Genomic DNA, 57671 nt, shown 5'->3' with positions numbered 1-57671 from the left:
ATTGACGCTACCTGCAACTATTCCGTTATGGATGGTGGCTCTAGGTATCACCTTTGGTGTGGTAGTTGCGAAAGAAATCTTTGGTGGTACAGGTCGTAACTTCCTTAACCCTGCATTAGCGGGGCGTGCTTTCTTATTCTTTGCTTATCCGCTAAACATGTCAGGCGACACCACTTGGGTTGTAGCTGACGGTTTCTCTGGTGCAACAGCACTGAGCCAAGCAGCAGCGGGTCACTTAAGCTATGCGTTTGATCAAAGCTGGTGGGATGCGTTCCTAGGTTTCATTCCTGGTTCTATGGGTGAAGTTTCTACGATTGCTATCTTGCTTGGTGGTTTAGTGATCATCTACGCACGTATCGCATCTTGGAGAATCGTATCAGGTGTGATGCTAGGTATGATTGCGGTATCTACACTATTGAATGTCATCGGTAGTGACACTAACCCAATGTTTGCGATGCCTTGGTACTGGCACCTTGTATTAGGTGGTTTTGCCTTTGGTATGATGTTTATGGCAACTGACCCTGTATCTGCTTCATTTACTAACAAAGGTAAGTGGGCATACGGTATGTTGATCGGTGCAATGGTGGTGTTTGTTCGTGTGATCAACCCAGCATTCCCAGAAGGTATGATGTTGGCGATTCTGTTTGCTAATTTGTTTGCACCTTTATTCGATCACTTCGTCGTACAAGGTAACATTAAGCGGAGGATCGCTCGTGGCTAACGCAAATAAAGATTCATTCAGCAGAACCCTACTCGTTGTAGTTGGTCTATGTTTGGTTTGTTCTATTTTGGTATCAGCTGCAGCGGTAATGCTTAAGCCTATCCAAGATGACAACAAAAGCTTTGACCAGCAAAAATACATTTTAGAAGCGGCAAACCTACTTGATACTCGTAATCTGACCATGACTAAAGCTGAAGTTAAAAAGCTTTACGATGCGCGTATTACAGCAAAAGTAGTAAACCTAAAAACAGGTGACTTTGTTAACGGTATCGACGGTAATACCTTCGATATGGACAAAGCAGCTCGTGACCCTAAAAACTCTTTTGTTCCTAAGAACGACATTGCATCAGTTAAGCGTGTAGCGAATGATGCGGTTGTTTACTTGGTTCGTAACGAACAAGGCAAACTAGAGACCATCATTTTACCTGTTAAAGGTTACGGTCTTTGGTCAACAATGTACGCATTCCTTGCGGTTAAGCCTGACATGAACACAATTGAGAACTTGGTTTACTATAAGTTTTCAGGCAGTGGTGAAACTCCAGGTCTTGGTGGTGAAGTACAAAATCCTAAGTGGATTGCTAAGTGGAATGGCAAGAAGTTATACGATGATAAAGGCAACTTAGCGATTAAAGTCACTAAGAACCCTGCAGAAGCGATGACGGTACATGGTGTTGATGCACTTTCTGGTGCAACGCTAACCAGTAATGGTGTACAGCACTCACTAACGTTCTGGTTAGGTAACGAAGGCTTTGCTCGTTTCATCGAGAAAGTTCGTAAAGGAGGGCTAAGCTAATGGCTAACGCTAAAGAGCTAAAATCAGTTTTAACTGGTCCTATTATCAGCAACAACCCGATTGCTCTGCAAATCTTGGGTGTATGTAGTGCGCTTGCGGTAACCAGTAAAATGGAAACCGCCTTGGTAATGACCTTGGCATTGACCGCAGTGACGGCGTTCTCGAACCTGTTTATCTCAATGATCCGTGAACAGATCCCAAGCAGCGTTCGTATCATCGTGCAAATGACCATTATTGCGTCATTGGTAATCGTGGTAGACCAAGTACTACAAGCGTTCGCTTATGATGTAGCGAAGCAGCTTTCGGTATTCGTTGGTTTGATCATTACTAACTGTATCGTAATGGGTCGTGCTGAAGCCTACGCAATGAAGACTCCACCAATGATGAGTTTCATGGATGGTATCGGTAACGGTTTAGGTTACGGTGCAATCCTTCTTGCAGTTGGTTTTGTTCGTGAATTGTTCGGTAACGGTAGCTTATTCGGTATCGAAATCATGAAAAAGATTTCGGAAGGCGGCTGGTATCAACCAAACGGTCTGTTACTGCTTCCACCAAGTGCGTTCTTCTTGATTGGTATTCTGATCTGGATCATCCGTACTTACAAGCCTGATCAAGTTGAAGCGAAAGGGTAAGAACGATGGAACATTATATTAGTTTATTCATTCGCTCTGTTTTCATTGAAAACATGGCACTGTCATTCTTCCTAGGTATGTGTACTTTCTTGGCCGTATCTAAGAAAGTAACGACTTCTATGGGCTTGGGTGTTGCGGTAATCGTAGTATTGGCGATTTCTGTACCAGTAAACCAAATCATCTACCAAGCATTGTTGGCTCCAGGCGCACTTAAGTGGGCAGGTTTCCCAGATGCTGATTTGAGCTTCCTTAAGTTCATCACCTTTATCGGTGTAATTGCGGCTCTAGTACAAATTTTGGAAATGACTTTAGATAAGTACTTCCCACCTTTGTACAACGCACTAGGTATTTTCCTACCGCTAATCACCGTAAACTGTGCAATCTTCGGTGCAGTTTCATTCATGGTTGAGCGTGATTACAACCTAACTGAAAGCGTAGTGTTCGGTATTGGTTCTGGTGTAGGTTGGGCTCTGGCTATCGTTTTACTTGCGGGTATCCGTGAGAAAATGAAGTACGCAGACGTACCTGATGGTCTTCGTGGTCTAGGTATTACCTTTATCACAGCGGGTCTAATGGCCTTAGGTTTCATGTCTTTCTCTGGCGTCTCTTTATAAGACGCCTTAGGCCAGACCTTTAAAGGATAAGTTAATGGATATTGTAATTTTAGGTGTAGGTATGTTCACCTTGATCGTCCTAGCTTTGGTATTAGTGATTCTATTCGCTAAGTCAAAACTGGTTGCATCAGGCGATATTACCATTGGCATCAACGGCGATGCTGACAAAGCCATTAAAACCGCAGCGGGCGGTAAGTTATTAGGCGCATTAGCTGAAAGCGGTATTTTCGTTTCTAGTGCTTGTGGTGGCGGTGGCTCATGTGGTCAGTGTCGTGTAAATGTTAAGTCTGGTGGTGGTGATATTCTTCCAACCGAACTTGACCACATCACTAAAGGTGAAGCGCGTAACGGTTGTCGTCTATCATGTCAGGTTAACGTGAAAACCGACATGGAAATCGAATTAGACGAAGAAATCTTCGGTATCAAGAAGTGGGAATGTGAAGTTATCTCTAACGATAACAAAGCGACCTTCATTAAAGAACTTAAGCTTGGTATCCCTGATGGTGAATCTGTACCTTTCCGTGCAGGTGGTTACATTCAGATTGAAGCACCAGCTCACCATGTTAAATATGCAGACTTCGATGTTCCTGAAGAGTATCGTGGTGACTGGGAGCACTTTGGCTTCTTCAAGCTAGAGTCTAAAGTTGACGAAGAAACCATTCGTGCTTACTCAATGGCGAACTACCCAGAAGAAGAAGGCATCATCATGTTGAACGTGCGTATTGCTACGCCACCGCCACGTGATTTAAGCCTACCTTGCGGTAAGATGTCATCGTACATCTGGAGCCTAAAAGCGGGTGACAAGGTAACCATCTCTGGTCCATTCGGTGAGTTCTTCGCGAAAGAAACTGACGCTGAAATGGTATTCGTTGGTGGTGGTGCTGGTATGGCGCCAATGCGTTCTCACATCTTCGATCAGCTTAAACGTCTTCAGTCTAAGCGTAAGATGAGCTTCTGGTATGGTGCTCGTTCTAAGCGTGAGATGTTCTATGTTGAAGACTTCGATGGTCTAGCGGCAGAGAACGATAACTTCGACTGGCACGTAGCCCTTTCTGATCCACAACCAGAAGATAACTGGGACGGATACACTGGCTTCATCCACAACGTATTGTATGAAAACTACCTGCGTGACCATGAAGCACCAGAAGATTGTGAGTTCTACATGTGTGGTCCTCCAATGATGAACGCTGCTGTTATTGGCATGCTAAAAGATCTTGGTGTAGAAGACGAAAACATCCTACTTGATGATTTCGGTGGCTAATTAGCCTGAATTTCTACCTAAAAGCCGTAAGATATAAAGTCTTACGGCTTTTTTATTGGTATTATTGCATGGTATTTATTGGTCTTAATTGGCCTTAAAAAGTTAACTCTGCTTCTAATTTTTCAGTTCTAAGGACTTTAGTAATGAATTGGCTGGTAAAACAAAAATATTGGTTATTATTAGTATCGTTATTTACTTTAAGTGTAGTAACAGGATGTAGCAAGCCTGCGAATGATGTTGCATTGGCGGGTAATACCATGGGGACGACTTACCACATTAAATTTGTCCCTAATGACAACGTACCAGATCCCAAAGCATTACAAGCGGAAATTGATACTGCGTTAGAGCTGGTCAATGACCAGATGTCTACTTACCGCCCAAATTCAGAGTTATCTCGTTTTAACAAGTTAAAACAAGGTCAGAGTATTACTGTCTCTGCTGATTTAGTTAAGGTACTGAAAGCATCAAAGCTGTTACAAAAACAGTCTCATGGGACTTTAGATATTACTGTTGGTCCATTAGTTAACCTTTGGGGTTTTGGTCCAGATAAACCGAAAGTAGAGCCACCACCACAAGCTCAAATCGATGCCGCTAAAGCCAAAATTAACATTCATGCGATCGAGATTAATGGTTTAACTTTGACTAAAGGCAGTAAAGATTTATACGTTGACTTATCAACCATTGCCAAAGGCTTCGGCGTAGATAAAGTATCGAGCATAATGGACAAATACCACATCAGTGGTTATTTGGTTGAAATTGGTGGAGAGTTAAAAGTAAAAGGCACGAAAACGGACGGTAGTGCTTGGCGTATTGCGGTAGAAAAACCAGTGTCGAATGAACGTGCCGTTCAAGAGGTTATTCAGCCGGGTAACATGGCAATGGCGACATCTGGAGATTACAGAAACTACTTTGAAGAGAACGGAAAACGCTATACTCACATTATTGATCCTAATACTGGCTACCCAGTTCAGCATAAGCTGGTATCTGCGACCGTATTACATCCATCGTGTATGATGGCAGATGGTTACTCTACATCCATGATGGTATTGGGGACAAAGCGTGCATTAGAGCTTGCTAAAAAAGAGAACTTAGCGATAATGCTCATCGAAAAACATAAAGATGGTTTCAAGGTTATCTATAGTGATGCTTTTAAACCGTATGTACCAAGTTCGAAATAGTTAGAATTATTCGGAGCAAGTATGAGCACCTTTATCGCCGCCTTTGTAGTATTGCTAGTATTTTTTTTATTGATGTCTATTGGCTACCTTGTAAAGCGTAAAGCCGTTGAAGGTAGTTGCGGTGGTTTAGGCGCTATTGGTATTGAGAAAGCATGCGATTGTGATGATCCCTGCGACCGTCGTAAGCGTCGTATGGAAAAAGAGCAAGCTCGGAAAGAAATGCTCGAGAAAAACCGAATTATCTAGTTATTAGAAAGGCTCCATTCGGAGCCTTTTTGCTATCCATAACCTCAGCTCTGTATAACGAAATCAGTAACATTATGATTTACGATACAAACCTTAGGTTATCCATATACTTTGAGCCACGACTTTCTGATTTCAACGGCAGCTTTCTAAGCTTGTGCCATACTCAATTTATTTGGGTTTGTGGGAGCATAAATGAAAGCTTGGGAAATAAATGAGCCCTTTTTAGTTTCAGTGTTGATCCCCGCGAAAGATGAAGCGGAAAATATTCCCAATTTGATCAAAGAAGTTCATGTGGCTCTTTCTGAAATATGTCCATTTGAAGTCGTGCTGGTCAGTGATGGCTGCATAGATGCCACTGGTGACTTGTTTATTACCCACTGTGAGCTGTTACAAATTGAAGCTCAGCTTGTCGAAAATCAAGCGAGTGTTGGACAGTCTACCGCGCTTTATCAAGCCGCCCAAAAAGCTCGTGGAAAATGGTTAGTCACCATAGATGGTGACGGTCAAAACAATCCAGCTGACATTCCATTACTTATGGAACAAGCCCAAAAACTACCAGAAGATAAAGACTATTGCATTACTGGTTTTCGACACCAACGCAAGGACACCTCATGGAAACGACTTCAATCTAAGATTGCTAATTTTATTCGTAATGCCATCTTACATGACGATGTCCCAGACACTGGTTGTGGCTTAAAGCTAATTCCCAAGATGACTTGGCAAAAACTGCCTTACTTTGATCATATGCATCGTTATTTACCTGCCCTTATAAAGCGAATGGGAGGACAGATAAAAGTTGTGCCTGTTTCTCATCGGGATCGGGCTTTCGGAGTTTCAAAATATACAGCGTGGAATCGAGTTTGGGTTGGTATTGTTGATTTGTTTGGGGTTCGCTGGTTAGTGAAGCGTAGTCGTTGCCCCGTAGTGCAATCACACACCATTTTAAGTAAAACGGAATACAGATGAGCCGCAGCGTGTTACTTCTCAGTGCATTGATGTTGGTTTTGATTGCTGCCCTTCAATTTGGCGTGTTTGGTAATACGGATGTTCATTTAAAGTTGGTATCAATATTTTCTCATGCTGGATGGTCGGGGTGGGGACTCTTTATTGTCGTGAGTATTTTGTTTACTGCCATTGGTGGCGCAAGGCAAATGATTGCATTGGCTTGTGGTGCGGTACTAGGTGGTGTTTGGGGGAGCTTACTTTCTACACTTCTGACATTACTGGGGTCATTACTAACCATCTTTTACATTAGGCAATTCGGTGGTCGGTGGTTTAAAAAGCGATATCAATCTAAGCTGGAGTTAGTGACATCACTCATGCAAAAACGCACTTGGTTATGGATATGCGCAATTCGTTTAATGCCCATTGGCAGTAACTTGCTTACCAATATTGCTGCGGCTTTAAGTCAATTACCTCTTGGTGGCATTCTCTTCGGTAGCTTTATTGGTTATCTCCCACAAATGATGTTGTTTAGTTTTGTGGGGGCGGGCATTGCACAAACGGATAGCATTCAATTATGGCTAAGTCTTGCTTTGTTGGTAATTTCTACTTTAATTGGTAGTTACCTATATAAAACTGTGGTTATGCCTCAGTTGAAAATAAACCAAGATCTTCAGTCGAATCAAACCCATCAGCAGTCAGATGATGTTAATCACAGCAAGGATATTGATACCTACTCTTGAGTTTTATCATAGGCACTTTCTAGCTCTGAGTAGAAAAGGGATTAACCATGCAAATCAAAGCAGAGCAAAAATGGCTGTTTATCGTATTTGTCGCTTTAGCTGTTGTACTCGTGGCTGGGTTAGGGCTGCGCTTTCCTTGGCCTGCTGATGAACCAAGATTTGCTCAAGTCGCAAGAGAAATGTTGCAATCTGGTCAGTGGCTATTTCCGAGCCGAGCAGGGGAGTATTACCCTGACAAGCCGCCTGTTTTTATGTGGTTGATTGCTGTTTTTTATCAACTAACGGGCAATTTAAAAGTCGCTTTTTTATTGCCAAGTGCTTTTGCTGGGTTCTTAACAGCTTATATGGTCTACGATCTTAGTAAGCGACTCTATGACCACAAAGTTGCTTTCACAGCTTTATTAATTCTTATCGCAACTCCCCAATTTCTTATTCAAGCGAAGACGGCACAAATCGATATGACCCTGTGTTTTTTTACCACTGTAGGTTGTTATGGGATGGTACGTTATTTTATTTTAGGTAATGGGCTACGCTGGCTCTATCTTGGCGCCAGCGCGATGGGGTTAGGGATAATCACTAAAGGTGTTGGTTTTTTACCTCTGCTAATGTTTATTCCCTTACTGGTATGGTTTCGAAATTATCAAACCCCACACAGGCCTTGGAATGCGTTAGTCTGGTTGACACCGGTGATTATGCTAGCTGTAGTCGCTTTATGGCTGCTTCCAATGCTTCATATTGTTGATAACAGTGGCTCTGCTGATTTAGTGTCATACAAAAACAATATTCTCTTCAAACAAACGGCAGAGCGCTACGCTAACGCTTGGCATCACATTAAGCCGTGGTATTACTATATCTCACAGGTCATGCCATTTTTATGGCTGCCATTATTTATCATGCTACTGGCTGGTGGACGCACTACACTGGACGTTATAAAACAAGATAAGGTCGTTAAAACACTATTTGTATGGGCGATATTAGTCGTCGTGTTCTTCTCTATTTCGGCGGGTAAACGTGCCGTCTATATTCTGCCAGCGCTTCCCATGCTATCAATTGTTGGGGCGGTATGTTGGCTGCGTTTAACGAAAATGGAATTGGGACGGTGGATAAGCCAAGCGTTATGGACGATATATGTATTGCTTATGGTTATTGCAATCATATTACTGTCAGCATTTTATTTTGGCTTGCTGGATATTCCACAGAAAAATCTCGTGTATAAGCCTTTATTTGAACAAGCGTATTGGCCTGTGGTGATTGCATCAATCGTAGGTGTTGGCTTTTGTATTTGGCAGCGTAAAAAAGATATTTTTATACAACTTTCAACGTTAACTATTGGGGCTTGGTTAGTCACGGCATTATTGATTTGGCCTGCGATAGATCCTTATCGAACGCCTGAAAAAATAATGAAAAAAGTCGCTCAAACCTTACCTCAAGATTCTGAGCTGGGGTTAGTGAAGTTCAAAGAGCAGCTACTCATGTTTGTCGACAGACCTGTCACTCAGTTTAGCTACCTTGCTCCTGATAAAGTGCAGTTTGAGCGAGCGTGGCAATGGCAAGCTCAGCAGGAAAACCGCTATATTTTGACCTCATCTGAAGCTAGCTTAAGTTGTTATACCCTGAAAGGAGCGATTCATTTAGGTGAAGCCCATCGACGTCAATGGTATTTACTTTCTGATAAGCAAAGGCTCTCAACTTGTCCTAAGCCAAGTGTGATGAAAACATATCATTACACACCCAGTAGCCAGATTGGCTTTCAATAGTTTATTTTAACCATAATTACCCATATACTGTTGTTATATACAGTGTATGGGGGTGGCGATGACTAAGTGCAGAAAAATCATTCATGTTGATATGGATTGCTTTTATGCCGCTGTGGAGATGAGGGACTTTCCTGAATATCGCGGCAAGCCTTTAGCTGTAGGCGGAAGCCGTCAAACTCGTGGTGTGATCAGTACCAGTAATTATGAAGCCAGAAAATACGGTGTACGATCAGCAATGCCCACCCAGCAAGCTCTTAAACTATGTCCTCATTTGATTTTAGTTGCGGGACGGATGCAGGTTTACAAAGACATATCCAAGCAAATTCGAGCTATTTTCCAAAAGTATACTGACATTATTGAGCCACTTTCTTTGGATGAAGCCTATCTAGATGTCACCGATTGTAAACAACATCAAGGCTCTGCGACCTTGATTTCCGAAGCGATCCGAGAAGAAATATTTAGAGTGACTCAACTGACAGCGTCTGCGGGCGTTGCTCCGATTAAGTTTTTAGCCAAAGTCGCTTCAGATATCAATAAGCCCAATGGTCAATGTGTGATTTCTCCTGATCAAGTCGATGATTTTTTAAAAACATTACCACTGAGAAAAATCCCTGGTGTCGGCAAAGTCACAGAAGAAAAGTTATTAGGGATGGGGCTTAAAACCTGTGCAGATGTTCAAGCATACGATCGTCAATCATTGTTAAAACGATTTGGAAAGTTTGGAGAAGTGATCATAAACCGCAGCTTTGGACGCGACGACAGGGCTATCGTTTCTCACCGTGAACGAAAATCAGTAGGCGTGGAAACCACTTTGTTGCAAGACATATACACATTAGAGCAATGCCAATCTGTATTAGTTAAGCTCATTGATGAGTTAAGACGTCGAGTTGAACGGAATGCTGCCGAGCGTGAAATCAATAAACAAGTGGTAAAACTAAAATTTTCAGACTTTGTACAAACAACGGTTGAGCACCAAACTGAATCAATTCAAGAACAAGGCCTGTTTCAATTATTAGAGCAAGCCTATGAAAGAGGCGAAGGTAAAGGTATTCGCTTAATTGGAGTTTCTGTTGGTTTGCGCTCGAAACAAATAATAGAAAGTGGTAATGAACAATTGCAATTACCTTTTGAGCTATAAAGGAAATTGGTTGATTTTTGTGTATTTAACATTCGTAGTAATGTTGATGATGTTTAATGATTTAGTTAAATGAATTGTGTTTTTAGTTCTTTGTAGTGAATACTGTTGTTTTCTTTGGTGATGGTTGATTTCTAAATCGGTTTTTTTAAGAATTGATTTTTACAAAAAAATAACAAAGTCTCCGATGGAATCAATTAAGCGCTCTCTCAGTTTACAACTGGTCGTCATGATCGTTAGCCCTTTGGCTCTTCTTCTCACCCTTGTTGCGGGCTATCTTGTTCATAATGAAAGCGAACGCACTCGAACTAACATCGATAATGATATTGAAGCGTTAGTTACTCTAAAATCGACAGAGATCAGTAACTACTTTGTGGCCAAAGGCCAAATAATTCATACGCTTTTCTCTCAGCCTGAGCTGGTGGAATGGATAGATAATTACCGAGATCGTGGTAGTGATATTAGTCAAGACGCTAAATATCAAAAAACAGTGCAATATTTTTCTTATCTGACTGATCATGATGTCGATATTAAAGCGGTATTTTTTGGCTCAGCTCATACCTTCGAATACTTTGACACTTCCGGTCGTTACGATGGCGACCCTAATTATTACACCAACAAACGACCTTGGTGGCAGCAAGCTATAGACAAAGGTGGACTGTTTGTTGGCGAGCCTGCTGTAGACGCGAATGACGGTTCAATTTCTTCTACGGTAAAAACCTTAATTAAAAACAAACAAGGTGATCTGATTGGTATTGGAGGAATGGATATTCTGGTGGATACCATAGGAAAAAACCTATTAGCGTCGATTAAATATCAAAATCAAGGTCAGGCGTTTTTAGTTACTGATCAAGGAAAACTGGTATTTTTTAAAGACTTTAATGCATCACTTCCTCCAAGTTCAATGCTGGCGAAAGTAGACAACTCATTTTCGCAAACTCAAGGTTTCTCAAAACTACAATCGCAAATATTATCGAACACACAGGGTGTTGCTGAAGTCACTTATAAAGGCGTGCCACAAAGAGTCACCTTTATGAGCGTTAAAGGTGATTATCCCAAACAGCATTGGCATCTTGCTTTTATGTTACCGACAGCCGTGATTGAGGCTCCGGTGAGTCAAGCGGTGTGGAATGCCACCTTAATCTCACTCGCCATCATCGCTTTAGTGGGGTTTATGGTATGGGGAATGTTGCAGCCGTTTCGTCAACAATTGAATAAGTTAGTGCAATCTATGGAAGACATTGCTCAAGGCGATGGTGATTTATCCAGACGAATAGAACTAGACCGTCAAGATCAGCTTGGGCGATTAAGTCGTGCCTTCAACCTCTTTGCTGAAAAAGTGCAAAACATGCTTAAGGGCACATTAGAACAAACCCAAAAAGTGAATCAAGGTGTTGAAGAGATCCGAGCCGAATATGAGCAAGCGTTAGACAATGTGACAGAGCAGAAACGTCAAATTGATTCTGTGGCAACGGCAGCCAGTGAGATGGCACACACCAGCCAAGATATGGCGAACAGTGCCAAGCGCAGCAGTGAATTTGCTGATAACGCCCATCATCAAGCCGAAGAAGGTGGTGAAATTGTAAGCTTAGCGGCGAAAGGCTTGTATGATATGTCGCAACAAGTCATTGAAGCATCGGATGTGGTACGAGAGTTAAGGGATAGTTCTGAACAAATTGGTGAAGTACTTAGCGTTATTCGTGGTATTGCTGAGCAAACGAATTTACTGGCTCTAAATGCTGCCATTGAGGCGGCTCGTGCTGGTGAGCAAGGTCGAGGTTTTGCAGTTGTTGCAGATGAAGTGCGAACATTGGCATCCCGAACTCAAGACTCAACCGCGAATATTCAAACCATTATTGCCACACTTCAACAGAGTGCCCATAAAGCTGAGAGCGTGATGCAAGAATGCGTTGATCAAGCTAAGACGGGGGAAAATCTTACTTCCCAAGTAGAGAAAACGTTAACGGGAATAACCGAAGCCGTCAGTGCCATTAAAGCGCAAACCACAGACATTACTGTTGCTGTTAGTCAGCAGGCGGTCACAGCAGAAGATGTTGCTGTTAATGCTGAGCAAGTAAGAGAATTATCGGAAGAATCACTAAAGTCTAATCAGCAACTAAACCAAACGATTCAACTATTTGAAGAAGCGACTCAAGATCTGAATCAAAATATCGGTCAGTTTAAAATTTAACGCTTAATTGAAAAATCAGTGCCAAAGGAAGGCTACGATGAACGTTATTCAGAAAAACTATTACCAAAGCCTAATGCTGGGCATAAAAGTGTTGATGAACATTTTGCCTATACCGAAACCATTATTGCTTTCAGGTGCAGGCTCTACATCAACGCTACTTGAGTTAGTGGCAAACTCTCAAGGGCGAAGAGTCTTTTTGGTATCTGACAAAACCTTATCAAAGCTTGGCATTGTCAAATCTGTTGAAGAGCAATTATTAAATCAAGGGTGTGATGTCATTGTTTATGATGAGGTAGAGCCTGATCCGTCTGAGCGTTTAATCGATCAAATGGTCATTTTGGCGAGCCAATCCAAAGCCGAAGTGGTTCTTGCATTAGGTGGTGGCTCTGTGATTGATGCCGCAAAGATTGTCGCTATTTTATCTGGAACAATCAAGCGAGTGAGCCAAATTACAGGTGTATTAAAGGTTTGGCGGCGAAACCTTCCTTTATTTGTCGTGCCAACAACCGCAGGTACAGGCTCTGAAGTCACCATGACTTCAGTGGTCACCATGAGTAACGGTTTAAAAAAGCCTGCGGTTTCACCAGCGCTTGTTCCTATGGCGGCGGCATTAGATGCAGATCTTATGTTGGGTCTCCCTTCGCCAATCACTGCGGCTACAGGAATGGACGCGTTAACTCATGCCATTGAAGCTTATTTGTCGACTCATGCCGACAAGGAAACCGATGATTACGCAATCACTGCCATTAAGTTGATTTTCAAAAATTTACCCATCGCATATCAAAACGGAAGTGAAATTCAAGCACGGCAAGCCATGGCTAACGCGAGTTCTTACGCTGGGTTAGCTTTTAATAAAGCCATAGTTGGATATGTACATGCCATCGCACATCAGTTGGGGGCTCTCTACCATGTGCCTCATGGCTTAGCCAATGCTATAGTTTTGCCTTATATTTTGGAATTTTATGCTGATACGTGTGAAGAGCGGTTATCAAAGCTAGCGATTGCAATAGGTATTGATGGAGATAACCAGCAAGAGCTAGCTCAGGCTTTCATTCACGCTGTGAAAGATCTAAGTAGCACATTGAACATCCCAACTGTCGTAAAGGAACTAAAACAATCTGATCTACAAAGAATATGCGAGCTTGCCCTTAAAGAGGCCCATAATTTATATCCCGTCCCCAAATATATGTCGGAGCAGGATTGTTTGAAGCTATTGTCTTGTTTAATTGATAAAAGGTAAAACTCTCAAGTCTGAAAATAGTGCTTGCTTTTAACTTTACAGTGGCTTAAATACCGTTTACTTCTCTGATTAATCTTGATTCATCCTTGTTTATTTCGACATAACATCATCTAAAGTGAAGCTACTTTATCAATATCAAGCTTTATTTATGAGTGCAGACGGTTACAGTTATGCAGCTAAGGCCGCATATCAAAGAGTTTACCCTGAACAGTGGTACGATACTGCCAGTGCGACGCAAAAGACTTCTCCACCCCATATTTGGAAGGGTTTGACCGGTCAATTTGCTGTGCGTCGAATCAACGGAGATGAAAAAAAGCTTACTGGATTTTTAAAAACTAACCCAAATATTTGTAATGAAAAAGGGCAAAACTTTTTTCATCTATGTGTCCTTGAAGGGGAGAGTAATAATTTACATTTATTGAAAGAAAACCATGTGGACATTAATGCACGAGATAATGATGGAAAAACGCCTTTAGACTATGCGTATGAAATGCGCAGGGGCACAATGATTGCCACACTGCACTCTCTTGGGGCTGAAAAAAGGTTGAGACACAACCCTTTTCAAGTTCAAACGAAAACTCACTCTCGATTACCTCCAAAAGCCTCCAGTCATGGCTATCGCTATAAAGCCGATGAAAGTAAGGTTGCTATCGTCTCTCAATTTACGATTCTAGATAAAGAAAGATTGATTGAACTTGTACAATGTCATGGTGGAGATATACCGTACTTTCAAGGGAAAACGATAGTTCAACTATTAGCTGAATATGGACGTTTCGATGTATTAGGGAGCATTGAACAAGATTGTCCCAGACTTGTGAATGTCTCATCACTCAAGCTTCCATTTAAGCAAGCTCTAGCATGTGGCTGTATGACGTTAGCTACGCAAGAAGGCGTTCAGCTATGTTTTCGCTATTTTGAAGTTATGGTTAAAGAAGAGCAATCATCACTGACTTACCAGCTCATTGTATTAATTAGTCAGTGCAATCTTCTTAGAGACCTTTGTTATTTATGTCTACAAATAAAAGCCAAAGATGAGTTGTTATTTGCTATCGAGTTATTGCAAAAAAAGAAAGTGTTTTAGTAAAAGAGTCGGACATACCTTTTTTCATTTCTTTACTTAAATTGAAATGGGAGAATCACGTCATTTCCCTTATTAATGCACTTAAAACTGTCGAAGAGTGTAGAGGTTTTAATCAAAGGGTATTGAATGAAGCCATTGCTAGTGGATATTTATCCCTTGATAACTTGAAGTTACTTCTAGATAAATCAGATATTAATGGTATCGATTCAGAGGGGCATACTGCCTTATATTTTGCCTGCAAGCATCGACAACAAGCGATTATCTCGTATTTACTTAGACACCATGCAGATCCAACTCATTGCGCGGCTGATCGTCGTTCAGCAATGATGCTGGTTGCTCAGCATGGTGCTCATGATATTTTACTTGAATTTGCCAGTTATGGCTTTGTTTGGCACAAAGATAAAAGCATTAGAAGTGCAGTATGGAAAAATATTGTTAAGCAAAAGGTTGCAAAAGCTGAGAACGATGTGTTTTTCGAGTTTATGCAAGACGCCGATGAAGAACAGTTGATACAGATGTTTGAGGCTGGCTGTTCAATAGAGTTTATCGAGCAAAACGGTGCCCCTGAGCTATACCATTCAGTATCTTTGGAGCAATTTACCACAATAAAGGAGAGGTTTAGAACATTAAAACAGGAGCTTACGCTTAATGGAAGTCAGCAGGCTGAAGCAGATCTAATAACCTGTAGGCAGTTATTCGCTAGAAACCGACAACAAGCCAACTTGTTATTAAAAAAGGTTTTTAGTTCTAATGAAAAAGAACTTATTCGATTTTTTATTTCAGAAGTTGGAATTTTAACACTGCTATCTCCACCTACTCTATCTGCAAATGTTACTGTTGTTACTTTGAAAGATGACCCTTGTTATTTACAAAAATGTCGTGAATCACTGAGGTGTATACCAAGTGCAAATTTTATAACGCTTGAAATGAATAGGAGAAGCCATTTATTAGAGTTTGATTTTATAAAGTTGACCCCCATGACTGATGAAAAAGAATGTATTATTCATGTAATTGGACATGGTCCTACGCCTTTGGGTAGCTCTGGCCAAAGTTTTTCGGCAAACTTCTTACATCTTTTTGAGCAACTTCGTCTACCTGAAAATACGCCTATAACATTGTATTTCCACTGCTGCCAGCAAGCCGTGGATATGATGAAAGGTAACAACCCTTTCTTATCTGAAATGTTACTTGAATTGGCAAAAAATCAAAGATACCCGAAGGTGGTATCGTCAACCGTAAATATTTATCTGAGTATTGATGGTATAAATTCGCTGGCGGCAAAATGTGAAAAAAATATAGATGGCTCTAGAGAAGTTAAGTTATGGCAAGGCAGTAAAGTTTGGTTAGAGCCAAGCTTTCAAAAAAAGCAGGGGTTTAAAGGCATATCAACGAAAAACTATCGCAGTGATTTTATTAAAGTATTGCAATACGATAAGGACCAGAAAATCATTCGTGAACGTGATAAATCCACTCAATCTGATGATCCACAGGGGCTAGTTTCTCTTATTTAGCGGTGTTGTTATCGGTTGATGAAGACCAAAAAGAATGCTGCAACGGCTAATACGACTAAACAACTAAAAGTCAAAATCATTCCCCAAAATCGAGCTTGAAGCGTATGATTTGAAATCGCAAATGCATGCATACATCGACCAATGATGAATATGCTACCAATTAAATGCGTAAACAGAGGAGACTGAGAAAGATATTCAAAGCTGAATAACAGAATTAAAAAAATAGGAATGTATTCGCTAGCGTTGCTCATTGCTGCACGGGCTGCAGCAAGATCTTGATTCCCTCCATTACCAATGCTAATTCGGTGCTTTCTTCTAAGTGAAATTACCTTGAATGCCAATGTGATCAGCAGCAAAGTAAGAAGTGCGGCATATATTGGAGAAACCATTATCAACATCCTTATTCTGTTTTTGACCAATAATTCACCAGAGGTCAAGTCGCCATTAAGTGTTCTTATACTATGATGCGGTTAAATTAACTTCAACCACTGTTACGAGGGGGAGTTATGTCTGCATCACCGGAAGCCGTTTCAAGTTCTGATTTACTACCGCAGTTTCCTTCAAATGAGGAAGGGAAAGCCTGTGATAGTCAGCAGTACAATGAATTTGAATTACAGAAAAAAGAGAGTGATGAACAAGAGGAACTGTTTCACAATCATCAACCCAGCCCTCCAACTCATGTAAATGTTCCCCCTGAGTTTAAAGCTAGAAAAAGGCTTTTAGGGGCGGAGATAACTCGTACTGTCACGGCACCTTTAATTGATAAAAAAGAGCAACTGTTGAAGTTATTGGATTCAGAGCCAAGTCTACAAGCGGCATTCTTAACTTGTGCTAGACATTCAAAAGAAATGGCACTGGTAATTTCAGTCGCTGACGTTCGAAAAATACATGAACACCAAATGAAACGCTGGGGATATTTATCAATAGGCGTCATAGTGGGGTTATTGTTTTTAAGCACTAAACAGCCTCAAGCCAATCAACCACCAAATGCAATTGAAAACAATGAGAAAGCGAAAGAACTGTGGACTGAACTGACCCTATATGGCTGTGACAGCTTTACTCAAGCATTGAATGACACCTTATATGATATTGATCCATTAATTAAGGCACTAAAAAGTGCTGAAGCAAAAGCCCGTTTTATTAGTGAGTTATCGGAAAAATACACAGAAATTGTTCCTGAGGCGGAGCCGTTACAATTACTTAGCGAGGAGACAAATAGTGCAGAACCATCAGAAATTGAGGTTAATGGCGTTAGATGTGAACTCCATAAACAGATCGATTTGCATTCGTTAACGTCGGATGAAGCGCGTTTCGATCTTGTAAAGGCATTGGTTACACACTGGAAACAAGATCATCCCCTTAGTCAGCTGGTGATTTCTGGTTCTAAAGCTTATTTATGCTATACCTCAGAATTAATACCTTATCGACAACCTTATGAGCTGGTGGAGTGGTTATGTTCTTTTCAAGATGATGGTGATTTTATTTCTGTCTGTAAGGCATTGGAGTTAGGGGAGTTTGTCGATTTTAGTGTTTCTCCTCAACATTATAAGGCGCTATTTAGCAAGCATCAGCAGACAAGAGACCAGTGGAAACCCGAAATGACCGCTGCTGAAATATTTAAAAAGCATAGAAATGGTGGAGCATTATCGACAATTGTATTTATGGCAGGGGTAGAGGCTTATCGATACAAGCCCGATACAGGATTAAGTCGTACACTTCGCGTTCAAGTTGTACCGGTTTCAACACTTGAAGCAGCCACAGATACGTTTGAGCTATCGAGAAATTTACTTAACTCTCTTGTCGCTGTGGTAGAGCTTCACGCTCAAAGCAGAACAAATTGGTACATGCCATTAACTGCAGATCAAGCTTTAAGTTATCAGGCTCAACCCCATTCGGATGGAGCAAAAATATGGGCGAGGACTTCTTATCAAAAAGCCGTAGCGGTTTTAAACCTAGTCCCAAAAGATAGGCCTATGACTGAAATAGCAACACGACCTTGGCTACAATTTTTATCTGAAAAATTAGGTGGAAACTGGCAACAAATTGGATTAAGTCGTTATCAAGTGTTTGACGTGATTCCTGAGTTAGAAAGTATGCTGGATTACTGGGATAACAAGCTTGAAGCACAAGAGTCCATTATGAATTTGCCTGATGGATTGTTAGACATTGCGAAAGCGGATTTAGAGCTATTCACTGAACCGTTAACTGTACTCGATACCAAATTAGTGGTTCAAGCTTGTAATCGTAAAATAAAGCTCTCCGAAGCAATGATGGCTTTTAATGGGCACACAGATATATGGGTGTTTTTTAAGCTCTACCCAGAAAATACGATTTCCTTAGATGCCTTGTTTCTTTTAATTCAACTTTTTGAGTTAAAGCCCGATTTACTATTAGAGCTTTGTAACAATAGGCCACTAGTATATAGAGGATTCTACAATGCTTTTAACTGTTGGTTTAAAGAAATATTGGACGATGAAAATGTCAGTTCTAGTGAAATGCGTTGGATAGCGACTCAGAGTAATGTTATCCAAGCCTTAACTGAAGCGAAAGTGACGCAAGATAGCTTACACAAATATGTTTTGGTGCTTAACCCTGAACTGGCAGAAAAATTATCGGATATGAATGGACTTCGTCTCGCTTGGTTTTGTTTTGCATATTATTTCAAAGGAAAGAAAACGGGGCGAGCAACTGCTGCTCTTTTTGATCTAACTAAATCTGGATCGCTTCACAATGCGTTTAGTGGAAAACCAGTGCTTACTTTGGGTAATGAAAAATATTATCTAGTACCAATGCATTACATTGCACCTATATATTTTTATAGAAGTGATGTAGGTCATTGGACAAGCGGGGCAGTATGTGATTTTTGTCAAAATCCACAACAACCAAATTGTGGAAAAACCATTTTCCATATCGATTATCAAACAGAGACAATGTTGCAAGATACTGAACAAACGAGTGTTGCTCATTTCTATAACCCCAAGGGGACAGATAAAGATATCTGCTCAGCGTGTCTTGAAGTTAAATTAACTGAGCAAAAAGCTGAAAAAGGTGAAGCCTTAGAGAAAGAGACAACTTAACATTATTAACGTAAAGCTGTCTCAATCAGTCCGATAACAAATTAAGCTTTAGTAGGAATTCGCTCAAGAACCGCTAATAATAGCTCCCAATATTGACCTACTGTTTCAATCAGTACTTTTTCATCAGGGCCATGTGGATAACGAATCGTTGGGCCAATCGAAACCATATCCATATCTGGGTATGGCTTTTTAAATAGACCACATTCAAGACCAGCGTGGATCACCATGATATCAGGCTCTTTTTTGTAAATGTCATGGTAAGTTTCATTCACCAACGCCATAACTTCTGAGCTGTTATCAGGCTTCCAACCTGGATAAGCCCCGCTAAACTCAACTTCTGCACCAGCCAGCTGAGCTAAAGAGGTTAAGTTACCTTCAACTTGGCTGCGTCCTGAGTCAATGAGAGAGCGGATTAAACATAGGATGCTTACATGTTCGGTTTCAGTTGAAATCACACCTACGTTAAGTGAAGTTTCAACCACGCCTGCAACGTCATCACTCATTCTTTCTACACCGTTAGGGCAGGTGTTAAGTAGAGCGATGAAGTCATCTTGACTTTCTTCTGCCATCACTTGCTTTGGCGTTTCGGTTTCAGAAAGCGTGAAGGTAAAGTCTGGATCGGCAATGGCCAGTTCCGCTCTGACTAACTCTTGGAAGAAAGCGGTGAGCTCTTGTAAACGTGCTACTTTTTCTTCTGGAATTGTAAAGGTGATTTCTGCTTCACGCGGAATGGCGTTACGCAGTGAGCCGCCGGTGAAGTTAGCAAGCTCCAGTGCAAGTTCTTCTGCATGACCAGCTAAAAAGCGTGCTAACAGCTTATTCGCGTTGCCACGTCCCATGTGAATATTCACACCAGAGTGGCCGCCTTTTAAACCTGAAATGGCTAGTTTATAGGGTTTTTGACTTGGCTCAGCCGCTTCCCATGCCATTGGAACCGTGATTTCGGCATCAACGCCGCCAGCACAGCCCATGTAAATTTCGCCTTCTTGCTCTGAGTCGGTATTGATCAGAATATCAGCTTCAAGAACACCAGCTTCTAAACCAAATGCACCTGTCATTCCGGCTTCTTCATCAATCGTCAGTAAGACTTCTAAAGGACCGTGTTTAATATCCGTCGAACCTAGAATAGCCAATGCTGAAGACATACCAATGCCATTATCAGCACCTAGCGTTGTGCCATTAGCCGTAACCCAATCGCCATCAACATAGGCTTCGATTGGATCTGTTTCAAAATCGTGGACTTTGTCGTTGTTTTTTTGTGGCACCATATCAAGGTGGGCTTGAATACAAACAACTTTACGACCTTCCATTCCAGCAGTGGCTGGTTTTTTAATAATTAAGTTACCAACTTTATCTTCAATAAAGTCTAACCCTTTCTCTTTTGCCCAAGCTTGAATATGAGCACTGAGTGCTTGTTCATGTTTGGATGGGTGTGGAATTGAACAAATGGTTTCAAACCATTGCCAGAGAGGTTGAGGGTAGAGTTGATTTAATGCAGTCACAAGAAATCCTATTATAGAAAACGATGCCTCAATAGTACGCCAAATGTTGGATATTCCCAATAGTCACAATTTTACTACGTCAAACTGAAGCGATATAGGCTAAGTAAATTTGCATGTGGCTGTATCGATATTTAGACACTTATACATGTATTTGTAATTTTATTACTTATTGCGCGGTGTTTATATGAAAAATCATATTTATTGTTGTAATAAAATTACCTGTATGTATAATTGAGCCATTAATGAGGTGGGAGTCTTATTGATAGTTTTTATTACCTAATTGTCTAGGTAACATTTTTTAGGAAAGCTTATGGTGTGGTTCATTCTCTGCATTTGAGTTGCACAAATTATAAGCCTTCCTTATCCCGTTTGCATGATGTCTTCGCCTGCTCTATTGAGTGGGCTTTTTTTTTGCCATAAAGAAAATGTTGATTATGTAATTTTGCAACGCTTTAATTGTCTTTTTTTAGGATCTTAGTGTGATTGATGCGGTGTTTATTCATTTTTTGAGGCTGAAACCGATTGGTGGAAGAAAAAAACAAGAAATAGTTGTAATTAAATTACAGGTGTGTATAATTCAAATCATCGGTTAGGCAAGAGAATTCATTCCTACCGAATGTTTTATCCAGGATGGATACCTGACTCCAAGGATCTGAGTAACAAGTTGTTTGTCTCCACGGATTGAGAATTGATGTAGTTCCACGGAATCGAGCCAAGCTTTTATTGAGCATCGAAATTTAACAACTTTGTTAGGAGTACAATTATGTATCAAGGTAACGAAACCCTATATTGGCAAAACACTTGGTTTAATGCTGAAGCCCTGCGCGGCGGGTTATTTACTTTAAAGTTTTAAGGGCTAACTGACCCTAGATTCTATATCGAATCAGTTACCATCAACCCTTGTAGTCCATTTGGACTTTTAACAGATTCAAGTAGCGGTGTCGGAACAAAGTCTTTTTTCTGATGTCGCCAAGTTTAACTCTATCCTTTGTAGAGTTACTTCCTCAAAGAGGCCGCTTGCAAGATGTCTTTGCCTGCTCAATATGAGCAGGTTTTTTTTTGCCCGCCTATCTCTGTGCTACTGTGTCAACAAGTGCCTTAAGTTCTACAAAGTACATGTGTAGTTCTTGTTTGTCAGGTCTGCTCTGAAAATCTAGGACAGTAGGCAGCTTTTGGACAGATGTGCAAACAATCTTTTGCAAAATGGCAAAATCTGGATCTGTTGAGCTCATTTGATTGAGTCTAGAGACTAGGGCAAGAAAGTTTGCTTTATCTTGATATTCAGGCGGAGCAATAGGTTGTTTCTCCACTGCCTTATCGTCATCATTTTCTCGATACCTGAACAGCTCTAAGTATGTTCCAATGTAATTATTTGCGCCTTCAGATAATTTGGGGATGACTAACTTAATATTTTGTTTCGCTGTGAGGTTGAGACTACTAAATGTGTCTGAAACCTCATCAGTTCCATTTGCACTACTGACTGGGAGGGAGTGTAATTCACTGGCTTGGTGAGTTTGAGGCAAAGATTTTGCAATTTCGCCAATCTGGTTTATCTGAACTTGTAATTCTGGCGCATTGATAAGTGATTTCTGCTGATCATTAAATAAGGCGACCATTGATGACACTGCTTTAGCATCAATATGTGAATACCAAAGTAATGCATCTTGTTGTTGCTCAGGAAGAAGCGTTGGCTTGTTACATCTTGGATATTGAACGCAGTCGCACCCTATCACTTGTTCTAGAGCCAACTTAAAAGTTGGAAAATCGCTATGAAGTTGCATTTGGTGATCTGCAGGGAAGTTTTTAAATGTGTCATAACTGAAAGGAAAGTTTCCTTCTTTATGGGCTTGCTCTAATAGGCGCACAAACTCAGCTTCATCTAACCAATTTTCCTTGAGAGTTTCATAAGTTTCTTTCGCTTTAGGGTTAAAGTTAGCTTCAATAGCTTTGGGGGATTCGTTCGATGGAGCCAAGCGTGGCGTTTCTGTGACAGCAGATAGTGATGCCATTTGAACCTCTGTACCTTATCTGGATTTTTTTGGGGAGCTTTATTTTTATATCCAATAAGTTATTGAAGTCTAATTAATTTGCATTCATTTGCTGTTAATGCAGGTGGTTTTTATATCCGAGAACTTGTTAATGGTAGGGCTGTTTATTCTAAATACAAAACTGTTAAATCGCTCACATAAAGCTGTTTGTGTGTGATCAATGTCGGTATAATTCGTGGGGTTATTTTTTCAATCCCTAGGTTTTATCATCATGTTTGAGAAGCTGTTCAAACTCAAAGAACATCATACCAATGTAAAAAGGGAAGTTATTGCAGGTGTAACGACTTTCTTAACCATGGCTTATATCATTTTTCTTAACCCCAGTATTTTAGCTGATGCGGGTATGGATCATGGCGCTGTTTTTGTAGCGACATGTATTGCCGCTGCGATTGGCTGTTTGATCATGGGGCTTTATGCGAATTATCCAATTGCACTAGCACCAGGCATGGGCTTGAATGCTTTTTTCACATATACCGTAGTCGGAGAAATGGGGCACTCTTGGCAAACGGCTCTAGCCGCAGTGTTTTTATCTGGTATATGTTTTCTACTCTTGTCACTGTTCAAAGTACGAGAAATGATCATTAACTCTATTCCAATGGGACTGAGATTGGGGATTACAGCTGGTATCGGTATTTTTCTTGCGTTAATCGGTTTAAAAAGCGCGGGGATCGTTGTTGCTAGCCCTCAAACGTTAGTGACTTTAGGTGACATTACGGCATTTCCAGCTGTTATGGCTGCACTTGGTTTTTTCCTTATTGTTGCCTTAGTACAACGTGGTCTTAATTCAGCTGTATTTTTAAGTATTCTCACTATTACTTTGATTGGATTGATGGCGGGTGAAGTCAAATATCAGGGAATTGTTTCAATGCCGCCAAGTCTGTTGCCTACTTTTATGCAAATGGATCTCGCTGGTGTATTCGAAGTGGGCATGATTTCGGTGGTGTTTGCTTTCTTATTTGTCGACCTATTTGATACTTCTGGTACTTTGGTTGCAGTATCACAACGTGGTGGCTTATTGGATGATCAAGGTAAATTGCCCCGTTTAAGCCGTGCACTGATGGCGGATAGTGTTGCTACTATTGCAGGTTCTGCTTTGGGGACATCCACAACAACGAGCTACATAGAAAGTACAGCAGGTGTGAGCGCTGGTGGGCGTACTGGTTTAACGGCAGTTGTTGTTGGGGTTCTTTTTTTACTGGCGATGTTCTTTGCACCACTTGCGGGAATGGTTCCTGCCTTTGCAACAGCTGGTGCATTATTTTATGTGGCAATGCTAATGATGGCGGGCTTGACGCATGTTGAGTGGGAAGATTTAACTGAAGCTGCTCCCGTTGTCGTTGTTTGTATTTTGATGCCATTAAGTTTTTCAATCGCAACAGGTATTGCATTGGGCTTTATTTCTTACGTTTTGATTAAAATCTTATGTGGTCGAGCGAAAGAGTTGAATCTTGGAATCGCAATTATTGCAGCACTATTTTTAGCTAAATACGCGTTCTTTTAAATAGAATACTGTTAGACCTTAGGTGAGCATGCCTGAGGTCTATTTTCTTCAAGACTTTCAACAGTCATTTGCTCTCATCTTTTAAAGTAACTCCAGATTTCCTACTGAATTTATGATTGGTGTCACCTTGTGATTTCTATTTTTTTGTGCCTATTATTGCTTAATTAAAACATTGGTTTACCGTTTTTATCTTACTTTATTTTATGCTGGTATAGTGTTTTTTTAGAGTTTTTTATCTAATAAAGTTGTAGTAAAAACTCTATGCAAAGTGGTACGTTTCGTTCCGTTAAGTGAAATTTAAGTTTTGTTTAACAGGGTCGATTTAGTCGTGATCACCCTAAGGAGTATTGGGAAGCACTTCTAAATCCAATTAGATTTCAAACTATAAAGGAACATAGTTAATGAAACCGGTTTTTAGTATCAATACAAAAAAAGCGCTACTTTGTGCGGCGTTACTTTCTGCCAGTACTGCCATGCCAATCATGGCGAAACAAGCCCCATCCGTATTTGCTCAAACATACCTTCAATTGCCTCAAGAGCACTTGGCTGGGGTGTATTATGTAAATATTGACAATGCAGACTTAGTTTCTGAAAGAGAGAAAATTTTTTCCGAGGTTAAGCTGGGAAATTTAGTATTACTAGATGCAACAGAAGTTGATGATAAAAATAATGCCAGTCAGAAGTTGTCAACATTATTAGGCATCGGCGTTGTAGCGCCTATCACACTTGTTTATGAGCAAGATGGTGAGCTCTATACCCATGCGATTAATAATCAGGTGGATTATGATGAAAGTAACTACCACTCAGTAGATTTTGATCTTTTGAATCAAAATATTATGGAGGCTATTGGACAGGCTTCATCAGGAGTTCAAACTGAGTTAAGCGCTAGCTCAGACGCTCTAATCGCTCAAAAAGCTGTCGCATCATCTGCAGGGAGACAACCATATCGTTTTGGTGTTTCTAGAAAGCTACGAATTTCAGAGAATTTATCTTGTGCTGGTCCTCAGTATCTTAATCACGACTCGTGGGATAGGTTTCATGGTCGTGTCGATGAGTGCAGCAGTAATCGCTCAAAGATTGATGTGACAATGACACTTAGAATGTTACGTTCTACGGGGAGTCAAGATACTGATAACGCCAAGTTTTTTAGAGTAACCGTTAATAAACAAGATGGTACTGGCGCAGGTATTCATCTCAGTAACGCAGTATCAATCAATAGCCATTGGCCTAATAATATGGATAGAAAGCATCGCTTATCTCCCATTATTGGATCATTTGAGCAATCTGTACACCCATTGACCAACACCTCGAATATGTCACTCCATAATACCTATCCTGATAATACTGCACTTACCACAGAATATAGTGAAACAAGTGGCTTCACGATCGGTGGTGGAGTGAGTGCTAGCGCAGAAGTGAGCGACGGAGGCCCTAAAGTTGGTGCAGGTGCTAATGTTGGTTTTTCAATTAATGCCAGCCGTACGATTAAGTACCTGCAGAGTGAATATCGCGTTAAGCAAGCTTCAAATGGATTAACCGGTAGATTCGTCTATGAGCGCAATGAACACGAATGTGCTCTTTTGAAAGGAAGTCACGGGGGAGGTTGTACTACGACCTCTGGATGGGGCGATGCAGATCATATTATTGATGCAAGCAGAAATCGGATTTCACCAGTAGCATACGCAAACTTTAAACCTAATTTTGATTATATTTATCGAGCGGAACCTCATAAAAGAGGCACGAGTAACTTTGAGTTAAATACGACCCTTAAGATTGCTCGAAAATATGCGACTCGAAGCATCACTGGCTGTGTTTTTTTCTGCTCAAGAAATATCATGGCAACGCAACATACAACATTTAATAGAAGAAATGTTGTGACGGTAAACTGGGATCACCCTGCTTTTGAACCTGAGCCTAATGTTTATTTAAAAGCAGAAGGGCATAATAATCAGTGCTTAGCCGTTCCTGGAAACAATCCAGCAGTAGGTACCTCAGTGATTACATACAGTTGTAATAATGATTGGATAGATCAAACTTGGGGGTTGGATGATAAAATGCGCTATCGTTCACGAGTAGCACCTGATCGTTGTTTAACTGTGATGCCAAACAACCAAGTCAAAACTCAAGCCTGTACAACAAATAATGACCAAAGATGGGAATGGGTTGGCAAGAAGTTGAAAACACTGGCTAATGGTAAGGAAGGTTTTGTTTTGCAATTTAATGCACATGGACAGTCAGTTACCGTTGCTCCTGAGTTACCAGCATCGGCTTCAGCTCAAGACAAACGTAAGCAAGAGTGGGGGCCATTTCTTACTAACCTTAGTTGGTAATCCACTTTAGGTTGATTAATCGATAGCTCTGATTTTTTAATCAGAGCTATTTTTTATGAACTTCATTTTGAGCAATATTGATATGCCTCGATCGTTTTGTACTCAACCATAAAAAAATTCTTCAATTATTTTCATTTTTACCCTTGTAATCCATAAGGGCATCCCAATATAGGGTACTAAGAAGATATGGAAGGCTAATTCGTTAAGTCTAAAAAATTATCAACTAGGCTTGAAAAGCGAGATTAAGACCCCATATCAAGGAATAGAAACAGAATTACTTCGTAAAGATTTTTTGGAGGACCCCATGGGTAAGATTATTGGTATCGATTTGGGCACAACCAACTCTTGTGTTGCTGTACTAGATGGTGACAAGACACGTGTTATTGAGAATGCCGAGGGCGATCGTACCACCCCATCGATTATCGCTTATACAGATGACGAAACGTTAGTAGGTCAACCTGCAAAGCGTCAGGCGGTAACTAACCCTAAAAACACTTTCTTTGCGATCAAGCGTTTGATCGGTCGTCGTTTTAAAGATGATGAAGTTCAACGTGACGTAGACATTATGCCATTCAGCATCATCGAAGCTGACAATGGTGACGCATGGGTTGAAGCCAAAGGCAACAAAATGGCGCCACCACAAGTTTCTGCTGAAATCTTGAAAAAGATGAAGAAGACTGCAGAAGACTTCCTAGGTGAAGAAGTAACAGAAGCGGTTATTACCGTTCCTGCCTACTTCAACGATTCACAGCGTCAAGCAACTAAAGACGCGGGTCGTATTGCGGGTCTAGAAGTTAAGCGTATCATCAACGAGCCAACAGCAGCTGCACTTGCTTACGGTATCGACAAGAAAGAAGGCGACAACATCGTTGCCGTATACGACTTAGGTGGTGGTACCTTCGATATCTCTATCATTGAAATCGACAACCACGATGGCGACCAAACGTTTGAAGTATTAGCAACTAACGGTGACACTCACTTAGGTGGTGAAGACTTTGATAACCGTTTGATCAACTACTTAGCAGACGAGTTCAAGAAAGAGCAAGGTCTTGACCTACGTAACGATCCGCTAGCAATGCAGCGTCTAAAAGAAGCGGCAGAAAAAGCGAAGATCGAACTTTCTAGCACGACTCAAACTGAAGTGAACCTACCTTACATCACAGCTGATGCGACTGGTCCTAAGCACTTAGTAGTTAAAGTAACGCGTGCGAAACTAGAATCTCTAGTTGAAGACTTAATTCAACGTTCACTTGAGCCTCTAAAAGTAGCGCTTTCTGATGCTGACTTATCAGTATCTGACATCAACGAAGTAATCTTAGTTGGTGGTCAAACTCGTATGCCGAAAGTACAAGAAGCCGTAACTGACTTCTTCGGTAAAGAGCCACGTAAAGACGTGAACCCAGATGAAGCTGTTGCTTCTGGTGCAGCAATTCAAGGTGGTGTACTAGGCGGTGACGTTAAAGACGTACTACTACTAGACGTGACTCCATTGTCTCTAGGTATCGAGACTATGGGTAGCGTGATGACTAAGCTGATTGAGAAAAACACTACGATCCCAACTAAGGCTCAACAAGTGTTCTCAACTGCAGACGATAACCAAGCGGCAGTGACCATTCACGTTCTTCAGGGGGAGCGTAAGCAAGCAAGTGCCAACAAATCTCTAGGTCAATTTAACCTAGAAGGTATCGAGCCAGCACCACGTGGTATGCCACAAATTGAAGTTGCATTCGACATTGATGCTGACGGTATCTTGCACGTATCTGCTACTGATAAAAAGACAGGTAAAGCACAGAACATCACCATTAAAGCTTCTTCTGGTCTAAGCGACGATGAAGTAGAGCAAATGGTACGTGACGCTGAAGCACACGCAGACGAAGATAAGAAATTCGAAGAGCTAGTAACGGCTCGTAACCAAGCTGATGGCATGGTTCACGCAACTAAGAAACAAATCGAAGAAGCGGGCGAGCAACTTCCAGCAGACGAGAAAGAGAAAATCGAAGCTGCAATGAAAGAAGTTGAAGAAGCAACTAAAGGCAACGATAAAGAAGCCATTGATGCATCAACTCAAAAGCTAATGGAAGCTTCTGCTAAGCTTATGGAAATCGCTCAAGCTAAAGCTCAAGCAGAGCAAGGTGCACAGCAACAAGCTGGCGGTGCTGAGCAAGCTAAAGATGCAGCGGCAGATGACGTTGTTGACGCTGAATTCGAAGAAGTGAAAGACGACAAGAAGTAATTTGTTGAACGCTTCGAATAACTAGAAAATTTCAACGGGCGTTCTGGGAAACCAGTACGCCCGTTTTATCGTTAAACCTAAAAAAAGCAGTTAAGCGCATTAATGTGACATAACTGCATAAATTTGAAATAGAAAAGCAGAGGGCTAACTCACTAATACGGTGAATGCTAAACGCCCATAAGCTGGCTAAAATTCCCACTGGCTGCGTTATGGATTTTACAAGTAGAAACCACTACTTGTTGCAATCCAAGCCTTGCCATTAGCAATTTTTTCTACGCTTATGAACGTTTCTAACTGCTTTTTCTAGGTTATAAAGAGTAATTATGTCTAAAAGAGATTATTACGAAGTACTGGGTGTTGGCCGTGATGCCAGCGAGCGGGAAATTAAAAAGGCGTATAAGCGCCTAGCGATGAAGTATCACCCTGACCGTAATCCGGGTGATGAAGTTGCTGAAAAGAACTTTAAAGAAGCGAAAGAAGCTTACGAGATCTTAACCGACAGCAATAAAAAAGCCGCTTATGATCAATTTGGTCACGCAGGTGTAGACCCGAACCAAGGCGGTGGCTTTGGTGGCGGTGGTGGTGCCGATTTCGGTGACATCTTTGGCGATATGTTTGGTGATATCTTTGGTGGTCGTGGTGGCGGTGGTCAGCGTCGTGCTGCTCGTGGTGCTGACTTACGCTATAACCTTGAGTTATCGCTTGAAGAAGCCGTTAAAGGTCTAACCAAAGAGATCCGTGTGCCAACCTTAGTCGGTTGTGACACTTGTGACGGTAGCGGTGCGAAAAAAGGTTCGTCGTCTTCAACTTGTGGTACTTGTAATGGTGCTGGTCAAGTTCAGATGCGTCAGGGGTTCTTTGCCGTTAATCAAGAGTGTCCAACCTGTCATGGTCGTGGCAAGGTGATTAAAGATCCTTGTAACAAGTGTCGTGGCGAAGGTCGAATTGAGAAAACTAAGACGCTATCCGTTAAAATCCCAGCAGGCGTTGATAACGGTGACCGTATTCGCTTAAGCGGTGAAGGTGAAGCTGGAGAATTTGGTGCACCTGCAGGTGATTTGTACGTTCAAGTGAGTGTTCGTGAACATAACATATTTGTGCGTGATGGCAACAATTTGTACTGTGAAGTACCAATTTCATTCAGCAAAGCGGCATTAGGTGGCGAGATTGAAGTGCCTACGCTTGACGGCAAAGTGAACCTAAAAATTCCTGCTGAAACGCAAACAGGCCGTATGTTCCGTATGCGTGGCAAAGGTGTTAAGTCGGTTCGTAGCCACGCGGTAGGTGATTTACTGTGTAAAGTCGTCATGGAAACGCCTGTGAACTTGAATGAACGTCAAAAAGAATTACTGCGTGAATTTGAAGAGTCACTTTGCGGTGATACTAAAGCAAAGAAAAAACACAGCCCGAAAGCCGAAGGCTTTTTTGATGGGGTGAAAAAGTTTTTTCAAGATTTAAATAGTTAGCCCTATATACTATTTGCTTATGTTAAAGCCCTCAGTTGAGGGCTTTATTGTTTTTAAACAACATACTTAGGCTCTCTAACAATATCACCTTCTTTAAATACGCCCTTCGCATGTTTTTCAAGTACAGTCCAACAATACTCATCTAACATGGTTTTATGCTTGGGATGGGCTTTATAAAAACTTGCTAAATCTCTGTACCCGCGTTCATGGGCAAATTTGAGCATTTGCTTTGTATAACTGCCTAGCATGTGTACGGTAATACATGGAATGCGAAGCTCTTGGCAGGCTTTAGCTATTTCGATTAAATTACCCACTAGATCATCAACAGCAACGACATAAGTTGCTTTCCCTTGCTTGCCTTGCCATTCTTTAATCACTTTTTTGAATCGTTCACCTTTAGTTAGCGTTTCATTGTGTTTGGTTCGGCATAAAAATTCTTGAAAAAGTTTAGGGTTGATTCCTGCTTGCCTCATTCGTGTATAAATATTGCGATCACCAACCCCATCTCCGTAGCCATTCGTTAGTCCCCAAATACTGATCCCAGGATATTGTTCTTTTAATTTTGTAAATATACGAGTAACGGTTTTGACGGATTGGCCTTCGAGTGGAATAAATTTAAAATTTGCTTGGTCAAAAGGTAAGCTGCTTTGATTATGGCTAAAAAGAGTATCATCTTGATCCATTAAAACGACGGGCCATCGACCAAGATTAGTGGGTAAAGTTAATAGCTCTTTGATGTGCAGCACACGAGGAATGTGTGTACAACCGTACTTTTCTCTCATTTCTTCAGGAGGAACTTCTAATCGATGATGCAAATGGTGGTCAGTTATTTGTCCATCACTGTTGCGTTCGATAGAGGCTGACTCTTGTGTATGTCTCTCTGTTGGTTGAGAGTGAAATTGATGAGTAGAGGCTGATAAAGGAGTAGTAACAGTTTCCGCTTCATCTGACTCTACCTTAACAGCGAAGTCATGTAGTATTTGTGGATTATCAGGTATCGGCGTCGTTGGAGGCTTTTCCCCTATGACTTCGGGTGAGAATGGCAACGTAGACGGTAAAAATTCTAACGACATTAATTATCACAGGTTTTGACTATAAGACTCAGAAACCTAACGCTGAACATAAAAAAATAAAAATGAATTATTGTTTAAAAAAGGATGTTACTTAAGTGGAGGTACGAACCATAATCTGATTTTCACTAGCATTCGGTAAAACCAGTATTGATTCATTTTAAGGTAAATAAACTCGAATACCCGAACAGCTAATCCTTTATGACGTGACAACTTTAGTAGCAACATCAGAGCGTCATGTCCGTAGTACTGCTTATTTTGATATTTGACTAACATGCCATCATTAAGATCATACCCAGCATTTTGATAATCGGTCAGTTGCTGGTTGGATAAGTCTCTGGCATTGACCATTGTTACTTGAAATCCATTAGATTCTAAATCTCGTTTAAGCACGATATTTCGGCAAAACGGGCAGTCACCATCGTATATTATTTCCAATTGATCACTTGTAGCCATGGAGCAACTCTATGTAATTCAGTAATAGCAATAATAAGAATAGGGTAGCAGGCAGTAAAGCTATATAAAAAGGTATTTAAGCCCATAGCAATCGCAATACTTAAATGAAAACAAAACCCAATAACAAGATAAAGAACGAGCACCTTGGTTGAGGAAAAAATCACAATCGGAAAACTGGCTTGCCATATCATTACAGCTAATGACGACAATCGAGCAAACGTGGGATGTCGATAAAAGAACTGAGCAACCCAAGGTTTGCCAAAACTTTTGGTGTTAGAAATGCTGGCGAGAACATTTTCATTTCTCCAAATTGGAGAAACCCACTTAGCCCAACCAGAAGCGGTATACGCTAGGGTAATTTGGGTGGCGATAAAAAGTAACCCAAGATGATTCAAATACGAATTATGAGGCCAAGTTATTAGTATCAAGCCAAACAGTACGATAGAAGTCATCTGTATCGCACCATCACGACCGATAGGCATACGACTATTGGTGAATTGATGTAATGAAAACAACAAACCCAAGGTCCACACAGAGACTTGAGAGCAGCAGGCTTGATAAATTAGCAGCAAAGACACGATAGCTTTCAGCTCTGTAACTAAATTATTGCTCCAAGAGTATTCAAACAAAAGATCAAAAATGGGTAACGCCCAATTTGGAGCAGAAAGCCGAGTTGTTCGCCAATCCAGTATATTCCCACTTTCAAACAACTTTCGATTCACCAAGGTTTCTATCGATATCACTAAGGACGCTAATCCAGCTAAAAAGCTGGAACTTGTTATAACATTGAGGTGAGTCAGAATCAGCATTTAACGCAAGTGATGCCACTGAGATAAAGCGAGTAAATGGACATCGTGTTTTTTAAAAAATCCATTCGTCGCGATAACAGCAAATTGGATTTTATCGTCAGATTGCTGAACCTTAGCTTTGGTTGTCGTTACGTTCAATAAAGTTAAATAAGGGTACGACCCTAATAGAGAATCACTAGTGGCTTCTTGGTCATTAGAATGTTCAATGAAGAGTTGCGACAGATCTTGTAAGGCTTTTGTTTCTAATTTATTGGGATTGTCTCGTCCTAAAATACGTTGACGGTTTTAATGTAAATCCAAGAGCATTTGCTCTTGGATTTTTTTATGCACTTGGTTCGGTGTTTTCATCTCTAAACTTAAATGCGGTCTCATATCGTTGTATATCGCTATTGATTCATCGATGAGCAACTTTAATTCATCAATATTTTTACATTGATATACAAGGAACTCCTGCTTCAGTATACCATTCACCCTCTCTGCGAGTGCATTTTGATAGCAGTCATAACCATCAGTCATTGAGGGTACTATATTATTTTGCTTAAGTTTATTCTGATAAATAGCAGAGCAATATTGTAACCCTCTGTCTGAGTGATGAATTGCGTTACGTCTATAACACCTATGGCTAACAGCCATATCTAGCGCTTTAACCACGTCTGTCGCTTTCATTCCATCACTTAATTCATAGCCCATTATTTTTCGACTATAAGCGTCAGTGACAAGCGAGAGATAATGCACACCATCATCACTTTCCACATAAGTGATATCACTTACCAAGACTTCTTCAGCTCTTTGTGGCGTGTAATCCTTTAACAAATTCGGATGCTTTTTCATCCAATGCTTACTGTTAGTCGTTTTCCTATAACTACGCTTGGGTTGAATTAGCAGGTGTTCTTCCCTCAGATAGTCGAATAGGCCATCTCGCCCGAGCTTTATGCCTTCCTCCATAAGTTGAGGCTTCAGAAGATAGTACAGTTTCCTACCGCCTAATCGTGGCATAAATCGCCGTAACGCTAGCACCATATTTTTTACTGGAGCTAACATGATAGCCCGTTTTTTATCTCTATATTCCCTTTGATAAATTGATTGCCTCGTCATGCCAAGAAGCTTACAAGCCTTGCTTAAACTTACTTGCTTTTGTACCTGAAGGTTTCTTGCTCCTTGGCTATAAGCTTTTTTCGCAACCCTATACCATGTTCAGCATCAATAATATCGACGACTTCATTAAGTAATAGGTTACGTAACTTTTCATCCTTCAACTCTCGCTCTAAGCGCTTAATCTTTTGAGCTGGTGTTTCTTTGGCTTTAGGTGATTTAGACATGGTTATTTTCGGTGGTTGACACCAATCTAGCTTACCGTGTTTTCTCAACCATGTAAGTACTGTTGAGCGACCTTGGATACCATAGATTTTTTGAGCTTGCTTATAGGTCATATCACCTTTTTCAACAGCTGCAACAACCTGCAATTTAAAGCCTAATGAATAATCACGTTGTGTACGTTTTATATAGGTAGGATCTGGGTTTGTCATAATAAGTCCTAAATGTGTAAACACATTTCAGGACGGGACAGATTAAATAAAAAAGTCCACCAAGGGTTATTGGGTGTTTGAATGACAGTGTGCCAAGTGTCTTGACTATCTTGTTGATGGTATACCAAACTCTGATCTTTGGTTCCTGGATTTGGACTAAAAAAAGTCCATGTAGGTATCAAGAAAAAGATATCCCATGAAAAAAGCTTGGACTTTGGATGTGGCACAAACTGCCTGTGAATGGTGGCTACCAACCAAACTGCAATGAAAAAAGTGAAAAAAATATTTAGCAAATAACCAACCTAAACTAGCTCTGCATAATATCAAGCAGTTCGTCTACCGTCGCTTCTGCTGTATTCTTTAAAGAATGTAGTTGATGTTCATTTACCTTATTACGCGCAGTCGAACCAGCACCATGTGCATAAACAGTTGGCCAAGATTTGTTGGAGTTTTTAGACGTGGGTTGACTTACAAGTTTATTCAACTGTTCAGAGGTTGATACGTCTAGCATATAATCGGTTCCCATAGATTAGTCGGAACTTAAACTTATCAAATACACTCTATAGAGCACAGGGTATGTGAATGAAGTTTAATCTCAAAATTCAAACTGAAAAAATACAAAATCTATCAAAACGACAATTTCAGCTTGAATTACGCCCTTAGCCATAAAATATGCTACTATTCATCGCAATTTTTTATCGATTAACAATGAGTGAAACATTATGTCTGATACATACAGCACTATTGAACAGCGTGTAAGCTACGGCATTGGCTTACAAATGGGTCAACAACTTGCTTCTAACCCATTTGAAGGTCTAGATATTTCAGCGGTTCAAGCTGGTTTAGCGACTTCTTTCAAGGGCGAGCCAAGTGCAGTATCTCAAGAAGATCTAGAAGCCGCATTCAACGAAATCAACAAGCGCATGCAAGCCGCTCAAGAAAAAGCGTCTGAAGCAGCAATGGCTGAAGGTAAAGCGTTCCTAGATGACAACGCTAAGCGTGAAGAAGTTACTGTTACTGATTCTGGTCTTCAGTACGAAGTACTAAAGCAAGGTGAAGGTGAAAAGCCAACTCTTGATTCCACTGTTCGTACTCACTACCACGGTACTTTCATTAACGGTGAAGTATTCGATAGCTCTGTACTACGTGATCAACCAGCTGAATTTCCAGTTTCAGGCGTTATCGCAGGTTGGACTGAAGCACTACAACTAATGCCTGTTGGTACAAAGCTGAAACTATTCGTACCTTCACACCTAGCATACGGTGAGCAAGGCGCGGGTGGTTCAATTCCTCCTCACAGCACTTTGATCTTTGAAGTTGAGCTATTAGACATTATTTAATGCAAGTTTGACGCTGATCAGTTAATGTAAACGCCATCTATATAGAATAGCTGGCGTTTTTTTTGCCCCAAAATTGAGAAAAAATACATGAGTGAACAAGTCAGAATTGCGATTGTTGGCACCACAGGGAGAATGGGAAGAACTTTAGTTGAAGCAGCCAAGCATCATCCGAACATTTATCTTGGAGCGGCGATTGAACGCCAAAGCTCAACCCTAATGGGCGCGGACGTAGGCGAAATCGCGGGTGTTGGTACCATGAATGTGGCTATCTGTGGTTCACTTGATGACGTTAAAGATGATTTTGACGTATTGGTAGACTTTACCTCTCCACAATCGAGCTTAATTCACTCAGCTTGGTGCGCAAAAAACAATAAATCCCTAGTGATTGGAACGACTGGGTTTACTGACGAAGAAAAAGCGCAAATTGCTCAAGATGCCCAAGAAGCGCCGATTGTACTAGCGCCTAACATGTCTGTGGGCGTAAATCTTATGTGCAAATTATTAGAAATGACATCAAAAGTGATGGGGGATTACGCTGACATTGAAATCATCGAAGCTCATCACAGACATAAAAAAGATGCACCGTCTGGTACCGCATTGCAGTTAGGTGAAGTGATTGCTGATACGTTAGGGCGAGATTTAAATGAATGCGCCGTTTATGGTCGAGAAGGCATCACAGGTGAGCGTGATCAAAAGACGATTGGTTTTGCCACCGTTCGTGCAGGTGACATTGTGGGTGAGCACACCGCACTGTTTGCTGATATTGGCGAGCGAATTGAAATTACCCATAAAGCTTCAAGTCGTATGACTTTCGCAAATGGTGCGATGAGAGCTTCATCATGGTTAGCTGGACAACCTGCAGGGCTATATGACATGCAAGATGTATTGGGGCTAAATATTTAACATCGATGCAGTTAAATCCAATTGAGTTTGCTGGTGATGATCACACCAGCAAAGTACAATTCAAACAGCATATAAAACACAAATAACCAAGAGCCTCGTTTAAAAGACCGAAAACTCAGAATTAAAATCATTAGAAATGCAACAGTTGGGATCAACATCTCAAATCCATAAACTTGCCAATCTCATTAACTAATTGTCAAACCTGCCTTTTTAGATATAGCACATCATTACTCCCTATCAAAGTTAACTCATCGGGTGAGTTAAAACTCAAAAATAGTATAAACTGATCGCTTATTTTGAATAAAAATGCATGCCTTTAGGAGTGAGTGTCCAGTCTTATGTATTTAGAGCCATACTTTTCTAAAAAACAAAATATTATTACTGTATCAGCAGAGCAAGCTAGCGTATTCGCTAAAAAAGTCGCAGGGGATGTCAACCCTATCCATGATGTCGATGCCAAGCGTTTTTGTGTACCCGGTGATCTATTATTTGCTTTGGTGTTGGAAGAGTACGGTTTAAGCAGCTCAATGGAATTTAAGTTCCAAGGTATGGTTGGCGATGGTGTTGATTTAATCTTTCCATCAGCTCAAGCAGACGTTCTAGAAATTAAAGACACTAAAGATAAAACCTATTTATCAGCTCAAAGCGCAGGTGTTATCTGTCAAGATAAAGCCAAAATCGAAGCTTTTGTTCGCACTTATGTATCTTTCTCGGGACTGAACTTTACTCACGCATTGTTGCCGTTGATGGAAAAGCATCAAGTGATGGTGAACCCTGCTAGACCCCTAGTAATGTATGAAAGCATGTCATTTGAACTGCACAGTTTTGATTTTGATAGTGTTGAGTTGGAGTTAAGTGAGCATGAGCTGCTTATTGACGGTAAGCGCGGCAATGTGACTCTTCATTTTGAGTTTTACAGTCACGGAAAAAAAATTGGTACAGGCAAGAAAACACTCGTGATGAGTGGTCTCCGAGAGTATCAAGAAGAAGCGATTGCTGGTATGCGTGAGTTGTACGAATCCCGTAAACTCAAATTTGCATAATTGAACCTTAGCTCTAATAAGCTGAGTTTAATGAGAGGCGTTTAGCGCCTCTCTTCTTTTATTTTTTCTGTATCTTTTTCGATACCTCCTGCCAAACTTCTTCTACTAATGATTTTACTTCAGCATGTGAATAATGACTTTGAGCAACCATAGCAATGGGAGCTTGTTTTGTAGCATCTGGGCTTGAAAGCAGTTGTTGTTGTACTGCTGGAGACTGTTCTTTAAGACTTTTCAATAATGAATTTACCGCCCAACCACTGCCTGCACTAATTGCTAATACGATTGGGCTGTGGGTTTCTGGATTATGGGCAATACAGGCACCATGTTGTAACAATAAATCCATGACATATGGCCCACGACTAGGGACTAAGCCTACTGAGTAGCACAATGCGCTTTTTCTATGCGTTGTTAGCTTATTAATATCAAGGATATTGGCTTGTAAAGCTGGTTTTTTTGAAGCTTCGGCAGTTTCCAATGCTTTTTTGGCGGTAATATGCTTTTGGAATAATTTAATAATCACCCCTTGTAAATGAAATTTTGTTGCCATAATTAAGGGGGTTCTTTGATAATTATCCGCAGCATTTATATCGGCACCACTTTCAATTAAGTGACTGGCACAATCAGTATTACCATGTTCAATCGCCAATAAAAGTGGAGTTAAACCACTGTTTGTTCTGGAATTTATTTGGGTTGGATATTTTCGGGCTAAAGCCTGTAATAGTATATAGCTACCATTAGCGGCAGCAAGATGAAGAGCGTTTTCTCCCGTTTGAGGGTGATGTCCAATATCGGCATCTCTTTTTAGTAATTGGATCGCCGAGTTGACAAAACCGCGCTGCGAAGCAATATATAGTAACGATTCACCTTGTTCATTTGTTGCATTGGGGTCGCCGCCTTGCTTTAGTAACTCTTCTACGCACTGGCCATAATCACCAAGAGTTACAAGCTTTTGAAGTAACCTTGTAGCTACCTCTGGCGACACTCCCACTTTAATTAGCCTAGATGCAGTTGCTATAAAACCGTTTTCTAGCGCTACTTCAACAGCTGATAAATTATTCGATAAGTAACCCGTATCGGCTCCTTCACTGAGCATTTTATTTACTGTAGCCAAGTCTCCTTGTTGGGCGGCATGGAAAAGTTTTTTCCCAGAGTTCACTCGAAAAGTAAATTGCTCAAGAATGCTTGGGACATACTGTTGAGGAACTGGTTTAGGGTTTGTCTCATTGGTACTGTGAAATGATGATAATGGTGTGAGTAACCATTGCGAATTCTTATCCGGCAAAGTACAGGTAAAACTCGTTTTAATCGATCCTTCTCTTGAGTTTGGAAAAGAAACAGTAAGTACCACTGTTTTTTTACAAACCCTTTGGTCAGCAAGTTGAGTAACATTATTACTTTCCATTGTGAGTTGTTGAGTTCTTACATTGAACTGACCAAAAGCGGGCAAAAGGGCTGTGGCGGCACTTGGAAAAGACATGAACAAACGACTCTTGCTGAAAATTTACAATATTTTATAAAACAGCTTACAAATCCAACAGTTAATTCTTGTTCATCCGTTTTCTACAGTGAAACAAAGGTTGTATCTTAAAAAATAATTCAGTTATGCTCTATCATTCTTTGTAAAACCAAACTCCTGCCGTAAATCGCAAAAGGAACAGCATGTCTAGCTTGATTCGTATCGTGTTGATCAACACTCACTTACCCGGAATTGTAGAATTAGAACTGGATGGTCACACCAATATTTGTGGCACCAATGCCTCGGGTAAAACCACGTTGCAACGATTGGTTCCGGTATTTTATGGGGAATACCCGAGTCGAGTCGTACCTTCAACCCGTGATAGCTTTGAACGCTGGTACTTACCCCATGATCAAAGCTTTATCATTTACGAATATCGCAAAAGTGATGAACGCTTATATCAAGCCGTATTGTCATCGGCAGGTGATGGTAAAGGTGTTAATTACCGTTTTGTAGGTAAAGGCTTTGAACTGGATGACTACATCAAGCAGCGCAATGGCGATACGGTGATTTTCCATACCACGGCGGAGCTTGGTAGACAGTTTAAAAAAGAAGGCGTAAGTACCACCAAACATCTTAATACTCGTGAATTTAGAGCTGTGATCCAGCACGATCGCAGCTTGCTCAATATTGGTAGCAATCGTAGTGAGCTACGTAGCTATGCCAATCAATTTTCTCTGTGTGAACCTGAACACAGTATTCGTCATATCGAGAAACTTGCAAAAGCGGTGCATTCCAAAGAAGGCAAGATGGAAACCATTAAATCCATGATTGCCGCGATTTTAGAAGAAGATGGCGTTAATCCGCCAAGTTCTCGTATTAATCCACAACATGTTGAAGCATGGATCAACGAAAGCCAGTTGATTAAAGGCTTTGAGCAACTTCGCCCTGAATACCAAAAACTCGAACAAGAATTTAATAAGCTGCAAAGTGTCGAGCTGCGTTTAGGGAGTCTTTCTCGTGGTTACAAAAACGATGAAGAGTTAGAAATACAGCGTAAAGAAACCGCTGAAAACGATGCCAAAGAAACGGGCTTGAAGCTTAAAATGCTAGAAGAGCAGTGGCGACTGCAGCGTGACGAGCTCAACCAAGAATTGTCTGCGGCCAAAGGTGATCTCAACAAATGTGAGCAGGACTTAACCGAAATCGAGCAACAATACGATGTGTATATGGATGCCGATATCGAGCAAGCAAAACTCGATTTAGCACAAATGCCAAGCTGGAAGTCTGATCTTGAAAACCTTAAAGAACGACATAAACTGCAAACCGAAAAGCATCAAGATATTGAGTCGGCATACAATGAGCGTCGCAGTAAGATCAGTGAGCAGCTACAAAGAGATTTAGACAAACTGCATCAACAACTTGAGCAGCGCAGAGAAGAAAAAGACAGTCAGCGCGATGCGGCAAGGCAAGATATTGAAGCCTTAAAAGAGAAGGCGCGAGAGCAGCTCAGTAAGCTTAAAGACGAATTTAGTCAGCAGCAAAACCAATATCAAGTGAAGCAAGCTGAATTAAAGATTCAATTATCCAACGTTACTTATACCGAAGATGAAAAGCGCGCTTTAGCCATTTTCGATGAGCGTATTCAAACGGCTCGCGAACATGAGCACAATTGCAATCAACAGCTTGAAAGACTGACAACAGAAGAGCGTAAGTTAAGAGCGCAGCGTGAACAAGCTAATGAAGGATTGCGCAGTGCAGTAAAGCGTGTGGGTGATCGCCAAGCTGAGCTGGATGAAATTGAACAAATTTTGTATCCGCAGTCTCACACGCTATTGGAGTTCCTGCGAAAAGAAGCGGAAGGTTGGGAGCAACACTTAGGTAAAGTCATCGCACCTGAATTGCTTCACCGTACCGACTTGCATCCAAGTGTCGTGAAACAAGATGACACGAGTTTGTTTGGCGTGCAGTTGGATTTAGCGTCAGTAGATGTGCCTGAATATGCGTCTTCAGAGCAAGCGTTACGTCAACGATTAGCCAAAGCCGAAGAAGCATTAGAGCTAGCGCAATCACACCAACAGGAAGCCGAAGCTCAGCTGGTGGTGATGAATGAAAAACTGGATAAGCTTAACCGAGAACTGACTATCGCTCGTACGGCTTACAGTAATAGTCGTGATGATCTACGGCGTTTATTTGAAGACAAAGCCACTGAGCAGCAACACATCAACCAAGCCTTGACGGAACGTAAATTAGAGTCTCAAAAACAGCTGACTCAGTTGGATGGTGAGCTGAAACGATTGCAACAGCAACATCAAGCGCTAATCGAAGAACATCAAGAGCAAACTCGTGAAGCCGAAATGGAGCAAAAAGCCCACTGGCAAGAAGTGATTGGTGGCATTGATGCTCAATTGTCTCAAGTCAGAGTCGGTATTGATGAGCGTAAAGCCAATGCCAAAGCGGAACAAAAAGCTTGTCAGCAATGGTACAAAAATGAGCTGCAATCACGGGGCATTGATGAGTCTGCCATTATTAAACTCAAGCAAGAAATTACTTCGCTTGAAGATAAGCTGGCTATGACTGAACAGCGTCGAGGTGAAGTACTCAAATTTGATGACTGGTACCAGCGTGATTGGATGCTCAGAAAGCCGAGCTTGCAAACTCAGCTCTCAGAGTTAAAACAAGCCACCACGGATTTAACCAAGCAATTGGCGCAAGAAAGTAATCGAGTTAAAGCGGAGCGTGAAGCCTTAGACAAAATCAAAAAAGCCGCTGAAGCCTTGCAGGTGGAAACGTCAGAAAACCTGACCAGACTACGTGAACTTATTCGTAAACTGGCTGAGCTTAAACTAGCGAATAATGATGAAGAAGTGCCGGGCAGTCTAGCTGAACGTTTGCGCTTAGGTAGTGAAGGCTTATTGCAACGTGAGCAGTTGCTTAGCTCTGTGAAACAATACGTTGAACACTTCGATTCTGTGATTGCCAATAAGTCCGGTTCTCGCTTTGCTGAGATTTGGGAAAAATCTCGTGAAGAGTCCAGCCAGCTTAATGATAAAGGCATTCGAGTGCTGGACTATCGTAAGCTCGTCCCTAAACTTGATAACCTACTTAACGTAATTGTGTCGCAGCAATTTAGAGCGATCCAAGAGCAAGGGCGAATTTTTGGTATTGATCTAACCGCTTATTATGATGTGCTTGCCGATATTGACCGCCGCATTGCTTCTCAAAGTGCCCGCATTACTCGTGAAGTAGGCGAAGAGCTATTCCTTGATGGTGTATCAGAATCAGCCGTGAGAATTCGTTCACGAATTGCGGAACTTGAGTTTTGGCCTGAACTGCAACGCTTTGTAAAAGCGTTTGATGGTTGGAAGTCGTCAGGATTTGATGGTTTACCCGATGAAGACTATATCCTCAGTATGCGCCGTGCCTTGGATATCATTGGGCGAGCGGCATTAGCGGGGGGCATTTCTAAATTACTTGAAATTGAACTGCGTTTGAAAGAAGGCAATTCTGATCTGGTCATTCGTACCGACAGGCAGCTAAATGAATCATCCAGTCACGGTATGGCGTATTTGATCTTATGTAAGTTCTTATTAGCCTTTACTCGTTTGTTACGTGGTCGAGCGCAAGTAACCATTCACTGGCCGATTGATGAGTTAGGTACATTGCACCATAACAACGTTAAGAAGATCTTTGATGCTTGTGAAAACAACCAGATTTCAGTTCTTGGTGCCTTCCCGAACCCTGAGTCGGAAGTACTCAACCTGTTTAAAAATCGCTATATCATCAATAAGCAAACCAAAAAACTACAAGTGGTGAAACCAAAAGTGAATGCCATCACTGAGAAACTTAAAGCTCGTATGACTCAGGAGATTGCATAATGTCTGACGCTAACATGACAACAGAATCGGTAATGGTCGGCACAGGTGCACTGATCGAATCTTTGCTTAAAGGCGACTTCATTTGTAAAACCACCAATGAAGATGCGTGGCGAGCTTTGCAAAGTAATGCCACTAAAGATCACATTGAACAGTACCTTAATCAAATTAATCGTACCTTAGCCACAGCAGCAGAAGGTGAGGTATATTTTTGTGGTTATCAAGAATTAGGTGATGCTGAGCGTAAAGTGGTTTCCGCCCAATTTCGTGATGTTTGTCAGTCACTAACACCGTTGGTGGAATGGTTGGTACTCGTGCAAGAAGCCAATGGTGCCGATGCTCCCTTGTCTCAAGGTGTGCCAATTCGTTTAACCGAGTTACAAACTCGAATTGAAGATACGCCAGCTTTTCGTGAGCAGCTTGCCAAGTTGAGCCAATATCGTTTATTTGGCTCAACCAGTACTCAGGTCGATAATCAGATCAAACTGGTATTTAAGCGTTTACTAGAGCTTGGCTATTTAATCAAACCTAATCAAGATAAACAGATTTATATCGCTACAGGTAAGTTGGATTATTTGTATGAGGTGATCCGCTTTATTGATGAAACCGAAGCCTTAAATCTTGAAGCTCAGGCTGAAAGTTCAGTGCAGCAAGATTTAATTTAATGCCAAAGAGGTGAGTTATGTCTGTAATTACCAATGCTGAAATTGCTAGCGCAGTATTGAAAAGCGTCGAGACACATAAGTTTACTTTTGGGAGTAATTTAAAAGACTTTGTTATTGGTGGTAAAAGTTTCGAGCTTAAATTTAATGCTACAACAGCTAAATATTCTGTCGAGAGAGAGGACCTGCCAAGAACAACCGGATGGAAGCATTGGACTAAGCAAGACTCTGCAAGCAGAGTTGCACGATATTTGAACACTCACCAACAAGAAATAGAATATGAAGAGCTTCGCTTAGGGACTTCATACAGGTAAGGCTGTTAAACAGGAATAATAATGAGTAATCACTTACATCAAGCTGGAAGCAAGTTCCTTAAATTGCTCGGACGGCATTCAGATTTGATCATGGATGCTTACTTGTCGGGTTCGGTGAATGAATCTGAAACCGATGCAAAAGTGATTGAGAAACTGAGCAAAGCCAATGTGTTATGGCGACCTGATGTTGAGCAAGAATTAAGACTTACGGGTACAGTACGCGCCATGCTTGAAAATGCGCTCAGTGATGAGCGTAATCGCCAGATTGATGCCAATTCAGGTTCAGCATTAGCGACCATTAAAACCTTAGCGAATCATTATAAAGAAGCGCGTCACAATGTTGATCATGCGGCTGCTGAAGCGTATTTGGCTGATTTAAATGAGCATGTTTATGCCTTTACTGAATCATTGGCGTATTCGACTCGTGTTCTGTGGAGTCGTATCAATAATGAATTCGGTTACGTGGGTACCATTAACGCCAAAATTCGTGAGAACGAACTAGCGCAATCGCAAGTGACAGAGTTACTCAATGGCTTGGAAATGTTCCAGTTCGATGAGTTGACCGAAATTGCAGGTGACATTCGAGAGTTGCGTAAGTTAATGGTCACTACGCTTCAAGAAGCTTTGAGTCAAAGTATTGAAGAGTTAAGCCTTGTTCAAAGTAGATTATTAGAGTTACTTGGGCGTTTTCGTCATATTCAAGGTCGTACTCGTTTGCTTAAAGGCTGGCTGTTGCATCAAGACATGCATCCTGAGTACATGCCAGAAGCACATGCTTCACACAAATCGGTACCGAGCTTATTTAATCATGCCGAAGCCATATTAAAGCCTGCAGCAGCCGATGTGCGTAATTCACTACACGAAACAGAATTGATGCAACTCGTTTCTAAAGTGAAAAGCTTTAGTGAGCGACCTCAGGCGCGGTCAACCCATGAAGATGTCAGTGTTACTTTAGAAGATAATGCAGCTTTTGATGTCGCTGAAAGCCAGCTGAAACTGGATGTGGATCAATACTTCTGTGATGTCATCGACTCTGGTTTACGTCAGTCAGCATTAGAGTATTTGCAGGCTAAACAACTGGAGTGGGAAGAGGAAAGCTGGATTTATCAGGTGATAGGTGGTTATGAAGGGTTACCAGAAGAGCAAAAGCATTTCTTTGAGCTTGAGCCTTTAGGTGAACCACACCCTATTTATAACGGTAACTTCATCATTAAAGACGTTGAGTTGTGGCTGGCATAGAGTCAGCCTTTTTAGCTCTTTATCTCGAAAAAGTCATTTACTCCTCACACTTCAACGACTATATAAGCAGCTATATCGCTTTCTTAAACCAGTAAAAGATCCTTGGTTATTATTTTGTGGTGAATATTAAAGACTGGGTTTAAGGGTTTTACTGGAGGGATGTTGTGAGTTTTTCTGTTTGAATGGTTTTATTATCTAGCTTTCTGTGTGTTACATGAAGTTCTGAACACTTGCCCTACTATTGAATTTATCCTGCTATTCCCTCACTATGTTGGCGATTTGACTACATTCTTCAAGAAAGAAGATACAAAATAATAAAATATTAGGTTTACGATATGATGAAATCACTCTCGACCAAAATTTTTATTGGTCTGTTTATGGGCTTTATTTTGGGAAGTGCGGTGCAATACTTACTTGCCGATATCGCTTTCTTTTCCGATAACTTAGTCAGCTTTTTCTCTGGCATTGGCACCATGTTCGTTAACATGATCATGATGTTGGTTGTGCCTTTGGTGTTCGTCAGTATCGTGTGTGGTGTTTGTGAACTGCCCGATCTTAAAAGTTTTGGGCGTTTAGGCGGTAAAACCTTCGGTTTTTATATTGTTAATACCATCATTGCCATCAGTGCTGCATTAACCGTCGCTTTGATTTTACAGCCGGGTAAAGGCGTTGATATGAGCAGCAGCACAGACGTTGCCATTACCGCGACTGAATTACCTAACCTGATGACCTTGCTGATCAATATTGTTCCTCGTAACCCTGTACAAGCCTTCTATGATGGCAATATGCTACAAATCATCTTTATGGCTCTACTGTTTGGTGGTGTGATGAAGTCGATGGGCTCTCACGTTCAGGGCGTGGTTCATGGCTTCCAATCTGTAAACAAGATCATGATGAAGCTGATCACTGTAGTTATGACGTTAGCGCCATACGGTGTATTTGCATTGATGTTTAAGCTAGGTGCAACGTTAGATTCAGAAGCTTTTGGTAGTGTATTAAGCTACATTGCGATTATTTTGGTGATGCTTAACCTTTGGTTATTTGTGGTTTATCCATTTGCGGTTAAGTTGTTTACTGGTCTTCCTGCATCAGTATTTCGTGAAAAGACGCGTGAGCAAGTATTGTTCTCGCTTTCAACGGCAAGCTCAAATGCAACTATCCCTGTGACCATGCGTACACTGACTGAAAAGTTAGGCGTGAATAAAGCGGTTGCTGGTTTTGGTGTTCCGCTTGGTGCAACCATGAACATGGGCGGTGTATCCATCTATATCACTATCGCTATTTTCTTCGTAGCAAATGCGTTTGGTATGCCATTTACCGCTGAGCAAATTCCTGCGTTGATCTTCAGTATCTTCTTATTGTCAGTTGGTGCTGGCGGTGTGCCTGGTGGTGGTATGGTAATGATTGGTGTACTTATTCACCAAACAGGTCTACCAATTGAAGCCTTCGCTATCGTAGCGGCAATCGACCGTATCATTGATATGTTTGTGACCTCGAGTAACGTTGTGGGGGATACCGCGGTTGTGACTATTGTTGATAAGACAGAAGAGAAACATCAAGTAGAAGGTTAGGGCTCGTCTTTGTACCTAACAAGATTACCTAAAAGGGAAGTATTGTGTTGCTTCCCTTTTTTTAAAGCAATGCTCTTTGTTCTTTTCTAAGTGACACTTGATATATTCGATTTCTTTGAGAATGACTTCTCAATTTAGCTTCTAGCCAAGCAATTGGTTTTACGATATTTCCTCCCCTCCATGGGCAGTGCAATATTACGTGATTTTCACTTAACCCAACAATTAACATCTCGTGATAAAGTACTGGTCTACCAAATACCGTTTTAGAAATTTCCAGTATCATTGGCGCTGACGATAACCCTTTTATTAATGATTCTTTGAGTGAAAGCTTTTCATCTTGAGGAAAACGATAGACACAATTATTAAGGGGGTGAAATTTAAATTTAGGATGAAAATATAAGTCTAAATCTAAACTCGTTAGTCCATAGAATCCAAATCTCGGATTTGAGACAAGCTTTGATGTTGACTGGGATATGGGCTTAGTTTCCAATCTATGTGGTAAATCAAAAAACACTTTGTACATCTCAATACATGCATCGAGACATAAATTGACATGTCCTTGGTGAATATATTCAACATTATGAAATATGGCCACGGTGTCTGATATTTTTGGGGGCGTCATTGTTCCATTGATTTTATAAACCTGCACATGTCCACTTTTCAGTCGCACCGTCGTTTTTTGTGGTTGAACTTGTTCAGCCTTTAAACCCAAACATTCGAAAGGAGCAGTTAAATTGTTCCTAGCACGGAACTGGAAAAGCAAGTTAAAAGGTTTGGGTATTATCATCTACTTTTCAACACTCCAAAATCAAAAAGGTATTGTCTATTAAAGCAAGACATACAGACAATTAATGATCGTTCATCAAGTTTTCAGGTTTCGCCTTATACAGTGGTTCATTAGTGGTATCTGTTAATTTGGAGGCATTAAATGGCTGCTGAAGACCCTCTTGCTTTTGAGAAATATCAAACAATAAGAAGAGCCAGCGATGGCGTTTTGTGTGATACAAACGGTATGAGTCTAGTCGGTTGGCATAATCATGGCGGAGCAAAAACAGAGATTGAATTACAGCGTGCAATGAGCTTTTTAGATATCAATACTGAACACAAATCGTATAAACGTTTTTGCGATATCTTCAGAATGACTGCTGACGGCAGAGCTTTTCATGCTTGTTGTGAGCAAATGGCCGAAGAATATGAAGGTAAGCATTTTGATCGAGTCGTTGGAACTGAGTCAAGAGGGTTTATTTTTGGTTGTGCCCTTGCTTGTAAACTTGGCGCAGGTTTTGTTCCCGTAAGAAAAGCTGGGAAGTTACCAGGGAAAGTATTAGAAGTGGAGTCCCAAGTTCAATATGCTAAAAACCAATTGGAAACATCGAGCGGTTATTTTGAAGTTGGAGATAGGGTCCTTTATTGTGATGATTTGATTGCGACGGGAAATACAGCAAAGGACAGTATTGAGCTCATAAAAAAAGCAGGCGGGAAAGTAACAGAGGCTGTATTTTTAATTTCAATTCCCAGTCTTGGAGGTGAAGAGTTACTGAAAAAAATGGGCGTTAGAGTATATAAACTGTTTGATATGGAAGGCGATATTTCAGTCATTAAGCAATGGTTTATTCATACACACTCATAAAAGGCATATTGAGAAAAACCAATCACGCTATTTATTTGTCCTGCCATGATTAATGTCGGAATCAAAGAGATTATCAAAAAATCAATAATCGACTCAGAAAGGTAAGCGATAGCGTAATTGCCCAATACTGTCGATTTGCTTTTAGGGTCGATAATCTTCAATAGTAAAATTATCCATACCGATAAACTCATGATGATTATGAAATCTTTTTTGTTGTTTTAGTGATCATATTATCAGGGGCTGTCTTCGATGCTTTTGAGCACTTCCTGTTCGGTGTTGTGATCAGCTTACTTAGATGACTAAGCTTCACTGCTCACGCCTTGAACAGAAAAGTGCACAGATAGCACAAAATTCAAGCCTGAAAGATGAATAGACCCTAAGACAATAATGGTGGAATCATCTGAGTGTTTATTTGTTTTTGTTATATAAATTTGGTTAATTGCCTTTTTAGTTATATCAAATAACAAATTGAACCATTTGTTATCGTTATTTTTTCAATTCTGTGCTGATAAGATCACAAACAGAAGAACAAATATTTACTTTTGATTTAACACTTTCTTGTTTGGGGGTGGGAAATAAAAACGATAACAGGAGCGCCGGCTTAATGAAGTTTTCATTATCAAAAATTACCTTTGGTGTAGTTTCAACTTTGGGATTATCACTTTCGTCTTCGATAACCTTGGCAGAAGATGCTGAAGACGTTTCAGCTAATAATGGTGAAGCAGTCGAGCGCATTGCGGTATTGGGTTCTCGTCGAATTGGACGCACCATCAGTGAAAGTAACGTTCCCGTAGACGTATTGTCGGCAGACGTACTTAAAGAAGGTGGTTTTACAGATATGAACCGCCAGCTACAAAATGCCGTACCTAGCTTTAACTATTATCAGCCATCACTTGTTGATGGCACAGAGCACATTAAGCCTGCATCACTTCGTGGATTAGCTCCAGATCAAACTCTGGTTCTACTTAACGGTCGTCGTTTTCATTCCAGTGCCTTATTAAACTTAAATGCTAGTGCTGGGCGAGGCTCAGTTTCTGTTGATCTAAATGCAATTCCTTCAGCTGCCATTGAGCGTATTGAGATTTTACGTGATGGTGCAGCGGCGCAATATGGTTCAGATGCTATTGCGGGTGTGATAAACATCATTACTAAAAAAGATGCAGAAGGCGGTGTTTTCAATCTTACTGCTGGTCAACATATTACGACTTTAGATGGTGTTCCTAAGCTAATAGGCGTACAAACCGATGCTAATGGTAATGTTGTGCCTAATGGCAGTAACCGTGTGGCGGGCATTTATGGTAAAGACATCTCACGTAAAGACGGTGAGACGGTAAGTCTATCTGGTAACGCGGGTTTTGGTTTCCTAGAAACGGGTTATGTAAATCTAACCGCTGAATATAACAATGCCAATGCAACTAAGCGTGGTGGCTTGGATGATGGTGACACTTACACCAAAAATCCAGATGGGACATTTGATAAGCGTGAAATCACGGTAAATCGTGATCGTTTCTCTTTCGGTGCGCCTAAAAGCAAGTCTTATTCTTTACTTGCAAGCTCTGGTTATGAGTTTGATTCTGGTAGTGAGTTATACTCGACGTTTACACTTCAAAATCGTAAATCTGTATCAGGTGCATTTTTCCGTGAAGCCGCTGATGAAGGTTTGTTGATCCAAAAGATCTATCCAGATGGTTTTACGCCACAAGTCCATGCCGATATCGATGACTGGTCATTATTAACGGGCTTTAAAGGAACGCTTGGTGAGTGGGATTACAACACCAGTGTGGTAACGGGTAAGAACAGTGTCGCTTACAACAATACCAACACCGCGAACGCAACCTATTTACTGGATACACCTACTAGCTTTTATGGCGGTAAGTTAATTTCTGGTCAAGATGTCGTCAATGTCGATTTTACTCGTTTTTACGATGTTGCCTTCTTAGACTCTCCGATAGCATTTTCTGTAGGTGCTGAATACCGCAGAGACAGTTACGAGATCCGCTCTGGTGATGTTAAAGCTTATACCAACCGTCCATCATTAGATGCGGATGGCAAGCCGATTTTTGATGATAAAGGTAACCCCGTTTATCCAACCAAGCGTTTGTTTGCGCAAGGCTCTATATTCTTCTCTAAAAACAGTGAAGTTGATAAAAGTCGCAATTCAAAAGCGATTTATGCCGAAGTTGATGCCGATCTAACCGATGATTGGAACTTAGTTTTAGCGGCACGTTACGAAAACTACTCTGATTTTGGTAGCACCACTAACGGTAAAATTGCCACTCGTTATAACCTAACCGATGACTTGGCCATTCGTGGTTCATTCAGTACTGGTTTTAGAGCACCGTCGTTACAGCAACAGTTTTATACCTCAACCAATACCAACATTATTGAAGGTAAAGCCTTTGAGGTGGGTACGGTTGCGGCAACCAGCAAAGCGGCTAGAGCATTAGGTGGAAAGCAACTTGATGCAGAAAAAGCAACCAACTATAGCTTAGGTTTTACTTGGGACCTTCTTGAGAACTTAAACCTAACGTTTGATGCTTACCGCATTGAAATTGACGATAGAATTGTTCTATCAGAAACACTAGGAAACGATGACGCTGAGCGTAAAATCGTTGAAAAAGTATTTGCTGAAAACAAGATCGAAGGTATTAACGCAATCCGATTCTTTATCAATGGTGTGAATAGCACTACCGAAGGGATTGATGTAAACCTTGCTTATCAAACAGAAGTATTAGCGGGTGATCTTAAGCTGTCTACTGGCTTTAACTACAATAAAACCGAAGTGAGTGATGTATTAAATACCGCAGGTCCATCTTCATTGTTCACTTCTGATCAATTGTTTACTCGTCGTGAGCGTGCCCGTTTAGAAAATGCGGCACCCAAGCAAAAAGCCAATGTTACTGCGAACTGGAACAAAGACGCACTGAGCTTAATGCTACGCACTAACTACTATGGTGAAGTTACTCAACCTTCTTCTCAGAGTAAAAATGATGTCACAATTGATAAAGCGTTTATTTGGGATGCCGAAGCGAGCTATAAAATCACTGAGAATCTAGTGACCAGTATTGGTGTTAATAACTTATTTGATAAGTACCCAACTTCTGGCATTGAGCGCGATTTGAAAGCAGGTAAGAAACCAAGTCAATTTGATTACATTCTGCCGTACGCTAACTTTTCACCATACGGCTTCCAAGGTCGGTATGTGTATCTAAGAGCAAGTTTAAGTTTTTAACTTAAAACGATAGACTCTATGTAATACGAAAAGAAACCGGATTCAATGCTGGTTTCTTTTTTTTATTTTTTGTCATTGAATTTTAAAAATTGGAAAATCTTGTGACAGTATCCAAAGGCTTTAAAAAAACGCTAATGCTATTGGCAACCGCTGTGATATTTGCAGCGGGGCAAGTATCTGCCGATCCTAATAATCACACTGCCCACTTAATCAAACCTGAAGCTCAAAGCGCTCCTCCATTACTTGAGTACAGCAGTATTGTTCATCCAGTCATCGCTAGAAATGGCATGGTCGCAAGCCAAGAAGTATTAGCTTCTCAAGTCGGCGTGGATATTCTCAAGCGAGGAGGAAATGCGATTGATGCCGCCGTTGCCGTTGGCTTTGCATTAGCCGTGACCTTACCTAGAGCTGGAAACATTGCTGGTGGTGGTTTCATGCTGGTATACCTTGCCGATAAAGATAAGTTTGTTGCTCTAGATTACAAAGAAATGGCACCCGCGGCAGCGAGCCGTGATATGTATATTTTACCTGATGGCAGTGTCGATAAACATACTGTGCGATATACCCGCAAAGGTTTTGGCGTACCGGGTACAGTTGCCGCATTTGCTAAAGCTTTAAAAGAACACGGCACTATGAGCCTTGCAGAGGTGCTGCAACCTTCGATCGATTTAGCTCGAAATGGTATCAAGGTAACGGACGATTTAGCCTTTTCGTTAGTGTATGCCGCTAAGCGTCTAGGGAAAGATCCCGAAGCAAAGAATATCTTTTTTAGAAAAGACGGCGTACCGTTAAAAGCAGGGGATATGCTTTATCAAAAAGATCTAGCATGGTCACTTGAGCAAATCGCCAAAAAAGGACCTGATGCCTTCTATAAAGGGGAAATCGCTAAACGAATTGCTGATGATATGAAACAAGGCAATGGCTTAGTGACACAAAGCGATATGGCAAATTATGTAGTCGCCGAGCGTGAACCGATTAAAACAAGCTATCGCAATCACGATTTAGTCATTATGCCACCGCCAAGCTCAGGTGGTGTTCATATTGCGCAAATGCTCAATGTATTTGAGAAGTTTGATTTGAAATCAATGGGTCATAATACGGCGGCAACCATTCATCTAATGAGTGAAACCATGCGCCAAGCCTATGCTGATAGAAGTAAACATTTGGGCGATCCTGATTTTAATAATATTCCAATCAAATGGTTAACCAGTGAAAAGTATGCCAAGCAAACGATGGCTCAGATCACTATGGATAAAGCACGTTCTTCTAAAGATGTGAATCCAGGGACGCCACCACTGCCAGAAAGCCCTGATACCACTCATTTCTCGGTAATGGATAAATTTGGCAATGTGGTTTCAAACACCTATTCCCTTAACTATTCATACGGCTCAGGAATTGTGGCGAAAGGCACAGGTATTTTGCTGAATAACGTGATGGATGACTTTTCTGCTAAACCGGGTTCGCCAAATGGTTATGGCTTAGTCGGTGGTGAAGCCAATGCGATCGCACCTAAAAAACGTGCTTTGAGTTCGATGACACCAACTATCGTGATGAAAGACGGTAAACCCTTCTTGGTAACAGGCAGTCCGGGTGGCAGCCGTATCATCACCACTGTGATGCAAGTGGTGCTTAATGTGATCGATCACGATATGAATATCGCAGAAGCGACTCATGCAGTACGAGTACACCATCAATGGCTGCCAGATCAAATCCTTATCGAGCCGGGTTTGAATAAAGACACCATAGAGCTATTGAAAGCGAAAGGGCATAAAGTTGTGACATCTAAAAACTCAATGGGCAGTACTCAATCCATTATGTATAAAGACGGTTACTTTTATGGTTCGGCAGATACAAGACGTCCAGGAGCTGCGGCGATAGGTTTTTGATAGTTAGCATTACATAGGTGATTTTATAAAACAGGGAATGTTATGAATTCAAGGATGAAATTTGTCACACGCTTTAAATACAACAAAGATTAGCGCGTCAAAATGAAGTCTCAAACGGCATTTCATATGAGTATTGAGGGTAACTAAAGCGTACATAATTATTAATTCTGTAGAAGTAATGTAAGAAATATGGTCAAATATTACGAAATTCTAAAGGCTATCTGATTGAGTCTTTAAAGATGTTTTTTAGTTTAAAAAGAATCTTTTGATAAAAGTATGTCATTGAAACAAGAATACAAATCAAACAAGTCAGCTGGTTTTACCTTGGTAGAGCTGGTTACAGTTATTGTATTACTTGGTATTTTAAGTGTTATTGCTGCTCCTAAGTTTATCGACTTTCAACATGATGCCAGAGCCTCTGTGATAAAAAGCATCAAAGGCTCTTTAAAGTCAGTGCATGACATGGTTTACATGAAGTCAACTGCTCAAGGTAATCTTTCTGATCTTATAGGTAAGACCCAAATTGGAAATGGACAAGCAATAGATGTTCATTATGGTCACCCTCGGACTCATTGGTCTGCAACATGGCAAAAAGTATTGGAAATTAATGTTGAACCTCGCGAGCATGGCAGTAAATCCGCTAAATGTAATACCAATAAAGACTTTTGTGTGATTTTTAGTGTGCTGCATGGTACTTCAGGCTATACCGACGATTGGACCATGTATTTTGTCCCCAAAGGTTTTGCTGTTAACGATAGTTGTTATGCTCGATATACACTGGATGTGTTAACTGAGAACAAGCCTCATTTGATTGCTTTCGAAGATGTTACTTCAGGGTGTTAAATTGATTTTTGATGCTTATGCCGATTAAGTGTTTATCTACAGCTTTTTTAATCTAATATATTCGAAATAACTATAAACCTACCTATAACGTCTTTTATTATCCACAAATCTACATTGCTAAACCTGCTGTAATTATTGGGCTTTTTACTTTCTTGTAAAAATTGAACTCCGTACTGTATTAGCTAGAAAGTTAAGTTTTTGCTCTGGTCGGCTTTCAAAAAATAAAAACCTGCTTATGATTATTGTCGTTATGACAATCATGGTTTTCATGCCTGTATTGTCTGTATTTGAAACTCATGTAGGAAAATGCGTTTCACTTATCTAAATGATCTATTTTTTAATACAGTAAAACTACAAATGACCCTAGAACAAATTTTAAAAAATTATCATGGACAGAAATTAAATGAACAGGAAGTAAGTTACTATCAAAAATGGGCGATGGAATATTTTCACAACGATGAACATGTTACTGACCCATATATTTCAATGACCATTGATTTGGATATTACCCAAGTTCGAGAAAACTACGAGCTTCATTATCAGCATGAGCATGGTGCTTCATTTCAAGGCTTTATGATCTGGTGTTTAGCTAGAGCGTTAAGATCTCAGTGGACGTTCTCAAGTCGTAATATTAACGGAGAATGGTATAGATTCGATAATTTGCCGATTTTTACTCCGATTGCCGTTGGTGGTGATCTTAGGTTTAAAGACGTAATACTGGAAGACACAAGTTCGATGACTTGGAAAGAGTTTGCCAGTTACTATCGCGCATCAATTGATGATACTTATCAACAGTTAGAGGTTTTACCTCAAGATGTGTGGGCTTTATGCCCGTTTATTGGAAATCTACCAAACCTAGATTTCTCTGCATTAAATGTACATAGAAACAGAATCAAAACGGGTCGGCCTATGTTCTACTTTGGAAAAAGAAGAAATAACAACGACGTACTTTCGGTACCACTCAGTATCTGTTTTGATCACGCAAACAGTGATCCTTATGTACTTGATAAATTGATCAATACGTTGAACTCATACTTAACTGCAGTTCCAGAACACAAATTGAATTAGTTTGTTTCGGTTAGGGTCAGAACATTTCTGACCCTTTGTGATTTTAAGTGAGCTCCATTCCAGCTTCGCCTTTCCAGTACCCATTACATGGATTTAATGGTTTTTCTATCGCTTCACCTTTTATTAAACGCTCAGCAATATCAATACTACGCATACTTGATGGAGATATTCTGAAGTGGGTGACACCCATGGCTTTCATTTCTTCAATATCATCACTTAAGTCGGTACAAGCCGCTGCTTGAGTTTGAATACCGTTTAAACGCAGCAATGGTTGATCTTCTTGGGTCTGAGTCAATAACCCTTTTGGGTATTCGATACAAACGGTTTCGCAGTTGTCCTTGGCAATGCCTTTATGACGAGCGGTGAAACAACGTGCAGAGTGAGCAAGCGGCGTATGACCGTGACCAAACACCTCTATTTCGAAGGGGAGTGAACCGCCATTACTGGCAATGACTTTATTTAGCCAATCTTTGGATAGCTCAATAGGTACAACAAAACGCTTCATACCCCATTGGTGCATTTTCATTAAGCTGGCTAAGTTATAATTATTAATACTGGTGCCACAGGTAAAGGGGATATTCGCTTCTTTCGCAACATGCACGCCAGCTAAGTCATTGGCTTCGATTTCAAAACCACAGCTTTCGATTTGACGTTTAAGTTCAGTGAACTCTGAAGGCGTTTCCAATAGAGCTAAAGTAGAAATAATGACTTCTTTACCAGCTTGTTTAAGCATGGTGGCAAGCTCTAAATAATCTTTAAACTTCAACTGTCGGCGACGAGTACAAACCGCTTCACCCAAATAAACGACCGGTATCGAGCTTTCTGCCACTTTTTGGTAAAACTCAAATACCTTTTCTTTTGGCCAAAAGTATAGAAGAGGGCCTAAACTGATTTTCATTTGCTTTTTCTCCGAAACCTAGAAGAAGTAGTTAGAAGCTTTCTTAGGCGTAGGAAAAATTGTTGCTCGCAAGGCTTGAATTGCAACAGGTAATGGTTCTTACCTGTAAGATTCGTAACGCCGCTAGCGACAATTTTAACAAGTATAAGAATGCTTAGAATTTCAGTTCTTTTAGGTAAAATATTTTTAAACTACTTTAATCGTCTAACTGCTTTTCTAGGTTCCATTATTGCCAACTGCGCTCATAAGCACCTAATGTGGTGGTTTGCCCTTCAGATACTTTGGATAAAGCAGCATTCCACTCATTACGGCATTGGTATGATTCTGGTGATGCCATATAAGTATCAATTGCATTACGCCAAACACGGGTGACTTGCTCTACATATGCGGGACTACGCTGACGCCCTTCAATTTTCAATGACGCAATGCCTGCTTTTCCTAAATCGGGTAATAAACTTAATGTGTTTAAGCTGGTGGGAGATTCCAGCATAAACTCTGGATCTTTTTCTTCTTCAGTTTGATAGCGTCCTTTACAAACGACGGGGTAACCCATTTGTTCATCTTTAGAAGAGCTATCGATCAAAACGTTGTTTAGTAAGGTCGATTGTTTATCGCCTTTTTCTTCCCATCGGACATGTTGAGCAGGCGAACAACTGCCACCCGTATTAGGTGATTGTCCCGTGACATAAGAAGATAAATGGCAACGCCCTTCAGCCATAATACATAAACTACCAAAGGCAAAGACTTCTAAATCAACAGGACTGATTTTGGCAAGATCACGTACTTGCTTCATAGAAAGTACTCGAGGAAGTACGGCGCGTTCAATATTAAATTCTTCTTTATATAACGTCAGTGCTCCTAGATTAGTGGCACTGGCTTGAACAGAAAGGTGAAGTGGTAGTTGTGGGTGCTTGCTATGGGCGTAATCTAACAGGGATAGATCGGCAACGATTAGCGCATCAGCACCTAAGTCTGCCGCCATATCAACAGCCTGATACCAGCGGTGCTCTTCAGTGGGCTTTGGAAAGGTATTGATAGTAAGGAAGATCTGCTTACCCATTTGTTTAGCGATTGATATCGCTTGCTGTAATTTTTTGGGGCTGAAATTAAGCCCAGCAAAAGAGCGGGCATTGGTATCATCTTTCAATCCAAGGTAGACAGCATCGGCGCCAGCATTAAATGCTGTTTTGAGCGCAGCCAAGTTACCTGCTGGACAAAGCAATTCCATAGTAAATCTCTCAAGTATTTTAAAATCCCAGCAGTTTAAAGGGAATTGATCCTGTAAGACTTGATATAGGACAGGTTTCTAGGGATAAAACCAAGCTAAACTTGCTTTCAATACAGCTATTGAATTACAGGTAAAGTATGCTTTCAAAGTTACCATCTTCCGTCGCACAACAACTTCTTGTTCGAATTCCGCAAGTTGGGAAACAGGTGCATTCCTTCATCCCATTTAGCATCAAGCAAAAGATGATCAAAGAAGTGTTAACTCATTTATTGAAAGAACAAATGGAAGACGAAGAATTAGAATTTCTTGAAGGTAAGTGGGTTGCGATCAAAGTCACTGACTTCAATTTCAACTTTGATGTGAGTTTCGATGGAAAATGGTTGATCAGACAGCCTCAACAAGCGGATGTGACGTTTTGCG

Annotated in this window: 46 protein-coding genes (2 of these 46 running past the window's edge); 34 read left to right on the top strand and 12 right to left on the bottom strand. The window is 40.8% G+C overall.

Annotated features, from left to right (window positions below; genetic code table 11):
- The 15 genes from E2H97_RS14560 to E2H97_RS14490 form a co-directional block, all read left to right on the top strand.
- Positions 1-721, top strand: the 3' portion of a protein-coding gene (locus tag E2H97_RS14560) for an NADH:ubiquinone reductase (Na(+)-transporting) subunit B (RefSeq protein ID WP_133407805.1). 479 nt of this gene lie to the left of the window's left edge; 721 of the gene's 1200 nt are visible here — the last part of the coding sequence; its start codon lies beyond the left edge, outside the window; it ends in the stop codon at positions 719-721.
- Positions 714-1514: a Na(+)-translocating NADH-quinone reductase subunit C gene (locus E2H97_RS14555; protein ID WP_133407804.1), complete on the top strand. Its 801-nt coding sequence runs from the start codon at positions 714-716 to the stop codon at positions 1512-1514. The genes E2H97_RS14560 and E2H97_RS14555 overlap by 8 nt, the downstream gene beginning before the upstream one ends.
- Entirely contained in the window at positions 1514-2146 is a 633-nt protein-coding gene (locus E2H97_RS14550; protein WP_133407803.1) for an NADH:ubiquinone reductase (Na(+)-transporting) subunit D, read from the top strand. Before E2H97_RS14555 ends, E2H97_RS14550 begins: the two co-directional genes overlap by 1 nt.
- A 5-nt stretch (positions 2147-2151) precedes the next feature.
- Positions 2152-2760, top strand: coding sequence for an NADH:ubiquinone reductase (Na(+)-transporting) subunit E (gene nqrE / locus E2H97_RS14545; RefSeq protein WP_133407802.1), 609 nt, complete (start codon positions 2152-2154; stop codon positions 2758-2760).
- Positions 2761-2794: 34 nt separating this feature from the next.
- A complete protein-coding gene (gene nqrF / locus E2H97_RS14540) occupies positions 2795-4021 on the top strand; it encodes an NADH:ubiquinone reductase (Na(+)-transporting) subunit F (RefSeq protein ID WP_133407801.1) in 1227 nt (408 codons plus the stop codon).
- A gap of 143 nt (positions 4022-4164) precedes the next feature.
- Positions 4165-5199: an FAD:protein FMN transferase gene (locus E2H97_RS14535; protein ID WP_133407800.1), complete on the top strand. Its 1035-nt coding sequence runs from the start codon at positions 4165-4167 to the stop codon at positions 5197-5199.
- A gap of 21 nt (positions 5200-5220) precedes the next feature.
- Positions 5221-5445, top strand: coding sequence for a (Na+)-NQR maturation NqrM (gene nqrM / locus E2H97_RS14530; RefSeq protein ID WP_121840513.1), 225 nt, complete (start codon positions 5221-5223; stop codon positions 5443-5445).
- Positions 5446-5637: 192 nt separating this feature from the next.
- Positions 5638-6411 carry a glycosyltransferase family 2 protein gene (locus E2H97_RS14525; RefSeq protein WP_133407799.1) on the top strand — a complete coding sequence of 258 codons (774 nt, stop codon included), beginning with the start codon at positions 5638-5640 and terminating at the stop codon, positions 6409-6411.
- Positions 6408-7130 carry a TVP38/TMEM64 family protein gene (locus E2H97_RS14520; protein WP_133407798.1) on the top strand — a complete coding sequence of 241 codons (723 nt, stop codon included), beginning with the start codon at positions 6408-6410 and terminating at the stop codon, positions 7128-7130. Before E2H97_RS14525 ends, E2H97_RS14520 begins: the two co-directional genes overlap by 4 nt.
- A gap of 47 nt (positions 7131-7177) precedes the next feature.
- Positions 7178-8887, top strand: a complete 1710-nt coding sequence (locus tag E2H97_RS14515) for an ArnT family glycosyltransferase (RefSeq protein ID WP_133407797.1) — start codon at positions 7178-7180, stop codon at positions 8885-8887.
- A 58-nt stretch (positions 8888-8945) separates the two neighbouring features.
- A complete protein-coding gene (gene dinB / locus E2H97_RS14510; protein WP_133407796.1) occupies positions 8946-10025 on the top strand; it encodes a DNA polymerase IV in 1080 nt (359 codons plus the stop codon).
- Positions 10026-10209: 184 nt separating this feature from the next.
- Positions 10210-12213, top strand: coding sequence for a methyl-accepting chemotaxis protein (locus tag E2H97_RS14505; RefSeq protein ID WP_133407795.1), 2004 nt, complete (start codon positions 10210-10212; stop codon positions 12211-12213).
- A gap of 37 nt (positions 12214-12250) precedes the next feature.
- Positions 12251-13453, top strand: coding sequence for an iron-containing alcohol dehydrogenase (locus tag E2H97_RS14500; protein ID WP_133407794.1), 1203 nt, complete (start codon positions 12251-12253; stop codon positions 13451-13453).
- Positions 13454-13568: 115 nt separating this feature from the next.
- A complete protein-coding gene (locus E2H97_RS14495) occupies positions 13569-14534 on the top strand; it encodes an ankyrin repeat domain-containing protein (RefSeq protein WP_170308319.1) in 966 nt (321 codons plus the stop codon).
- Positions 14535-14575: 41 nt separating this feature from the next.
- Complete coding sequence (locus E2H97_RS14490; RefSeq protein ID WP_425466793.1) at positions 14576-16045, top strand: ankyrin repeat domain-containing protein; 1470 nt, start codon at positions 14576-14578, stop codon at positions 16043-16045.
- 8 nt (positions 16046-16053) lie between these two features.
- Here the strand turns inward: E2H97_RS14490 and E2H97_RS14485 are convergent, their stop codons facing one another.
- Positions 16054-16434 (bottom strand): MAPEG family protein, encoded by a 381-nt coding sequence (locus tag E2H97_RS14485; RefSeq protein WP_170308317.1) that lies wholly within the window; start codon positions 16432-16434, stop codon positions 16054-16056.
- Positions 16435-16551: 117 nt separating this feature from the next.
- On the opposite strand from E2H97_RS14485, the gene E2H97_RS14480 reads away from it, so the two are divergent.
- On the top strand, positions 16552-19122 hold the full coding sequence (locus E2H97_RS14480) for a hypothetical protein (protein ID WP_133407790.1): 2571 nt from the start codon (positions 16552-16554) through the stop codon (positions 19120-19122).
- A gap of 41 nt (positions 19123-19163) precedes the next feature.
- Here E2H97_RS14480 and E2H97_RS14475 read toward each other — a convergent pair whose 3' ends face one another.
- Positions 19164-20624 carry an aminoacyl-histidine dipeptidase gene (locus tag E2H97_RS14475; protein ID WP_133407789.1) on the bottom strand — a complete coding sequence of 487 codons (1461 nt, stop codon included), beginning with the start codon at positions 20622-20624 and terminating at the stop codon, positions 19164-19166.
- Between the two features lie 1067 nt (positions 20625-21691).
- Positions 21692-22633: a hypothetical protein gene (locus E2H97_RS14470; protein ID WP_133407788.1), complete on the bottom strand. Its 942-nt coding sequence runs from the start codon at positions 22631-22633 to the stop codon at positions 21692-21694.
- A 250-nt stretch (positions 22634-22883) separates the two neighbouring features.
- Between E2H97_RS14470 and E2H97_RS14465 the strand changes: the two genes are divergently transcribed.
- The 4 genes from E2H97_RS14465 to dnaJ all read left to right on the top strand — a co-directional run bounded on the left by E2H97_RS14465 (position 22884) and on the right by dnaJ (position 30202).
- Positions 22884-24173 carry an NCS2 family permease gene (locus tag E2H97_RS14465; protein ID WP_133407787.1) on the top strand — a complete coding sequence of 430 codons (1290 nt, stop codon included), beginning with the start codon at positions 22884-22886 and terminating at the stop codon, positions 24171-24173.
- Between the two features lie 401 nt (positions 24174-24574).
- Positions 24575-26503, top strand: coding sequence for a leukocidin family pore-forming toxin (locus tag E2H97_RS14460; RefSeq protein ID WP_133407786.1), 1929 nt, complete (start codon positions 24575-24577; stop codon positions 26501-26503).
- A 304-nt stretch (positions 26504-26807) separates the two neighbouring features.
- Positions 26808-28736 (top strand): molecular chaperone DnaK, encoded by a 1929-nt coding sequence (gene dnaK / locus E2H97_RS14455; RefSeq protein WP_133407785.1) that lies wholly within the window; start codon positions 26808-26810, stop codon positions 28734-28736.
- A gap of 323 nt (positions 28737-29059) precedes the next feature.
- The gene (gene dnaJ, locus E2H97_RS14450) at positions 29060-30202 is read left to right on the top strand and encodes a molecular chaperone DnaJ (RefSeq protein ID WP_133407784.1); all 1143 of its coding nucleotides are present in this window, start codon (positions 29060-29062) and stop codon (positions 30200-30202) included.
- Positions 30203-30255: 53 nt separating this feature from the next.
- Here the strand turns inward: dnaJ and E2H97_RS14445 are convergent, their stop codons facing one another.
- The 5 genes from E2H97_RS14445 to E2H97_RS14425 form a co-directional block, all read right to left on the bottom strand.
- Entirely contained in the window at positions 30256-31275 is a 1020-nt protein-coding gene (locus tag E2H97_RS14445) for a hypothetical protein (RefSeq protein WP_133407783.1), read from the bottom strand.
- A gap of 87 nt (positions 31276-31362) precedes the next feature.
- A complete protein-coding gene (locus E2H97_RS14440) occupies positions 31363-31728 on the bottom strand; it encodes a DCC1-like thiol-disulfide oxidoreductase family protein (protein WP_133407782.1) in 366 nt (121 codons plus the stop codon).
- The gene (locus tag E2H97_RS14435) at positions 31701-32537 is read right to left on the bottom strand and encodes a hypothetical protein (RefSeq protein ID WP_170308316.1); all 837 of its coding nucleotides are present in this window, start codon (positions 32535-32537) and stop codon (positions 31701-31703) included. The genes E2H97_RS14440 and E2H97_RS14435 overlap by 28 nt, the downstream gene beginning before the upstream one ends.
- A gap of 285 nt (positions 32538-32822) precedes the next feature.
- A protein-coding gene (locus E2H97_RS14430) for an IS3 family transposase (protein WP_133405459.1) occupies positions 32823-34063 on the bottom strand; the annotation gives its coding sequence in 2 pieces (ribosomal slippage) (positions 32823-33703 and positions 33703-34063; 1242 coding nt in all).
- Positions 34064-34370: 307 nt separating this feature from the next.
- Entirely contained in the window at positions 34371-34574 is a 204-nt protein-coding gene (locus tag E2H97_RS14425; RefSeq protein WP_133407780.1) for a hypothetical protein, read from the bottom strand.
- A 211-nt stretch (positions 34575-34785) separates the two neighbouring features.
- Between E2H97_RS14425 and bamJ the strand changes: the two genes are divergently transcribed.
- The 3 genes from bamJ to E2H97_RS14410 all read left to right on the top strand — a co-directional run bounded on the left by bamJ (position 34786) and on the right by E2H97_RS14410 (position 37349).
- Positions 34786-35403 (top strand): BamJ family beta-barrel-assembly machinery protein, encoded by a 618-nt coding sequence (gene bamJ, locus E2H97_RS14420; RefSeq protein WP_133407779.1) that lies wholly within the window; start codon positions 34786-34788, stop codon positions 35401-35403.
- Positions 35404-35490: 87 nt separating this feature from the next.
- Positions 35491-36306, top strand: coding sequence for a 4-hydroxy-tetrahydrodipicolinate reductase (gene dapB, locus E2H97_RS14415; RefSeq protein ID WP_133407778.1), 816 nt, complete (start codon positions 35491-35493; stop codon positions 36304-36306).
- A 338-nt stretch (positions 36307-36644) separates the two neighbouring features.
- Positions 36645-37349 (top strand): DUF3581 family protein, encoded by a 705-nt coding sequence (locus tag E2H97_RS14410; protein ID WP_133408660.1) that lies wholly within the window; start codon positions 36645-36647, stop codon positions 37347-37349.
- A gap of 58 nt (positions 37350-37407) precedes the next feature.
- Here the strand turns inward: E2H97_RS14410 and E2H97_RS14405 are convergent, their stop codons facing one another.
- Complete coding sequence (locus E2H97_RS14405; RefSeq protein WP_133407777.1) at positions 37408-38826, bottom strand: ankyrin repeat domain-containing protein; 1419 nt, start codon at positions 38824-38826, stop codon at positions 37408-37410.
- A 182-nt stretch (positions 38827-39008) separates the two neighbouring features.
- Between E2H97_RS14405 and E2H97_RS14400 the strand changes: the two genes are divergently transcribed.
- The 5 genes from E2H97_RS14400 to E2H97_RS14380 all read left to right on the top strand — a co-directional run bounded on the left by E2H97_RS14400 (position 39009) and on the right by E2H97_RS14380 (position 46466).
- Complete coding sequence (locus E2H97_RS14400) at positions 39009-42683, top strand: ATP-binding protein (protein ID WP_133407776.1); 3675 nt, start codon at positions 39009-39011, stop codon at positions 42681-42683.
- Positions 42683-43345, top strand: coding sequence for a condensin complex protein MksE (locus tag E2H97_RS14395; RefSeq protein WP_133407775.1), 663 nt, complete (start codon positions 42683-42685; stop codon positions 43343-43345). Before E2H97_RS14400 ends, E2H97_RS14395 begins: the two co-directional genes overlap by 1 nt.
- A 17-nt stretch (positions 43346-43362) precedes the next feature.
- Positions 43363-43656 (top strand): hypothetical protein, encoded by a 294-nt coding sequence (locus tag E2H97_RS14390; protein ID WP_133407774.1) that lies wholly within the window; start codon positions 43363-43365, stop codon positions 43654-43656.
- Positions 43657-43677: 21 nt separating this feature from the next.
- Entirely contained in the window at positions 43678-44895 is a 1218-nt protein-coding gene (locus E2H97_RS14385) for a phosphoenolpyruvate carboxylase (RefSeq protein WP_133407773.1), read from the top strand.
- Positions 44896-45230: 335 nt separating this feature from the next.
- Positions 45231-46466: a dicarboxylate/amino acid:cation symporter gene (locus tag E2H97_RS14380; RefSeq protein ID WP_133407772.1), complete on the top strand. Its 1236-nt coding sequence runs from the start codon at positions 45231-45233 to the stop codon at positions 46464-46466.
- A gap of 61 nt (positions 46467-46527) precedes the next feature.
- Here the strand turns inward: E2H97_RS14380 and E2H97_RS14375 are convergent, their stop codons facing one another.
- On the bottom strand, positions 46528-47253 hold the full coding sequence (locus E2H97_RS14375; protein WP_133407771.1) for a papain-like cysteine protease family protein: 726 nt from the start codon (positions 47251-47253) through the stop codon (positions 46528-46530).
- Between the two features lie 141 nt (positions 47254-47394).
- Between E2H97_RS14375 and E2H97_RS14370 the strand changes: the two genes are divergently transcribed.
- The 5 genes from E2H97_RS14370 to E2H97_RS14350 all read left to right on the top strand — a co-directional run bounded on the left by E2H97_RS14370 (position 47395) and on the right by E2H97_RS14350 (position 55125).
- Positions 47395-48096, top strand: a complete 702-nt coding sequence (locus E2H97_RS14370; RefSeq protein ID WP_133407770.1) for an adenine phosphoribosyltransferase — start codon at positions 47395-47397, stop codon at positions 48094-48096.
- A gap of 604 nt (positions 48097-48700) precedes the next feature.
- On the top strand, positions 48701-51328 hold the full coding sequence (locus tag E2H97_RS14365; protein WP_133407769.1) for a TonB-dependent receptor plug domain-containing protein: 2628 nt from the start codon (positions 48701-48703) through the stop codon (positions 51326-51328).
- 101 nt (positions 51329-51429) lie between these two features.
- Positions 51430-53214, top strand: a complete 1785-nt coding sequence (ggt, locus tag E2H97_RS14360) for a gamma-glutamyltransferase (protein WP_246029008.1) — start codon at positions 51430-51432, stop codon at positions 53212-53214.
- Between the two features lie 276 nt (positions 53215-53490).
- Complete coding sequence (locus E2H97_RS14355) at positions 53491-54057, top strand: type II secretion system protein (protein ID WP_133407768.1); 567 nt, start codon at positions 53491-53493, stop codon at positions 54055-54057.
- Positions 54058-54414: 357 nt separating this feature from the next.
- Positions 54415-55125, top strand: coding sequence for a CatA-like O-acetyltransferase (locus E2H97_RS14350; RefSeq protein ID WP_170308315.1), 711 nt, complete (start codon positions 54415-54417; stop codon positions 55123-55125).
- A 43-nt stretch (positions 55126-55168) separates the two neighbouring features.
- Here the strand turns inward: E2H97_RS14350 and E2H97_RS14345 are convergent, their stop codons facing one another.
- Positions 55169-56023, bottom strand: a complete 855-nt coding sequence (locus E2H97_RS14345; protein ID WP_133407766.1) for a U32 family peptidase — start codon at positions 56021-56023, stop codon at positions 55169-55171.
- A 226-nt stretch (positions 56024-56249) separates the two neighbouring features.
- Positions 56250-57251: a ubiquinone anaerobic biosynthesis protein UbiU gene (gene ubiU / locus E2H97_RS14340; RefSeq protein WP_133407765.1), complete on the bottom strand. Its 1002-nt coding sequence runs from the start codon at positions 57249-57251 to the stop codon at positions 56250-56252.
- Between the two features lie 137 nt (positions 57252-57388).
- Between ubiU and ubiT the strand changes: the two genes are divergently transcribed.
- On the top strand, positions 57389-57671 hold the 5' portion of the coding sequence (ubiT, locus tag E2H97_RS14335) for a ubiquinone anaerobic biosynthesis accessory factor UbiT (RefSeq protein ID WP_133407764.1). 218 nt of this gene lie beyond the right edge of the window; 283 of the gene's 501 nt are visible here — the first part of the coding sequence; its start codon is at positions 57389-57391; its stop codon lies off the right edge, out of view.

This window comes from Parashewanella tropica (assembly GCF_004358445.1).
GTDB classification, from domain to species: Bacteria; Pseudomonadota; Gammaproteobacteria; order Enterobacterales; family Shewanellaceae; genus Parashewanella; species Parashewanella tropica.
The sequence above is the reverse complement of the archived record's forward strand: the minus strand, read 5'-3'. Positions and strand labels throughout refer to the sequence as shown.

Bases quoted from the DNA above. Each gene is read 5' to 3' on its own strand.
- E2H97_RS14375 (WP_133407771.1), bottom strand. From the start codon at position 47,253: ATGATAATACCCAAACCTTTTAACTTGCTTTTCCAGTTCCGTGCTAGG.
- E2H97_RS14520 (WP_133407798.1), top strand. From the start codon at position 6,408: ATGAGCCGCAGCGTGTTACTTCTCAGTGCATTGATGTTGGTTTTGATT.
- E2H97_RS14480 (WP_133407790.1), top strand. From the start codon at position 16,552: ATGTCTGCATCACCGGAAGCCGTTTCAAGTTCTGATTTACTACCGCAG.
- bamJ (WP_133407779.1), top strand. From the start codon at position 34,786: ATGTCTGATACATACAGCACTATTGAACAGCGTGTAAGCTACGGCATT.
- E2H97_RS14390 (WP_133407774.1), top strand. From the start codon at position 43,363: ATGTCTGTAATTACCAATGCTGAAATTGCTAGCGCAGTATTGAAAAGC.
- E2H97_RS14485 (WP_170308317.1), bottom strand. From the start codon at position 16,434: ATGGTTTCTCCAATATATGCCGCACTTCTTACTTTGCTGCTGATCACA.
- E2H97_RS14380 (WP_133407772.1), top strand. From the start codon at position 45,231: ATGATGAAATCACTCTCGACCAAAATTTTTATTGGTCTGTTTATGGGC.
- dinB (WP_133407796.1), top strand. From the start codon at position 8,946: ATGACTAAGTGCAGAAAAATCATTCATGTTGATATGGATTGCTTTTAT.
- E2H97_RS14470 (WP_133407788.1), bottom strand. From the start codon at position 22,633: ATGGCATCACTATCTGCTGTCACAGAAACGCCACGCTTGGCTCCATCG.
- E2H97_RS14370 (WP_133407770.1), top strand. From the start codon at position 47,395: ATGGCTGCTGAAGACCCTCTTGCTTTTGAGAAATATCAAACAATAAGA.
- E2H97_RS14405 (WP_133407777.1), bottom strand. From the start codon at position 38,826: ATGTCTTTTCCAAGTGCCGCCACAGCCCTTTTGCCCGCTTTTGGTCAG.
- E2H97_RS14355 (WP_133407768.1), top strand. From the start codon at position 53,491: ATGTCATTGAAACAAGAATACAAATCAAACAAGTCAGCTGGTTTTACC.
- nqrE (WP_133407802.1), top strand. From the start codon at position 2,152: ATGGAACATTATATTAGTTTATTCATTCGCTCTGTTTTCATTGAAAAC.
- dapB (WP_133407778.1), top strand. From the start codon at position 35,491: ATGAGTGAACAAGTCAGAATTGCGATTGTTGGCACCACAGGGAGAATG.
- E2H97_RS14385 (WP_133407773.1), top strand. From the start codon at position 43,678: ATGAGTAATCACTTACATCAAGCTGGAAGCAAGTTCCTTAAATTGCTC.
- E2H97_RS14400 (WP_133407776.1), top strand. From the start codon at position 39,009: ATGTCTAGCTTGATTCGTATCGTGTTGATCAACACTCACTTACCCGGA.
- E2H97_RS14500 (WP_133407794.1), top strand. From the start codon at position 12,251: ATGAACGTTATTCAGAAAAACTATTACCAAAGCCTAATGCTGGGCATA.
- dnaJ (WP_133407784.1), top strand. From the start codon at position 29,060: ATGTCTAAAAGAGATTATTACGAAGTACTGGGTGTTGGCCGTGATGCC.
- E2H97_RS14440 (WP_133407782.1), bottom strand. From the start codon at position 31,728: ATGGCTACAAGTGATCAATTGGAAATAATATACGATGGTGACTGCCCG.
- E2H97_RS14365 (WP_133407769.1), top strand. From the start codon at position 48,701: ATGAAGTTTTCATTATCAAAAATTACCTTTGGTGTAGTTTCAACTTTG.
- E2H97_RS14350 (WP_170308315.1), top strand. From the start codon at position 54,415: ATGACCCTAGAACAAATTTTAAAAAATTATCATGGACAGAAATTAAAT.
- E2H97_RS14525 (WP_133407799.1), top strand. From the start codon at position 5,638: ATGAAAGCTTGGGAAATAAATGAGCCCTTTTTAGTTTCAGTGTTGATC.
- E2H97_RS14445 (WP_133407783.1), bottom strand. From the start codon at position 31,275: ATGTCGTTAGAATTTTTACCGTCTACGTTGCCATTCTCACCCGAAGTC.
- E2H97_RS14345 (WP_133407766.1), bottom strand. From the start codon at position 56,023: ATGAAAATCAGTTTAGGCCCTCTTCTATACTTTTGGCCAAAAGAAAAG.
- E2H97_RS14515 (WP_133407797.1), top strand. From the start codon at position 7,178: ATGCAAATCAAAGCAGAGCAAAAATGGCTGTTTATCGTATTTGTCGCT.
- nqrF (WP_133407801.1), top strand. From the start codon at position 2,795: ATGGATATTGTAATTTTAGGTGTAGGTATGTTCACCTTGATCGTCCTA.
- nqrM (WP_121840513.1), top strand. From the start codon at position 5,221: ATGAGCACCTTTATCGCCGCCTTTGTAGTATTGCTAGTATTTTTTTTA.
- E2H97_RS14505 (WP_133407795.1), top strand. From the start codon at position 10,210: ATGGAATCAATTAAGCGCTCTCTCAGTTTACAACTGGTCGTCATGATC.
- E2H97_RS14535 (WP_133407800.1), top strand. From the start codon at position 4,165: ATGAATTGGCTGGTAAAACAAAAATATTGGTTATTATTAGTATCGTTA.
- ubiU (WP_133407765.1), bottom strand. From the start codon at position 57,251: ATGGAATTGCTTTGTCCAGCAGGTAACTTGGCTGCGCTCAAAACAGCA.
- E2H97_RS14435 (WP_170308316.1), bottom strand. From the start codon at position 32,537: ATGCTGATTCTGACTCACCTCAATGTTATAACAAGTTCCAGCTTTTTA.
- E2H97_RS14465 (WP_133407787.1), top strand. From the start codon at position 22,884: ATGTTTGAGAAGCTGTTCAAACTCAAAGAACATCATACCAATGTAAAA.
- E2H97_RS14395 (WP_133407775.1), top strand. From the start codon at position 42,683: ATGTCTGACGCTAACATGACAACAGAATCGGTAATGGTCGGCACAGGT.
- E2H97_RS14460 (WP_133407786.1), top strand. From the start codon at position 24,575: ATGAAACCGGTTTTTAGTATCAATACAAAAAAAGCGCTACTTTGTGCG.
- dnaK (WP_133407785.1), top strand. From the start codon at position 26,808: ATGGGTAAGATTATTGGTATCGATTTGGGCACAACCAACTCTTGTGTT.
- E2H97_RS14550 (WP_133407803.1), top strand. From the start codon at position 1,514: ATGGCTAACGCTAAAGAGCTAAAATCAGTTTTAACTGGTCCTATTATC.
- E2H97_RS14410 (WP_133408660.1), top strand. From the start codon at position 36,645: ATGTATTTAGAGCCATACTTTTCTAAAAAACAAAATATTATTACTGTA.
- E2H97_RS14425 (WP_133407780.1), bottom strand. From the start codon at position 34,574: ATGCTAGACGTATCAACCTCTGAACAGTTGAATAAACTTGTAAGTCAA.